Source organism: Lysinibacillus sp. NPDC093216, assembly GCF_050280325.1.
In the GTDB taxonomy this organism is placed as follows: Bacteria; Bacillota; Bacilli; order Bacillales_A; family Planococcaceae; genus Lysinibacillus.
Map to the genome: position 1 here is coordinate 57,672 of NZ_JBNNVB010000007.1, position 57,671 is coordinate 115,342.

A 57,671-nucleotide genomic window follows, 5' to 3' on the forward strand; every position below is an offset into this window, starting at 1 on the left:
TTTGAATATGATTGAACGATCAAATGAGCAATCTAATTCATATATCTATGGCACCACTTTTTCAACTGAACAAATGAATTTAAAAAGGAGATTGATGAAAATGTTAAAAGTTAAAAAAATGAGTAAGCCTGTTATAGCCTTATCCACTGTTGCATTATTAGCACTTGCAAGTATTGGCGTAGGAGGAGCTACATTAGCCCAAAAAAATACACCATCTATTTCAGGAGAAATTATTCAAGAAGAAAACAAAGTTGCAACATTAGTTTCTTCAAATGGAGAAAAAGAGGAATCAAAGAGAGGATTTTCCGAGTTGATTTCAGTCAAAATGTCTGATGAATCCAAGTTTACAAAAGATGAGTGGCAAAAAGTTCTCAAGCAAATTGAAAAAGGTGAAGTTCATTTAGAAGAATAATAAAAGAATCCTGTGCTTTTATAATACGGGATTCTTTGCGCATGTACGTTTTTAAATTCACATTTCCCTGGCAAAGCGAATGATAGAGCAGTCAAGTATATCGCTGAAACGGCTTTTATTGAACTGTAGGAAATTTTTCTAAAAACGCTGCACATATCATTGTGCAGCGTACCATTAATCAAACAAATGTTCATATGGAGCGATGTCAATTTGCATTTCATCTAATTTTTTGCGTAAAAATTTATGGTCGCGCTTAGGTGTTGCTTGGATATAGCCACGAATAATCAAATCATGGTTTATGGCAGGTGCCTTTTCTTCTAAAGCAAGCTCGCCAATTTTTCCTGCTATTTTTTCCTTAGCTACTTGTCTAAATAGCTCAGGCACAGGACTTACAAGTTCATATAAAAGCTCCTTCTCAGGTTGTCCCCATAAATGAATGGTTTTATCTAAATAATACTCCTGCCAATCTAAATCAGATTTACCGTCCTGCTTCGGTAATGCCTTTAAAAATTTGCGGAACATGAAAAATCCGCCTATCGCCATAAACGAAATAAGCACAACTACCCAAAATAGGATAAACCATAAAAACCAACCAGTTAACAAATCGTTCACCTCTTCGCCTTCTCTTACTCTATTATAAAAGCTTGCAGAAAAAAATCCATCCTAAATGTCCCTTTTTTAGCAATAAGTCTGTATATATTGTGTAGGAAGGGGGTGACGCTCATGGCAAAAGTCAATTTCGTAGGTGCTACACTACGCTTAAAGTATGTCGCTGGACACAATGCACAAAACGAGCCCATGTTTACAATTAAAACGTACCGCAATTTAAACGGCTCGCATTCAGCAGAGGATTTAGTAGAGGTAGCAAAGGCTATTGCAAGTCTATCTTCACACGCACTAGATAGCATTGTAAAACAAGAAACAACAGATTTATCCTAAGGGGGGAAAGCTATGACACAAGTTTTAGAGCTGCAATTTGAGACAGCAGCAGGGAAAACGACAACGATAACGATTGATGCGCCGAAGCCAAATGTAACAGCGGAGGAAATTCAACAGGTCATGCAAACGATCATCGCTAAAAATGTTTTTGATGGACAAGCTAGTGCTCTGGTTGCAATGACTGGGGCTCGCATCGTTGATCGACAAGTAAGAGAATTTGAATTAGAGATCGAATAGTCACAAAATGGTCTTTGCAGAATTTCCTGCAAGGACCATTTTCGACAATAATGGTTTTAATAAGCTTAGTGTGAAGGAGGGGTCAACATGGAACAGTGGTTAAACATGATATCAGATATCGGTTTTCCTATCTTAGTGTCGTTTTATTTACTGCACCGAGTAGAAGTTAAATTAGATGCAATCCATGATGCACTGGTTTCCTTAAAGTGAAATCGATTTCACAAAGATGTACGAAAGCTGTCACTTGAGTGTCCTTGCCAATATTTACATCGTACGATAGGATGAGGATAGTGTAAGTAGGGAGCGTGTTAAAGATGAGAAATAAAATAATTGGGCTTGTTCTACTTTTTGCATTAGCTGCAGTGCTCAGTGCGTGTGGAAATACAAAATTTAAAGCAGATTATAGCTTGGAGTTACCAGATTTTGAACATGTAGATCAACGCGGAGAAAAAGTTTCTTTAGATAGTTTAAAAGGGAAACCATGGATTGGTATGTATATTTTTACAAATTGTACATCGATTTGCCCACCAATGACCTTTAATATGACGCAAGTTCAAGAAAAGCTGAAGAAAAAAGGTGTGGAAGATTATAATATTGTTGCGTTTTCAATTGATCCTGATGTAGATAAGCCAGAAATATTAGCTAATTATTTAGGCAAATATAATGTTCCAGATGAATCAAAATGGAATCTACTTACTGGATATTCACAAAAATATATCGAACAGTTCGCAGTCAAATCAACTAAAATATGGGTGAAAGATGATCCTAACACCGACCAAGTGGTACACGGAAATCAATTTTTCTTAGTTGATAAAGATGGCAAAATCGTAAAAATGTATTCTGGGTTTGCAGATAATGCCGAGGATGTCCCTATTGACACAATTGCATCAGATATAGAAACATATATTGATGAAAATTTATAATGGATAGAAGGAAACCGTCTCAATATTATGAAGAGACGGTTTTTTTTGTGGTTCAAATTTAATCTTTTATAACTTTAGCCTCGTTTATAGTGTAGAAGGAGGGAGAGATTTTGTCTGATACAGAATATTTAGAGCAACTAATGGAACTACATACAGAGCATTTATTTCGAATCGCTTACTACTATTCGAAAGATCTACAAATAGCTGAGGATATTGTTCAAGATGTTTTTATTAAATTTTATCATCATCAAAAGCATTATGAAGAAAGAGGAGAGATGCGGGCTTACTTAGCACGTATGACCATAAATAAAAGTAAGGATTATTTAAAAAGCTGGGCATATCGGAAAATTTCAGTTCAATCCAAGCTTTTCCCTAAGCAAAAATCCGTTCTAAAAGACACGCTTATTCAACAGGATGAACAAACGATTTTAGATGAAGCCATTTTGAAATTACCGTTAAAGCAACGAGAACCTATTGTGTATTTTTATTTAGAAGATATGTCGATTAAAGAAATTGCGAAACTACTCGAAATCCCAGAAGGTACAGTCAAATCACGGCTGAAAAAAGGTAAAGAGCTATTAAAAATTGATCTTCAGGATATCGAATGGGAGGTACTGTTTTAGTGGATAAGCATACATTAAGAGAGTTAATGGATATATCTGTGCATAAAGAAGCAATTATTCGAAACGTAAAAATAAAAATTAATGAAGAACAATCTTCGCCAAAGAGACATCGTTGGTCCTATCGTATTGTCACATTGACCATTACCTGTTCCGTTTTATTGTTCGTCGCCTTGCAGCTAACAAAATATGATATTTTAAAAATGACAACTGATACTTCGCAAATAGAAGGGAAGGAAGTGTCTAAACAATTAACAGATCTATTTAACACCGAGGTCAAAGGATCTATGGTAACCTATAGTCAGTATTTTCAAACAGCTGATCGTCTCAATGACCGTAAAAACCCAAAATTTTACGAGCCTGTGAAAGGTTTTGAAGCAATGCAAGAGGTAGCCACAGTATTGGGGAATAACGTTCATCCGATTGATCCTAAGAAACTACCTTTTAAGGCCAATATACAGGAAGTTTATGCTGTAACTTCAGAAATGACTAATGGTCGCTTACAAAATCAATTGCAATTTACTTATTTACAAAAAGCATTAAGTGGTAAAGATCAACAATTTGCTATTTTTACAGTCACTAATGTAGATAGTAATCCATTAGCAAATTATGATATTACACATGATATTAGTGATTTTTTAGGCAATACTATTAAGAATGAGGGTTTAATCGGAGAAAGTCCATTATTTCATCCAATCGCTACACCTGGTAGTGGTAGATTGTCTTATTTTTACTATGACTTTGATATAAAAAATAAGAAGGTTCGTCTAACTAGTAATGAAGCCAATGAGCTTTACACTTATTATAACGGTTATGTTTTCCACGTTGGATATCAATTAGAACATGCAGATCAGGAAGATATGCAAAAGAAAATGATTGAGCTTGTAAAAGAATTTATATTGGGTAACGATTTGTAAAGTAATAATTCCCTTCACAATCTTATTAAACTAGTTAAACTTAGATTTAAGGGGGAGACAATGTTTTCAGTAGCCAAGAAAGTTGATATAAAATAATGGGGGCGTTTACGAATGAGTATGGGGCAGACTTATTTAAATGTTATTCAGAAAAGGTTTAAAAGTGTGAAAGAACAAGGCGATAAAACACTCATACAATTGGATCACGAACAACTGCATTGGGCTTTTAACGAAGAATCCAATAGCATTGCCGTTATCGTAAAACATGTTAGTGGTAATATGATATCGAGATGGACGGACTTTCTAACGACAGATGGCGAGAAAGCAATGAGAAATCGTGACGGTGAATTTACCGATAGCCTTCAGACAAAAGAAGAGGTAATGATGGTATGGGAAAAGGGTTGGCAAGTATTTTTAGACGCTTTACAAGGATTAACGGAAGCTGATTTACAAGGATTTGTAACGATAAGAGGAGAGAGGCATTCAGTGATAGACGCTATCGAAAGACAAATGTCCCACTACTCAGAACATGTCGGTCAAATTGTTTACATCGCTAAGCAACTAAAGGGCTCTGATTGGGAAACATTAAGTATTCCAAAGGGGCAATCTCAGGCTTTTACAGAGTCTATGGTAAAAAAACATCAACAATAAATAAAAAAATCGTAGCATGCATATGCTACGATTTTTTTGGATTTGTCTTCTAAGCAAAATAAAGTTGATACATTGAAGTTTCTTCGTCAATTGATTTTGTGATTTCAAAGGCTTCTTGCTGTGTTCGCTCATTAGCAATAATTTCGTACATAAATCTTATAAGAAACATTAAGTTTGCATTGCCATCTATGTAATCATCCGGTCCTAAATATGAATGGCAACCACTTTTTAAAAACGCAGTTGCTAGCTGTTTTTCACCTAAAGTACAGCCAGAGGCAATAACCTTCACATCTTTTAATTTACTATATTTTAAGACCTCTTGAGGACCGAAAAATTCACCTCGTGGTTCATTTAACTCATAAATATCTGCACCTAGCTCAGGCATGCAAAAACGTCCTTCATCCCCGTGGAAGTTTAAAATTAAATAATCTACTCGATCATCTAAATCTTCTCCAGATAAAACATCAATAAAATCATTTGGTCTTCCTATTAAATGAAGTGTTACTCGAACACCAAATGATTCGAGAACTGAGCGCAATGCAAGTGATTCGATATCACAATTAGAGCCTACTACTAAACTAACATACAAATCTGGCTTACTCATTTCTAATATTCTCCTTTATTTATACTTATGGTAATAGTATATCTAAAATTGTGAATTATAACCAAATTGATGATAAAAGCTCACTGACTATTTTTTTAAAACCGGATAGCCGTAGGAACATTTTGGTTGAGTGACTTGCTATGTGTTCATTTTTGCAATACTAATACTGCGATATAGAATTTAGAGAAGTCAAGACATTTGGTGATGTGTTTTATTTTTGTAAAATTTTTGTGTTAATTTATGATAAAAGACGCATTTCTTATGGGAAGATTGGGATATTTAGTCTATACTCAAGATGATTAATGTTAAAAGGGAATAGAGGGAGTCGTATGAGATCAACGGTAGAACGAAAACTGCAATTTTCTTTTGGTATAGTTTTAGTATTTCTATTACTAATTACTAGTATTGCTATGTACTTTTTAAATGATAATAAACAAACACTTGCGGAAATCGAAAAAAAGACGGAATTAATCAACTTGTATAATGATATTTCCTTCCAAACGGTTCGGGCAAACGCTGCCATCCGGGGGTATATGTTATATGGTAAAGAAGACATGCTCAATAATCATCTCGAAATAAGAGATACTTTACATAAATCTATTCATCGTATTGAAGAACTTGGACATAAAAATATGGACTTTGAACAGTTTTTAAAGCAGTTAGAGGAATGGGAAAAACCTATAGATGAACAAATTGTACCGCTTTTTCAAAGTGGTGAAAAACAGCAAGCGCAGGAATTGGCATTACCGATTTTAGGGAAAGGCTCGCTAAAGCTTGTTGAGTTTGGGAAAACGATGGCAACGGCTCAGCAAGACGAAATGCAGGCGCGTGTAGAGGCTACTAAGCAAAAAGGCGACAACAGTGGCAAAGAGATTGCCATACTAGCGATTGTTTCCTTACTTATAAGCATTATTATTGCGACAGTTTTTGGTCGTAGAGTCGCGAAAAATATTCAACAAACTGTAGTAGAAATGGACAAGTTTTCAAATGGCAATTTACAAACGCACCTGCAATTTAAAACAAAAGATGAGTTTGCACAGCTGGCAGCTTCGTTTAATTCGATGTCCGAAAAGCTTAGCAATACTATGAAGCATGTCGCTAATTCATCCGAGCAGGTTGCGGCAACTTCCGAGCAGCTCACAGCGAGTAGTATGGAAGTGACACAGGCAACAGAAGTTGTCTCAGAATCGATTCAAGATATTGCCCATGGTATTGAAGAACAGGATACATTAACAGGTGATGTACGTAACTTATCCTCTCACATTTTGAAAAAAATGAATGACATATCAACGAGTATTGATCATGTGAACGGTGCAACGGTAGAAACTAAAAATATGGCTAGCATAGGACGTTCCTCAGTTCGTAATGTCATTGAACAGATGAATGAAATTGCGGATAATACAGCAGAGCTAAGTACACGTGTTAAAGACTTAGACGAAAATACAGCAGCAATCGTCTCAGCAGTCAATGTTATTAAAAATATTGCTACCCAAACAAATCTATTGGCTATCAACGCCTCTATAGAAGCAGCACGAAGCGGTGAGCATGGCAAGGGCTTTGCCGTAGTAGCAGAAGAGGTACGGAAGCTAGCAGATGAATCGAATTTAGCAGCAGTAGACATTGAAAAGGTTGTTTTGCAAATTACTGAAGATACAAGAATTATCGAGGAAGATATGATCAGTAGTAATGATTCAGTAATGCTTGGCCGTGAAAAGGTAAATGTGGCAAGAGATAATTTTATACAAATTGACGATGCCATTAATGATGTACAAGCTCAAACCGAATCAGTTACAGCGGCTATTCGAACGATCCATCAAGATATTGAAAAACTTGTCAAAGAAATCGATTACATTAGCGAAGTATCAATGCAATCGAGTAGCAATGTTCAAAGTGTTGCAGCATCCTCTGAGGAACAAAATGCAGCGATGGAAGAAGTAGCTGCAGCCTCTACACATTTGGCAAAAATGGCGATTGACTTACAAGAATCAATTCAAGCATTTAAATACTAACAACAGGAGCCCCTATGCATCATAGCTAAAGTATGATACATAGGGGTTTTATGTTTAACTACATAATGAAGAAGTGCAAAAATAGAAGAATTTATGTTAAGAAAATCAAAAAAATGAAAAAGGGGGTTCGGATTTGAGTATTTCGTCCGATAAAAAAAGCATAGGATGAAAATTTAATCGATAGAAGAGGAGGCGATTGTGAACCAGGGAGTGGCATTCTTTTTGAGTCTAAAAAGAAACCATAAAATGGGGCAAAGCACATTTAAAGAACTAGTAAAGTCAAAAGGAGAGCTGTTGTATGAAAAAATTATTTGGAAGCTTTAAGGGTAAGCTTTACACATTATTTGCTTTTATCTTATTAATCCCAGTTATTTCTGTAGGAAGCTTATCGTATCTTTCAGCAAAAGATTCGTTAAAGGAAGAAATACTTTTTAGTGCAGATGAAAGTGTTAAAATTTTGAATACGTTGATTGATAATACCATTAGTGAAAAAATAAACGACATGAATGTGTTTAGCGAGGAAATAGATTCTTCTAAATATGAACAGCAGGGATCTGCAGTACATACAAAATTCCAACAATATATAAAGCTACATCCAGATGTTCTGAGCATTTATATTGGAACAAATGAGGGAACATTATTTCTAGAACCAAAATCGAATAGCGCCGAATATAATCTTTTGGAACGAGACTGGTATAAAGAAACTACAGCATTAAAGGGAGAAGTTTTAATTACGAATCCCTATATAGATGCTGGAACTGGAGATATGGTCGTAACAATTGCTCGTCAGTTAAAGGATCAATCTGGGGTAGTTGCAATTGATATAAAATTGACAAACCTTCAAAATATCGCAAGCTCTATTAGTATCGGAAAAAATGGATATTCTTCTATTTTTGGTGAAGATAAGATGGTCATTTCACACCCGACTTTAGAACCGGGTAGCGAGTTAAAAGAAAGCTTTCTCGATCAGCTGTATGACAGCAAATCTGGCACGTATGATTATGTCTTTGACGGTGATGACCGTATTATGTTCTTTACAACGAATGAACTGACAAATTGGAAAATCACAGGGACAATTTTTGCAAAGGAAATTGACCAATCAGCATCACCCATTTTGAAAAATACGTTTCTCGTATTAATTGCTGCGATTGTAATCAGTTCGATTGTATTCTTTTTTGTTATGAAGACCATTATAAAACCGATTAGATTACTAAAAGATAGTGCAGTAACCATTAGTAAAGGTGATTTAACAGAGAAAGTGACAATCACTTCCAATGACGAGATTGGACAGCTAGGTCAAGCTTTTAATGATATGCAAGACAGTTTAAGAACTCTTATTCAAAAAATTGAACAAAATGCCGAAGAGGTAGCTTCGTCGGCAGAAGAGCTAACAGCCAATGCTAACCAAACGAGCATTGCTACAGAAAAAGTGGCCATTTCAATTCAAGATGTTGCTTCAAGCGCAGACACGCAAACGACGAGTGCGAATAAGAATGCAGAATCGTTACAGGAGCTTTCTAAGGCTATTCTTCATATTGCGGAGATCTCTTCTACTGTGACAGATCTTTCACAGCACGCGACGCTACAAGCAGATGAAGGTGGACAGGCAGTCCAGGATACAAAAGATCAAATGCAGTCTATTCATGTATCTGTGACCGATTCGAATACGAAAATTCAAACACTACATGAACGCTCTAAGCAAATTACATCCATTTTAGATGTAATTACAAGCATTGCAGATCAAACGAACTTACTTGCACTCAATGCAGCGATAGAGGCAGCAAGAGCAGGGGAGCACGGAAAAGGCTTTGCTGTTGTTGCTGATGAAGTAAGAAAGTTAGCGGAGCAATCGCAGGAATCTGCAAAGCAAATTTTCGAGCTAATTAATAGTATTCAATTAGAAACAGAACAATCCGTAAACATCATGGCAAAAGTTACAGAAGATGTTCAAAATGGATTACAAGTATCAGATGAAGCCATTACTAAATTCCAAATGATTAAAACAAGCATGGATAAAATTACTCCTAAAATGGAAGAGGTATCTTCTGCCTCTGAACAGATGTCAGCAAGTGTACAAGAAGTAACAGCCGTTACGGAGGATTTGGCATTCTCAGCACACGGAAATGCGACTGCTTCAGAGGATGTTGCAGCGTCTACAGAGGAACAATTAGCTTCAATGGAAGAGATTAATGCTTCTGCACAAGCGCTTGCGTATATGGCAGATGAGTTAAAACAGCTCATTAGTCAATTTAAATATTAATAGATATACGAAAAAAATGCCATTCCTCATTTGAGGGGTGGCGTTCTATATTATTAAAACTATTGTGTCAATGAGATGAAGGTTTCATTTTTAATAAAGTATGGCTCTTCGGCAAAGAAAAAGAGAAATCGAAAAGTAACGATTTCTCTTTTTTCTTGTTTGACCAAGTCATTTTATGTTCTTTACCTTATTTAATAATGGTAGTCTATTTCCGGAGAATTAATGGCGTCAATACAAAGCCTATTTCGTGTTCAACCTTTTATTTACTACGGAAAGAAAATCGAATGAAACGAAAATTAGTCTTTAAGAATCCAAAAACAGATTCTACATTGATTTTTCGTTGTCGATAGATGGCACCTGGTTTTTCTTCTGAAAGCTTATAATGAAGCCTAGTTAAATCAAAAAAATGAAAAAAGTTGTTTTAAATTTAAGTATTTTGTCCGATAAAAACATAAGAAGAAAATTTAATCGATAAGAGAAGGGGAGGTTATGTGCTAGGGGCTTCTTTGAGTCTAAAAAGAAACCACAAAATTGGACAAAACACATTTTATGAACTAGTAAAGACAAAAGGGGAGCTGTTGTATGAAACGATTATTTGGAAGCTTTAAGGGTAAGCTCTACACGTTATTTGCTCTTATCTTACTAATCCCAGTTATTTCTGTAGGAAGCTTATCGTATCTTTCAGCAAAAAATTCGATAAAAGAAGAAATACTTTTTAGTGCGGATGAAAGTGTTAAAATTTTGAATACGTTAATTGATAGTGCTATTAGTACAAAAATGAATGAAATCGTTACTTTTAGCGAGGAAATAAATTCTTCTAAGTACGATCAGAAGGAAACTAAAATACTACCAAATTTTCAGGAATATATGAAGCTGAGTCCAGATGTTTTAAGCATTTATGTTGGAACAAATGACGGAACATTTATTCAAGAACCAAAAATAAATAACGCGGATTATAATCCTTTAGAAAGAGATTGGTATAAAAAGGCTAAGGAATTAAAAGGTGAGACTTTAATTACGAACCCTTACATAGATGCAGGGACTGGAGATATGGTCGTAACAGTAGCTCGCCAGGTAAAAGATCAATCTGGGGTAGTGGCTATTGATTTAAAATTGACAGACCTTCAAAAAGTTTCGGACTCTATAAAAATAGGGAAAAATGGATATTCTTCTATTTTTGGTGAAAATAACTTGGTCATTTCACATCCTACATTAGAAGCAGGTAAGGAATTAAACGAGAGCTTCCTTAATCAAATGTATGACAGCAAATCTGGCACGTATGATTATGTCTTTGACGGTGATGACCGTATTATGTTCTATACAACGAATGAACTGACAAATTGGAAAATCACAGGGACAATTTTTGCAAAGGAAATTGACCAATCAGCATCACCCATTTTGAAAAAAACGTTTCTCGTACTAATTGCTGCGATTGTAATCAGTTCGATTGTATTCTTTTTTGTCATGAAGGCAATTATAAAACCGATTAGATTACTAAAGGATAGTGCAGTAACCATTAGTGAAGGTGATTTAACAGAGAAAGTGACAATCACTTCTCATGACGAAATTGGACAGTTAGGGCAAGCCTTTAACGATATGCAAGATAGTTTAAGAACTCTTATTCAAAAAATTGAACAAAATGCCGAAGAGGTAGCTTCGTCGGCAGAAGAACTAACAGCCAATGCTAACCAAACGAGCATTGCTACAGAAAAAGTGGCCATTTCGATTCAAGATGTTGCAACGAGCGCGGACACGCAAACGACGAGTGCCAATAAGAATGCAGAATCGTTACAGGAGCTTTCGAAGGCCATTCTTCATATTGCGGAGATCTCTTCTACTGTGACCGATCTTTCACAGCATGCAACGCTACAAGCAGATGAAGGTGGAAAGGCAGTCCGAGATACAAAAGATCAAATGCAGTCTATTCATGTATCGGTAACTGATTCAAACACGAAAATCCAATCACTATATGAACGCTCTAAGCAAATTACGTCCATTTTAGATGTGATTACAAGCATTGCAGATCAAACGAATTTACTTGCTCTCAATGCAGCGATTGAGGCAGCAAGAGCAGGAGAGCACGGGAAAGGCTTTGCAGTCGTGGCTGATGAAGTAAGAAAACTGGCGGAGCAATCACAGGAATCTGCAAAGCAAATTTTCGAGCTAATCCATGGCATTCAATTAGAAACAGAACAATCTGTAAACATCATGGCAACAGTTACAGAGGATGTTCAAAATGGACTACATGTATCAGATGAAGCTATCACGAAATTCCAAGTGATTAAGACAAGCATGGATAAAATTACGCCTAAAATGGAAGAGGTATCTTCTGCATCTGAACAAATGTCAGCAAGTGTACAAGAAGTGACAGCTGTTACGGAGGATTTAGCATTCTCTGCACAAGGAAATGCAGCTGCTTCAGAGGACGTTGCAGCGTCTACAGAGGAACAATTAGCTTCGATGGAAGAAATTAATGCTTCTGCACAAGCTCTTGCGCATATGGCAGATGAGCTAAAACAGCTAATTAGTCAATTTAAATATTAATACAGACATAATAAAAACGCCATTCCGCTTGAGGAATGGCGTTTTTGACTAATTATCGATCTTCTTCCCAGCAATCAGTATTTTTCAATGTTGGGATTGATTTTGCATAAAATACAGGATTTTTTCCTGCTTTCTTTTGCTTTGTAAAGTCGTCTAACACGAGGAAGGCGATTTTACCAAGTAACAGGATGATTGTTATATTGATTATAGCCATTAGTCCCATGAATAGGTCTGCTAAGTTCCAAACAAGCTCTACTTGCGCAAGAGAACCAAACATCACCATAGCAAGAACTAAAATACGGTAGCCAAACATCCAACCTTTATGAGCATTCATAAACTCAATATTAGATTCACCGTAATAGTAATTTCCGACAATAGAACTAAATGCAAAGAAAATAATAGAAATAGCGATAAAGTAAGGAGCCCAATCACCTACATGTACAGCTAAGGAATTTTGTGTAAGAATAATTCCATTACTTTCACCAGTATTATAAAGCCCAGCTAAAATAATGATAAACGCTGTTGCAGAACAAATCATAATTGTATCAAAAAATACACCTAAGCTTTGCACTAATCCTTGCTTTGCAGGATGTGAGGTATTAGCGGTAGCTGCAGCATTAGGAACACTACCCATACCGGCTTCATTAGAAAATAAACCACGACGTACACCTTGCATAATAGCAATCCCAATCGCTCCACCAGCAGCTTCCCGAAGACCAAACGCTTCTGTGAAAATCAGCTTGAAAACGGCAGGTATTTCAGAAAAATTCGTCAAAACAACAAAAAGGGCTACGGCTAAATAGAAAATAGCCATCACGGGTACAAGTACTTGCGTAACTTTTACAATTCTATGTACGCCACCAAAAATAATCAAGGCCGTTAACACAACTAACATAATACCAATGATATAGGGCTCAATATGAAATGCCTCACCAACAGATGTTGCAATCGTATTCGATTGTACAGCATTAAATATAAAGCCAAAGCTTAACGTTAAAAGAATACCAAAAATAATCCCTAATTTACGTTGACCTAACGCTTTTTCCATATAATAAGCTGGTCCACCACGGAACGTATCGCCATCTTTTACTTTGTACACCTGTGCAAGCGTACTTTCAATAAAGGCAGTCGCCATTCCTAATATGGCAATAATCCACATCCAAAATACGGCGCCAGGTCCACCTACTCCGATTGCTAATGCAACACCAGTAATGTTCCCAGTACCTACACGAGAGGCTGCGCTAATCGTAAAGGCTTGGAACGGAGAAACGCCTGACTCTCCATCTCTTTTTTCCACTATTAAACGAAACATTTCAGGGAAAAGTCGAATTTGCACAAACTTTGTGCCAAAGGAAAAATACAATCCTGCAGCTAATAACAATATAATGAGGATATATGTCCATAAAACATTATTAGCATCATTTACAATATTCGAAATCCATTCCATTTTGCATACCTCCAATCTCAATACGCTTCAGTTTACACTGTTTTTTTGTAATATATCCACTTTTTGAAAATACTGAATTTTAGAAAATGATTTTATTAATAAATATTTTTCCAATAGTTGAAATATCTAGTTTGAATGCAAGTGCAGTGAAGGACTTACTTATACATTAGAGTAGAAATAGATTATTGTGATGAACCACTTGTCGAAACTTTACAGCGAGAAAATAATATAATGATGTAATAGAAAAATGCATGTGTAATGAAAAGGAGGTTAAGTATGGCATTTTATTTTCTTTTATATTGGCATTTTCTGCTGATGGTTATGGTAATTATGATAGTTGCAGGAATTGTCACTTTTTTATTCCCCAAGTTTCCATCTATCGTTGTATTGATCATTAGTGGTTTAATGGGCTTTGTGTATTCTATATGCATTGATTTTGAGGATGGTATTTACTTTTTTATTAGTATAAATGTTGTTGTTGCTTCTATACCCATCTTATTAATTAGATATTTGCTATTTTTGAAAAGAAAAGCTGAAGAAATGGAAGTGGAATAAAGCTAGTAAAGTTTATTTTTTTTTGAAAATTCCCTTATTTGCCCTTGGATTTTTAGTATAATAATTAAAATTAAAGGCTCATCACCAAAAGGTGGGTATGACGTTTGTTAAAACATATATCAACCGTATGTAGGTATGATGATAGTCAAATAAATAAATGGGGGAATACGCGTGAAAACAATTGGCATGATTGGCGGTATGAGCTGGGAGTCTTCGGCAGAGTATTATCGTCTGATGAATGAAGAGGTAAAGCAACAATTAGGAGGCTTGCATTCAGCAAAATGTATTTTGTATAGTGTAGATTTTCAAGGAATTGAGCATTATCAAGCTGAAGGAGCATGGGAAAAGGCTGGGCAAGTTCTTGCAGAGGCAGCGCAATCTCTGGAGAGTGCAGGGGCAGATTTTATTGTTATTTGTACAAATACAATGCACAAGGTTATTGATATCATAACGGCAAAGATCACCATTCCAATTCTACATATAGCTGATGCGACAGCAAATCAAATAGAAAAAGTTAGTTTACAGAAAGTTGCCCTTCTTGGGACGAAGTACACGATGGAGCAAGATTTCTATAGAGCAAGAGTAGAGGGTTTTGGCATTGAAGTGTTTGTTCCGATTGCTGAGGAGCGCGCTGAGGTCAATCGTATCATCTATGAAGAATTATGCTTGGGTCGAATTGAACAAGCATCGAAGGACTATTATTTACAGGTGATTGGAAACCTTGTTCAATCTGGAGCACAGGGAATTATATTAGGTTGTACAGAGATTGGATTACTTATTAAACAAGAAGATGTGAACGTACCTGTTTTTGATACAACAGTTTTACATGCACAGGCTGCTGTAAATATGGCGATTCATAAGGAGGACTAATATGCCAAAAAAAGTACGAGAAATGGGGATCGTCGTTGGCACGTTATCAACTGGTGAGAAAAATTGTATTACTGATGTAGCTGGTGTGCGTGTAGGTCATATAACGCTTGATGAGAAAATGAATCAAGACGGCGCTTATGCTTGTACAGGAGTAACTGCAATTTTACCGCATGAAGGCAATTTATTTCAGCAAAAGGTTACTGCTGCAAGCTATGTGTTAAATGGTTTTGGAAAAACGACAGGGCTCGTGCAGGTGAATGAGCTTGGGGTTATTGAATCACCAATTATGTTAACGAATACATTTGGCGTTCCAGCTGTCACACAGGGAACGCTGCAATTTATGCTAGATACGAATAGTGAAATAGGTCATTCAACAGGAACTATTAATATCGTTGTTGGGGAATGTAACGATAGTTATTTAAATTCCATTCGAGAATGTCCAATCACACCTGAGCATGCTTTGGAAGCGATTCGTAAAGCATCAACTGAAACTGCAGAGGAAGGGGCAGTTGGTGCGGGAAAAGGAATGATGTGCTTTGGCTATAAAGGTGGGATTGGCTCATCTTCCCGAATCGTGACACATGGGTCAACGAACTATACGGTAGGCTGTATGGTCCTTAGTAATTTCGGGCAAAGCTCTGAGTTTTTAGCACACCAATATCTTGCTTCTAACGGTCAAAGCGAATCGACATTATCTCCAACAGATGGCTCCATTATCATCGTACTTGCCACAGATGCTCCGCTTAGTAGTCGTCAACTGACACGAGTCATTAAACGTTGTGGTATTGGACTAGGGCGTACAGGTAGTCATTTTTCACATGGCAGCGGTGATATTGTCATTGGCTTTACAACAGCACATCATATCGCCCATCTATCAGATCAGCTTGTCGAAACACGGACACAACTACGTGAGGATCATCCTCTCATGAATCAATTATTTGCAGCAGCTGCAGAAGCGACAGAGGAAGCCATTTTAAATTCACTTTCACAGGCACAGACTACAATTGGTCGAAATGGACATAAGGTTGAAGCATATCAATTTTAACTTTATATCCAGCAAGAAAGTTCTGGTTTAGCTATAATAATAAAATTATTCAATGTCATATTCGTTCTTCAGTAAATGAAACGTCATCTTTAGTACGTGAAATATTAATAAAAATACTATTTAGTTAGCCTTGTTAACTGGAGGATTTTACCTTTATTTTGATTAATATCAAAATGGAGGTTTTTTTATTGCTAATTAAATTTGATTCTTTTAACTAAGGCTCATCACCGAAAGTAGTGGATGCATTTGTTAAAACGTTTGATAAGCTGATTGAGTGGAGACTGGGCGACTCCTTGGGGAATAGCATCACAGATGAGAACTGCAGTCTAGCAATCCTGAAACAACGAAATGCTTACAAACATATTCAATAATTAATCACTCTCTCTAAAATCAAAGGTAATAACCTTTAATAAAAATTTTACTTATAGGTCATGATGTTGTATGATGTAATCAAGAAAATTGAAAGAGGTAACAAATTGAAAAAACTAAACAAACAATCTTCCGTTCCTCTGTATATTCAATTGAAAGAAGTACTTACAGAATATATAGAGAAAAATATGACAATTGGGGAAATTATTCCAACAGAAAAGGAGCTAGAAAAACTTTATACTGTTAGCAGAATGACAGTTCGAAATGCTATAGATGAGTTACAAAGAAGTGGTGTTGTTGTTAAGCAACAAGGAAGAGGAACTTTTGTTAACAATAATAAAATGACACAAGATATTGGAACTATTTTTAGCTGGACTGAAGAAATGGCAATTAAGCAGAAAAAATCTTTAACTTTGGAAACGACTATTCAGGAAGTAGAACCTTCAAAAAAATTGCGTGACTCTTTAAAACTGGCACCAGACGAAAAAGTTGTATCTATTGCAAGGGTCCGAGCGGTTGAAAATGAGCCGGTCGTTATAATGATTAACTATTTAAAAAACAAGTATGTCCCTGGTTTGGAAAAAAGAGGTCTATCTTCTGATTCTTTATATAAGGATTTAGAGGAAATATACAATATTTTTTTAGAAAGTGCTGAGGAGGTTATAACAGCTAGGTCTGCTACCTCATATGAAGCAAGTAAATTAAGGGTTCCAGAAGGCACTGCCGTCTTACATGTTAGAAGAACTTCATTCATAAAGAACAAAATCCCTGTAGAAGTAGTAGATATGGTTGTACGTGGCGATAGATATGAGTATTTTGTTGAACTAGAAGGCAGAAGAAAAAAACACATCATTCCATAAGCTTAAAGGAGAGATACAATGTTACCAATAAAATTTGAACAAATTGCATTAGATGTAGAGCTTACATCTCCCGAAGAAGCCATTCAATTCGCTGGAAATTTACTACTTCAATCTAAAAGTGTTGAACAAAGTTATGTAGAAGAAATGATTAATGGTTATAAAAAGTTCGGTTCCTATATTGTGTTAGCACCTAACATAGCTATTCCACACGCAAGACCAGAATTCGGAGTGAACGAACAATGTATAGCTTTTGTGAGAGTCAAAACTCCTCTATCTTTTGGACATCCACAAAATGATAACGTTAAACTTATTATTCCGATTGGGGGTGTAGACAAACAATTTCATTTAAATATGTTAAGAGATTTAAGCGCCGTCTTGATGAATGAAGATAAAGTAACTAGGTTAAAAGAGTCAACTGACACAATGGAAATCTATAATATATTGAAAGGAGTTAGCTAAAATGTTTATTTTAACTGTTTGTGGTATGGGATTTGGAACAAGTTTAATGTTACTAATGGAAATTCAAGATTTAGGAAATAAAAATGGTTTTATAATTGATGGAGAAGCTACCGATTTAAGTTCTGCAAAAGGAAAAAACGCCGATTTGATAGTAGCATCAAGCGAAATAGCACAGGAGCTTGAAAATAACGATATACCTGTAGTTTCCATCATTAATTTACTGGATAAAAATGAAATTGAAGAAAAAGTACTGCCATATATTATGCAAATCCATACACGAGGAGGATAAAAAATGCTAAGTTTTATTACTGGAGTTTTATCAACCCCTGCCTTTATTTTAGGAATAATCGCAGCTATTGGACTGATAGCCCTCAAAAAATCTGGATCTGATATTATTAAAGGTACTTTAAAAACTATTTTTGGCTTCATTATGCTACAGCAAGGGGCAAACATCATTGTAAATAGCTTAGTTCCATTTAGTCAAATATTTGAAAGCGCTTTCAAATTAACTGGCGTTATAGCAGAAGATAATGCTATAGCTGCTGCTGTGCAAAATGTGCTTGGAACAGAAACTTCTTTAATTCTAGTTTTTGGTTTTATCGTCAACGTTATTCTAGCCAGAATAACAAAATGGAAATATATCTTTTTAACTGGTCATATGATGTTCTCTTTTGCTGCGACAATGGCCATCGTTTTAGATCAAATGGGTATTTACGGATGGAAAGCTATTCTACTAGGTTCAATAATTCAAGGGATTTCCAGTGTGCTATTTCCTGCATTAGCGCAACCTTTCGTAAGAAAAGTAACTAAAAACGATAATGTAGGATTTGGATTTTGGGGAAGTTCCCTTGTTTGGATAAGTGGTTGGATTGGTGGGAAATTAGGAAATAAAGAACATTCAGCTGAGAACATGAATGTTCCAAAGCAGTTAGATTTCTTAAAAGAAATGTCAATTTTAATGGGAATTGTTATGTCTGTTATTTATTTGGTCACTTCATTCTTTGTCGACACTAAACTTATGAATGAGCTTTCGGGTGGTCAAAGCATTGCTCTCTTCGCAATTATGCAAGCGTTTACATTTGTTGTCGGTATTCTTGTATTATTACAAGGAGTTAGAATGTTCCTAGGTGAGCTAGTACCTGCTTTCAAAGGAATTAGCGAAAAACTTGTTCCAGGTGCAAAACCAGCACTAGATATCCCTATTTTCTATTCTTTTGCACCAACGGCAACGACTATAGGATTTTTATTTGCCTTAGTAGGTGGATTGGGGGCAACGCTCATTTCTACTATGCTACCTGTAGTGGTCTTACCTTCTGTGATCGGTTTATTTTTTATGGGAGGAGCTGCAGGTGTATTCGGGAATGCAATGGGGGGACGTCGTGGCGCCATAATTGCTGGCGTGGTACTAGGATTTACATTTCAAATGATAGTGGCTTTAGCTTATCCAATTATTAATTTGAGCGATTATGGCATAAGCGGATTGTGGTTTGCTTCTACAGATGCTATCATCGTCACTTTACTTATTAGATTAATCGGCTCCCTGTTTGGTATTGCAATATAAAATCTAAAGGAGTGATAAATATGACTGACAAAATTAGAACTGTTTTAGGTGATATTAGCAAAGAAGCACTTGGGTTTACTTATTCCCATGAACATTTATGGTGTTGCCCTCCTCCACAACAAAAAGATCGAGATTTCGAATTAACAAATTACGAAGCTTCCCTGGAAGAATTAAAAACATTCAAAAATATCGGGGGTGAAACTTTGGTAGATGCTTCTACCCTCGACTATGGAAGAGATGGTAATAAACTTAAAAGAATGGCTGAGGAAAGTGGCATTAATGTGTTAGGGGTCACTGGTTTCAATAAACATATCTATTTTGATGATTGGGTTGAAACAGAAAGTATCAATCAAATTGTAGATAGATTAGTTCATGATATACAAGTTGGAATGGATGGATCCGATGCAAAAGCTGGAATATTAAAGGCTGGATCATGGTATAACGTTATACTTCCACTGGAAGAAAAGATAACACGAGCTGTCGGAAGAGCTCAAAAAATAACTGGTGCTCCTGTATGGTTACATACTGAATCCGGAACACTGGGAGTAGAAATGTTAGATATTTTAGAGGATGAAGGGGTAGATTTGCATTTGGTTGCTGTAGGACATAGCGATAGAAATGCTGATCCTTATTATCACTTAAATATTTTAGAACGTGGCTCCTATATCCAATTCGATGGACCCGGGAAAGTCAAATATTATCCAGATAATATTAGAATAGATTTAATTAAAAATGTTCTAGCACATGGATATGGTCATAAGTTACTCATATCAGGAGATATGGGGAGACAAAGCTATTTACACGCTTATGGTGGTGGTCCTGGTTTTAGATATATTAAACAAAAATTCATTCCTAGAATGTTGAACGAGCGAATTTCCCAACATGCTATTAATCAAATTTTCTATACAAACCCAGCTGATTGGTTAGCAAAATTTTAGGAGTGATAAAATGAAACTTGATAATTTAATGGCAATAATAAGAGATGTTTCGCCAAACGATATTGTTCCAATAGTTCAAGCCTTAATTGATGAAGGGATAAAGAATTTAGAAGTCTCATTAAGTAATCAAACATTGGGTATAGGATGTATTGAAACTCTAGTCTCTTATTTTACACCGCAACAAATTTATTTAGGGGCAGGTACTGTTCTAAATGAAGAGCAGTTGTATTCAGTAAAAAATGCTGGAGTTCAGTATATTATTACTCCTGGTTGGAATAAAGAACTAGTGAAGAAAGCTTTAGAAATAGACTTAACAGTATATCCAGGAGTATATACTCCTGGAGAAATTGCCGAAGCTTTAGAACTGAACATTGAGTATCTTAAGCTATTCCCTATTAACGGTCTCAATGAGAATTTTTTAAAAGCTATTAGAGGTCCGTTTCCCAAGGTAAATATTATGGCTGTTGGTGGCGTTACACCGGAAAATATTAAATTCTACAAAAAATTAGGTATACATCACTTTGGGATCGGCAGTGAACTAGTTCCTAGAGGAGCAACTCAAAATGATATCCCTGTTATTAAAAGTAATGCTAAATTATTTATTAGTTCAATAAAGAAAGCGGATGAAATTGATGGAAAATCAACCGAAATTAATGATTAATATGACACGAGACGAAGTTAAAAAGAGTTTAGCAGAATTTCCTGTTGTAATATTACCTCTAGGTGCAACTGAACAACACGGTCACCATTTACCATTAGGTGTAGATATTTACCTCTCCGAATATTTTTCGAAGGAAGTAGCCAAAGCAACTGGTGCTCTTGTAGCACCAACACTTCCTTTTGGCTATTCATGGGTTTGGAGGGATATTCCTGGAACTATATCGCTACAACAAGATTTAGTAGAAGCTGTTATCAAAGACGTTGCTCATAGCGTATCACGTTATGGAGGAAAGATGCTTGTTTTAATAAATGGGCATGATTCTAACAACTCATCTATGAAGTATGCAGTTAGAGAGTTGGAAGATGAGCTTGATATGCCAGTCATTTATCTCTTCTATCCTCGAATGAATGAAGTTATTAAAGAAGTATGTGAGTCTCCAACTTGGAATGGTATGATTCATGCGTGCGAGTTTGAGACCTCATTAATGCTCCATGTTAATGAAACACTAGTTGATATGAACAAAACTATTAAGGAATATCCCGAGACGCCAAATCTCTACGGAGCATCTACAATTTCACTTGGTGATTTAAGTAAAAGTGGTGTATTCGGAGATTCCACTCTTGCTACAAAAGACAAAGGAAAGAAGATGGCAAAAATATTTACTGATAAAATGATTAATCTAGTAAATGAAGGTTATAAAGAGTTTGTTATAAGAGAATAATAGTATGTATAAAAAAAGACCTCAGATAAATTTCACTTTGGCTAAAACTTACACAGTATTCTAATTAGCCATATCAACAGCAATTTAGAAGCGGAGCTAGAGCTATCTCCTATTATCCGCAATCGTCCATAATACTAGAAGCTAACAAGCGAACTATATCTACATGCTTAGGGAATTTCACATCGATATAATCTGTTAAACTAATGATCAAGTTAGGGAATAAAGGGTTCATCTCTTAAATTTATGATGAACTATATATAAGTTGATTTGAGTAGAGGCGGGTGACTCCTCGGGGATTAGTAGTAGAGGAACTAAGGAAAAAACCATCACGTCCTGTGATAACGCCTTCGTGGCCAACATTTTATTGGCTCGAGACCCTGCAGCGAAGCAGCTCATCGGACACCCCGAGGAAAGCGTTCAGTTGGAACGGAAATCAACCACATGTTATGGCGAAGAGCAAACTAAGAAAAGATGCTTATTCGCCATTTTTTATTAAGTTTCGGTAATCATCTATCCCCTTCGCGAATAAAATTCCTAAATAGGTGAAGAAACATTGTTTTTCGACTTCTTGCATCAATTATTTGGCGGATATTGTTTGAAAAACAGAAAATAGCTAGTACTCTGTAATATTTCTTTTTTTATCTAGTCAATAAATATAATGTATGATACATTCATTAAAAACTGAATTATCCAAAAATTTTATCGAAATTTGAAATTGGAGGTGTGTACTATACATGACGCTGTTTTTTATCCTATTGAAGTAAATAAAACTTCAATGGGGGACTCAACGCCGGTAATTCGCGAAAATGGCGAGCCATTCATTCAAATCGGAGAAGAACATTCGAGGATTTTTATTAAACCAATTTACTATCATCAAAAAATACCAAACAGTTTACAAGCAATTTATTTACGACAGAGTGTGTATGAACGATTAACACAAGCGCTGTTATTATTGTCTAAAAATTATAGCCTTATCTTATATGATGGCTATCGTCCGTTCCAAGTGCAGCAATTTTTGTTTAAGAGTTTTTCAAAACAAATCGCACAGCGTTTTCCCCATTTTACTGAGCAAGAGGTTGTAAAAGAAACGCGAAAGTATGTTGCGTTTCCTAGCATTGGTCATGCTCATTTTGCCCCTCATTTAACAGGTGGAGCGATTGATGTGACGCTAGGAGATTTAGAAGGCAATGCTTTAAATTTAGGTACCGCATTTGATGAAATCAGTGAAAAGTCTGCGACACGCTATTTTGAACAACATCCAGAGGAAGATTGGGAAGCCTGTGTTCATCGACGTCTTCTATATAACTGTATGACAATGGTTGGGTTTACAAATTATTCAGAGGAATGGTGGCATTACGATTTTAATAATGTTTCATGGGCAAGACGTGTTGGGGCGCAAGAAGCTAGTTATGGAGCTGTGGAAGCAATGATCCAAGACAATAAAGTAAAGGAGTTTCGATTTCTATGAAGGTCTATATTAGTGCAGATATTGAAGGGATTACTGGCACAACAGCTTGGAGCGAGACGGAGCTAAATGCGCCAGATTATCAGTTTTTCCAAAAGCAAATGACAAAGGAAGTAGAAGCCGCTATAGAGGGGGCTATTCTTGGTGGAGCAACCGAAATTTTATTAAAGGATGCTCATGATTCAGCACGTAATCTTGATATTTCTAATTTGCCAGTAAACTGCAAGGTCATTCGTGGGTGGACGTATGACCCGATGTGTATGGTTGCGGGACTTGATAAGAGCTTTGATCGCGCTATTTTTATTGGCTATCACAGTAAAGGAGGAAGTGCGCGTAATCCTTTAGCACATACGCTATGTGTTTTTGCCGATGTGAAAATAAATGGTGAATATGCAAGTGAATTTTTAATTAATACGTACGCGGCTATTTTACACGGTGTTCCCGTTTCGTTTGTCAGTGGAGATGTGGGATTAACAGAGGAAATTCAATCTATCAATAATAACATCATCACATTTGCCACGAAAGAAGGGATAGGAAATGCGACCATTAGCGTGAGTCCACAACTGACGATTAAAGAAACGAAGCGACTTGTTGAGGACTCGATGAAGGTGGCACGTGAAGATTTACAAGTGACATTACCGGAGCACTTTGTAGTGGAAATCATTTATCGTGATCATACACGAGCATATCGAAATTCTTTCTATCCGAATGCTACGTTTAAACCACATAATACAGTGGAATTCGTAACGGATGATTTTTATGAGGTGCTTCGACTTTTACAGTTCTTAACATAAGTAACTTAAAGGTAGGTGAATGGATGAAAATTAAAAATATTGTCGTGGGGAAGGTGGAGGCCCCGCTTATAACACCGTTTAAAACAGCACTGAGAACAGTGCATAACATTCACAATATTGCCGTCTATGTTCACACTGATGATGGGCAAATAGGCATTGGTGAAGCGGCACCGACTGCAGCCATTACTGGTGAAACACTCGGGTCTATTTCGCACGCTATAGAAGAGTATATAAAGCCAGCCATTATTGGGATGGATATTGAAGAATTGACAGAAATCATGGAGCGAATTGACAGCAGTATTTATCAAAACACAAGTGCAAAAGCTGCGGTAGATATGGCGATTTATGATTTATTTGCTAAGCACTATCAGACACCTCTGTATAAATTATTAGGGGGCTTTCGGAAAGAATTAATAACAGATATTACGATAAGTGTAAATGATTCTGAAGAAATGGTGAAGGATAGTATAGCCGCTGTACAACGAGGTTTTCAAATTTTAAAAATCAAGGTGGGGAAAGATCCAGGAGGTGATGTAAAGCGAGTTGTTGCCATTCGTGAAGCAGTTGGACACGCCATAACATTGCGAGTTGACGCGAATCAGGGCTGGACACCGAAGCAAGCTGTACAAATTATTAGTGCACTAGAAGATGCAGGTGCAAATGTTGAATTGGTGGAGCAGCCTGTTCATTGCTATGATTTAGTAGGAATGCAATTCGTAACTTCTAATACATTGACAAATATTTTGGCAGATGAAAGTGTTTTCTCTGCAAAAGATGCCTATGAAATTATCGAAAAGCGAGCTGCAGATTTGATTAATATTAAGCTCATGAAAACAGGAGGCATTTACCAAGCGCAAAAAATTTGCCACATTGCGGAGGCAAATGACATACCATGTATGATTGGCTGTATGCTCGAGACAAAAATTAGCGTAAGTGCCGCTGCACATTTTGCCGCATCACAGAAAAATATCACGATGGTAGATTTAGACGGACCAAGTTTATGTTTGAAAGATCCTATTGCAGGTGGTCCAATATTTGAAAATGATCGAATTAGGATGACGGATGCAGTTGGAATAGGATTTTCATAATAAAGTGTTGCTTTAATCAGGGCGGGGGTTCGTCACCCTTACTGACTGTAAATAGAACAAATCTGGCTTTATGGATAGTTGATCTCTCACTTTTTTTTTCGCTATAGTTGGGTTTTTAACTGTCACTTTATGTAGATAACTAAGATTACTAGGGGGATGCTTATGATGAAAAGGTATTGGTTGCTTTTCGTGTGTCTTGTTGTAATGCTTTGTGCAGCCTGTAGCGATGATTCTTCAAGTGAAAAAAAATCAGAGTATCGCGTGGTTTATTCAGGGGAAATAAAAACGTTAAATTACTTAAAGACCTCTGAAACGAATGAGTTTGCTATGGCTGCGAACTTGGTCGATGGATTAATTGAGTATGATAAGTATGGTGTTGTACAACCAAGCATAGCCAAAGAATGGTCATCAAATGACGATGCTACAGTTTGGACGTTCAAGCTACGTGACGATGCAAAATGGGTTACTCATGATGGGAAAGAGTATGCGGATGTTGTTGCTCAAGATTTTGTAGATGGCTTACATTATGTACTTGATGTAAAAAATGAATCATCAACAGCTTGGATTGCTACGGTCGTAAAAAATGGGGAAGCCTTCTATAACGGTGATATGACAGATTTTACGAAGGTTGGCATAAAGGCAATAGATGAACATACAGTAGAATATACTTTAGAAAAGCCAACACCTTACTTCCTATCTATGTTGAACTATGTCTGTTTCTTCCCTGTTAATGGTAAGTTTATAGCGGAAAAAGGTGATAGTTTCGGTACAACTAATGATAATTTCCTTTATAACGGATCTTATATTTTAGATAAATTTGAACCGCAAAATGAACGAGTACTTGTGAAAAATGATAAGTATTGGGATAAAAACAATGTTCTGATTGATCGTATTCGTTATAAATACAATAAAGAAGCGGCTACAGTTGAACCTGAATTATTTTTACGAGGAGAAGTCGATTCAGCGATTATTCCAACTTCTATTATTGATGAGTGGTTTAAAGATGAAAAGAAAAAATCACAAATTCGTCAAACACAAAATAACTTCTATACGTATTTCTATGCATTAAACTTTAACCCGCAATTTGATGCAGAATATGAGCCTGATAATTGGAAGAAAGCGGTCAATAATAAAGATTTCCGAAAATCATTGTTCCATGCATTCGACCGTGAATCTGCAATGCTAACTTTAGAACCTTATAATCCAAAAGATTTGCTTAGCAACACGATTACTCCGAAAAACTTTGTCAATGTGGAGGGGGTTGACTATACACAGTTAGCACCATTAGCTGATATTACAAAGAACGATTCCTTCAACAAAGAGAAGGCATTGGAATACAAGGAAAAAGCGAAAAAAGCGCTAGAAGGAAAAGTAACTTTCCCAGTAAAAGTGTTGATGCCTTATAACTCCGGTATGCCAGATTGGGCAAATCGCTCACAAGTAGTGAAACAGCAGATTGAAAGATTATTAGGTACTGATTATGTGGATATTATCATAGAGGCCGGACCATCTACAGGCTTTTTATCAGAGGTTCGTAAACCTGGTAAATTTGCATTGCTCGAAGCAAACTGGGGTCCAGACTATGCCGACCCATCAACGTATACGGATCCATTCACTGCAGAAGGTACTTATAATAAACCGGAGCTAGCTGAAGGCTATACCGAAGCAAACGGATCAAAATATCAAAGCTTAGTGGACGAAGCAAATGCGACGATTGATACAGCAAAACGTTACGAACTGTTTGCCAAAGCGGAATCTTTTTTAATTGATGAGGCATTTGTTATTCCTTATTCAGTAGGGGGTAGCGGCTATGTTGCTTCTAAATTAAATCCATTTGAAGGTCAATATTCTCCATTTGGTGTGACTTCCGAGAAATTTAAAGGTCAGCAAATTTTAGACAAACCAATGAGTAACGATGAGTTTAAAGCAGCTTTAACGAAGTGGGAGCAAGAACGTGCGGATGCGTTAGCTAAAGCAGCGAAATGATAGTTGAAACAATCGGGCATTAGGGCAGTTAATGCTGGAATAAATATTAGGATCATTGCTACATTCAAGAAACAGTCAAAAGCGGTGAGTATTGATGAAGGAGATACCGAAAAAACAAGTCGGCATCTCCTTCTGTCTTTCTGAAGAAGGAGGATGAAATGATGCTGAGGTATATAGGGAAACGTTTATTACAATCAGTTTTAACACTATTTATTATTATTACGATTGTTTTTTCATTACTACGTTTAATGCCAGAAGAAGGTTATTTAGGAGCAGCAGCGAATAAAATGTCACCTGCACAACAAGAAATATATTTAACGAATTTAGGTTTGCGTGACCCGTTACTTGTACAATTGGGGAATTTTTACGCTAAGCTGTTTCATGGTGATTTAGGTAAATCCGTTACATATCGGACAGATGTACCAGTCGTTACGATTATTGCAGATAAGATCATGTATTCCTTGCTATTTGGTTTAGGTGCAGTTGTGCTATCTCTTCTAATTGGAGTTCCGCTCGGCATATTGATGGCCCAGATGAAGGGACGTTGGCTAGACCGCTTAGGGACTGGCTATATTGTCATTGTCGTTGCAGTGCCAGCCGCCGTCTATTATTTAGTCATTCAAATGTATATTACAGAAATTTTTCATTTACCAATGCTTTTTGATGAGTACAATCCTATTACTTGGATTTTACCACTGATTTCAATGGCGTTAGCACCGACTGCTTCCTATGCCATGTGGATGCGTCGTTACATGGTGGATGAACTAAACAAAGATTATATTAAGCTAGCGAGAGCAAAAGGGGTTAAAGAGCGTACATTAATGTTTAAACATGTACTACGAAACGCTTTTATTCCGATGGCACAGTATTTACCAGCAACTATTCTTTTTACCATTACAGGTTCCATCTACATTGAATCCTTATATTCCATTCCTGGTATGGGGGGCTTACTCGTAGATGCTATACAGCGACAAGATAATACGATTGTACAAGGCTTAGTGCTTGTGTTCTCTTCACTTGGAATTATCGGACTAATTTTAGGTGATATTGCAATGGCCCTTGTTGATCCGCGCATTAAATTAGGGAAAGGGGAGAGTGTACGTTAATGGGAATGTATTCAGAAGAAATAAACAATATCTCAAACAAATCACGTGAAACATTGTTCGATTTTGCGGAAGTAGATGAACGTCAAGCTGAAGAAACAGCCTATTCTAATTATTCCTATTGGCGTTCAACGTGGAAATCCTTTTTGAAAAATCGCATCGCTGTCTTTTTATTAGTTGGCGTGCTAATTATCGTAGCTTTTACCATTTTACAGCCGTATTTACCAGCGCAAAAATCACCAACTGAAATATATTTAGATGAGCAGACAGGTTTCCAAGCGCGTAATGTTGCACCAAACGCTGAATTTTGGTTTGGGACAAATTCCATTGGGCAGGATTTATGGTCACGTATTTGGGCAGGGACAAGGACCTCGTTATTTATCGGCTGTGTGGTTGCTTTAGTAGAGGCTATCGTCGGTATTACGATAGGTACGCTTTGGGGCTTTTCACGGAAATTAGAGGTGCCTATCACACAGCTTTACAACGTCGTGGATAACATACCGACAACGATTGTACTTATTTTAATGTCCTATATTTTGCGCCCAAGTATTTCAACCATTATTATTGCCATGTGTATTACGGGCTGGGTAGAAATGGCAAGATTTATACGCAATCAAATTGTTATTTTGCGTGATCGTGAGTATAACTTAGCCTCAAAATGTTTAGGAACACCTGATTATCGAATTATTTTAAAAAACCTATTACCCTATCTCATTTCCGTCATTATGTTACGAATGAGTCTAGCCATCCCATTTGCTATTGGCTCAGAAGTATTTTTAACATATATCGGATTAGGACTACCGATTAGTGAGCCGTCTTTAGGAAATTTAATTAATGAAGGACGAGTACTCATGATGTCTCCAGAATTAAGATATCAGCTCATTTTCCCAAGTATTGTATTAAGTATCATTACAATTGCATTTTATATTATAGGAAATTCATTTGCAGACGCAGCAGATCCGAAAAATCACGTATAAGGGGGATGATGGAAATGACACAAAATAAATCACCTATTTTAACCATCCAAAACCTTGTCATAAAATTTACACTTCGTGGCAGAGTACTAACGGCCATTCGTAATATTTCCCTTGATTTATACAAAGGTGAAAGTCTAGCAATCGTTGGCGAGTCAGGTTCAGGAAAATCTGTTCTAATGAAATCAATCATGGGCTTGCTCGATAAAAATGGCTACATCGATCAGGGGGAAATTATCTACAAAGATCGGGATTTAGCGCAGTTTAAAACCGAGCGGGAGTGGCTAAGCATTCGTGGAAAAGAAGTGGCAATGGTTACACAGGATCCAATGACATCATTAAATCCACTGAAAACGATTGGTAAGCAAATTGAGGAATGTGTTATTTTACATCAGAATTTAAAGGGCAAGGCAGCATACGAAGAAACTTTAAAATTGTTAAAAGATGTTGGCATTCACGATGTTGAAAAGCGTTATAAGCAATATCCTCACGAATTTTCAGGTGGCATGCGTCAACGAATTGTAATAGCTATTGCGCTAGCGTGTAAGCCTAAGATCTTAATATGTGATGAGCCGACAACTGCATTAGACGTAACAATTCAAGCACAAATTTTGCAACTTTTAAAAAATCTACAACAAAAATATGGACTAACGACCGTTTATATAACGCATGATTTAGGCGTTGTAGCGAAGGTTGCTGACCGTATTGCAGTGATGTATGCAGGTGATGTCATCGAAATAGGGAAGACGCATGAAATTTTCTTTAATGGCAAGCATCCTTATACATGGGCACTCATTTCTTCTTTACCGCAACTAGGCTCAAAAGGGCAGCAGCTTTATTCTATCAAGGGTACTCCACCAAATCTTTTTCAAGAAATTAAAGGAGATGCCTTTGCTCCTCGCAATCAATATGCGTTAAAGATTGATTTTGTGGAACGTCCACCATTTTTTCAGGTCAGTGACACGCATTATGCTCGTACATGGCTATTAGATCCACTTGCGCCGAAAGTAGAGCCTCCTGAAGCGCTACAAGCCTTTTTCGAAGAAGGGAGACGATACGCGCATGAGTCATAAAGAAGTATTAGTTGAGGTGAAAAATTTAAAGGTTGTTTTTGGGAAAGGTAAACATAAATTTATAGCGATTGATGATGTCAGCTTCGATATTTTTAAAGGTGAAACATTTGGTTTAGTAGGTGAATCAGGCTCTGGAAAAACAACAATCGGCAGAGCTATTATGCGTATCAATGAAGTCACTGAAGGACAAATACTGTATCACGGTAAAAAACTAAATGGCAAAATATCGAAAGAGTGGGATCGAGAAATTACACAGAAAATCCAAATGATTTTTCAAGATCCTATGGCTTCGCTAAATGAACGCGCAAAGGTAGACTATATTATTTCAGAGGGACTTATTAATACAAAAAACTTTAAAAATGAGGCTGAGCGTCAACAGAAGGTACGCAATGCCTTATTAAATGTAGGATTATTACCGGAGTTTTCTAGTCGCTTCCCACATGAATTTTCAGGAGGGCAGCGTCAGCGTATCGGCATTGCGCGTGCACTTGTAATGGAGCCAGAGTTTATTATTGCGGACGAACCAATTTCAGCATTAGACGTATCCATTCGTGCACAAGTATTAAATTTACTAGCAAACCTACAGCAGCAAAATGATTTAACCTATTTATTCATAGCGCATGACTTATCTGTAGTCCGATTTATTACGGACCGAACAGCTGTTATTTATAAAGGGAACATTGTTGAGCTAGCAGAGACAGAAAAGCTGTTTGCTAATCCCCTTCATCCTTATACAAGGGCGTTATTATCGGCAGTACCGGAGCCAAATCCTTATAAGGAGCGTGATAAAGTCGTAGAAATCTATGATCCGTCACAGCATAACTATGATATTCAGCCACCATCATTTACCGAAATAGAAGAAGGTCATTTTGTATTGGCTAATGAAGAGGAATTGGAGAAATATCGAACTTCACTAAAAATGGAGGTAAGTAAATGATTCGTCCAAAGGCATTAAAAAAAGGTGACACAATTGGTCTAATAAGTGCTTCGGGTGCAACCCCAACTGAAAAATTTCTCCCAGCCGTTCAAAGTATTGAAAAGCTAGGTTTTAATGTTGTAGCTGGGGAAACATGTTGGGCAAGGCATGGCTACTTAGCGGGCTCTGATGAATTAAGAGCTTCTGAAGTTAATCAAATGTTTAGGGACTCTAATATTGACGGCATCTTCTGCATACGTGGAGGTTACGGGGCGACGAAAATTTTACCGCTTCTGGATTTCGATATGATAAAGGCCAACCCAAAAGTATTTGCTGGCTATAGCGATGTAACGGCATTACATATCGCTTTTAACCAACAATGTGGCTTCGTCACGTATCATACACCAATGCCCTCTACAGAATTTATTCGGCCGGAGATGGATCAGTATACTTGGAAATCCTTTATCGAAAGTGTGGCAGCAACAGAACGTACGGACTATTGTCTAGTAAATCCACCAGGACGTACAATGACGACGCTTGTAGCTGGAAAAGCGACAGGGCCACTTATTGGAGGGAACTTAACACTGGTGACGGCTTCTCTTGGGACACCTTATGAAATAGATACAAGGGGCAAAATTTTATTTTTAGAGGATGTAGATGAGAGTGAGCAACGTGTTGATCGGATGCTTACACAGCTAAAATTGGCAGGCAAACTAGATGAAGTGGCAGGTATCTTATTAGGAGCTTGGACAAATTGTGGTCCTGAAAATCCAAAACATCCCGAACACAGCCTATCACTACAAACAATTTTTCAAGAAATTTTAGGTCCACTTAATATACCTATCATTAAGGACATTACTTGTGGCCACTGTTTACCAACGATGTCCCTGCCATTAGGCCGAACGATCACAATGGACACGGAGAATCAGTTGATAAAAGTCATAGAGTAGGTGTGAAATATGAAGCAAACGATTACACACATTCTTCAAAAAGCTCCCTATAAAGTGCATATGTTTGTGAAAGATTGTAAGACTGAGCATTTTTTCATTAGCGAAAAACTAGAAGACACATTTTCCAGTGCAAGTTTAATTAAGGTGCCTATATTGCTTGCTGTTCTAAATTATGTAGAAAGCAACAACCTATCATTAGAGCAAGAGATTAAGATAGCACCCGAAGAATGGGTTGATTTTAGTGTTATTAGTGAACAGCGTCTAGAGCAAAGTACTATATATGAGCTTTTAGTTTGGATGATTATTACGAGTGATAATACAGCAACAAATGTATTAATCGATTATCTAGGGATGGAGGCACTCAATCAATATTGTCGTAAAATTGGGCTGCTGCAAACTACCATTCAACGCAAGATGATGGATTTCGAAGGGCTAGCAAAAGGCTTTGATAATACAACGACGGCAAGAGATATGGCACTGCTATTTTCAAGAATTTACCGCGGGGACTTGTTATCATCAGCATTTAGTGAGCTAACGATAGATATTTTATGTCGTCAACGTGTACACGAATCACTAAAGCGTTATTTAGTAGATGATGTGAAACTTGCTCATAAAACAGGTGGTCTTGATACGGTAGATCATGATGTTGGGATTGTCTACAGCAACTCGGGGGATTATCTTATTGGCGTTTTCATAACAGAGGTTACTAATAATGATCAAGCGAGACAGCTAATTGGTCGTCTTTCCAAAGTTGTTTACGATTACTTGGTGAAGCGGAAGGAGATGATAGAATGAATGCCATTGTGACGTCAATGATTGCAAATTTACATGCAAAGCCAGATGCGGCCTCAGAATTAGTGGATGAGGTACTATTCGGAATGACGGTTCAAATCACGGAAGAAATAGACGAGAGCTGGGTACGTATAGAAACTGCTTATCGCTATGGAGGTTATTGCCAAAAGGATAACCTATTAATTGATGAAGCCAAAACGGATACTTGGTTACAAGAAGCAAATCATTTTATTAGCCAAAGTTTCGCCGATGTTTTGCAGGAGCCTCGAATTCAGAGTAGCAAAATGATGACAATCGTTAAAGGCTCAATCATCTGTTCGATAACTATTGATGAGCTAGATCCTGAATGGGCAGCAGTGCAATTAGTATCGGGCAAGATCGGTTATGTACGTAGGCAATGGCTGCAAGAAAAAATTCCAGAAAACAGCTTATCGGAGCAACAATTACGAGAAAATGTTGTTCAAACGGCGCTTAGCTATTTAGCAACACCCTATCGCTGGGGAGGTAAATCGCCGCTAGGTATTGATTGCTCAGGGCTATGTTCGATGGCATATATGCTAAACGGGGTAAATATTTATCGCGATGCCAAAATCATTGAAGGATTTCCTATCAAGGAAATATCTTTAGAGCACATAAAAAAGGGAGACTTATTATACTTCCCAGGACATATGGCTTTATATATAGGTGACAACCTTTATGTACATTCTTCGCTTGGTGGTAATGAGGTTAATATTAATAGTTTGGACAAACAGCATCAGCAATATCGACAAGATTTGGCGACATCTATTACCGCTGTTGGTAGCTTGTTCTGTAGCGAAAGCAAAGGAACAGCTAGAATTACCCCAAGGTTAAATTGATATAAGTTGATTGGAGTGGAGACTGGACGCCCCCAGGAAAGCGCCCTGTCGGAACAGAAATCAACCACACGTTATGGTGTTAAGCATGAAAAATTTAGAGAAGCTTGACTTGGCTTCTCTTTTTTAATTTTTGAGATGAATCGGGAAATAAAAAAATCTCCATGTCAAAATTATACATGGAGATTTTTTACATTAATATTTATAAATATTTAATTGTTGACCGGCTTCAAGTCTATCAGATCGAAGCTGATTCCATTGTTTAATGGATGTAACTTTAACATTATGAGCCTCTGCAATATGCATAAGAGAGTCACCATCAGCTACGGTAATTGTTTTTTTATCTTTGACTGGACTGTCATACTGTTGTAAATCATACTTTGCTATCACGGCATTAAGCTTTTCATTGTATTGTGAATCTGTTGCATAGGAGCCTGTTAAAAACTTCGTAGCATCTGTATAGGACTTTGCATTGCTTTTAAAAACTCCTGCATAGAAATTTTTGTTCCAGGAAACCCCATTACGCATTAATTTCACATAATCTTGTATGGAAGCTTCATAGGAAGGGTATTTACGAAATGCAGCCATCACCCTCGTCATATTACCTGAACCATCATCCTCAGATGTTTCCAATGTTACGGAGTTATTTTGGTAACTGCCTTTCATACCAAATAAATTGTTATTTGGTGCGGATCCAAGGCCACTTTGTCCATGCTCACTTTCTAACACCGCTTGCGCAATGATAACCGATGCATACAAGTCATTATCGGAACCTTGTTTCCGAGCAATTTCAGCAATAGAGCCAATAAACTCTTCTACACTAGGACTATTATCGACAACTACAGGCTCTTCAGTTTCATGAGTATTGAAAAATTGTGTCACCATAAAAAACGAAATACAGATAACAATAACAGTAATCAGAAGACCTTTGAAAAAATTCATGAAGTATTTCATTGTTCATTGATGTTGGTAGATTACCACATCTCCCTCCTTTCTTTTCAATAACGAGTTTCATATATTTCTCATTATACAGAGTCATAAATAGAAATAAAGACATGTATATTTTTTTATCTTCATTCAGCAAATTTTTTGTAAGCATAGAGTACATCATTCATAGAACGAAAAAAGCTTTCGTTTTGTTCCTCGATTACCAGCTATTTTTGAAATGAGAAGAAGTTTACAATAGTTCCATGAAAAAATAAAAAATGATATTATTAACCTTTCATAAGCTATTAATCTCGAAAGGAAGTCTTTATTGAATACTATTTTTAACGTTACTCAAAAACAATTATACGATATTAAATATCGCGCCGGTTAGACCAGTTTTTATTTGGGGAGCTCCAGGTATTGGAAAGTCAGCGATTGTAGAAAATTTTGCAGCAGAATTAGGCATGAATTGTGTTTCTTTATTAGGCAGTCAACTGGCGCCAGAAGATATTATTGGTGTGCCTCAAATAAAGGACGGTTACAGCGTATTTTGTCCACCAAAAATGATTGCACGCAATGAACCATATTGTTTATTTTTAGATGAATTAAATGCTTGTTCACAAGAGGTTCAAAAAGCCTTTTATAGTTTGATTCATGATCGAAGAATCGGAGAATTTATACTACCAGAGGGAACAATTGTGATTGGTGCAGGAAACCGGGCACAAGATAGTGCCATCGTAAAGCCAATGTCATCAGCTTTAATCAACCGTATGGTTCACGTACAGCTAAGAGCATCTCATAAAGATTGGCTTGAATGGGCGTATGAACATGAAATTCATCCGTATGTCATCGAATATATTCAGATGCGCCCCGACCATTTATGGAGTGAGCCTCCTAAAACCGAGGAGCCCTTTTCAACACCGAGATCATGGCATATGCTCAGCGATTGCTTATATGCATATGGTAAGAGCCTACAAGAAAAAGATATTGAAATACTAGCAAGTAGTTGCCTTTCTCCACATGTTGCAGGTCAGTTTAAAGCATTTATTAAACAAGTTCAAAGTAAATACGATTTAGCCAAAATAATGAATGGTGAGTTGCGTTGGCCAGACCAACCTGAAGAAAGAGATCTGTTATATTTTATGGCCCAATCTTTCCGGGCACAGCTTATAAAGGAACTTCCAAAAGAAAATACAATGCTGAAGGGCAATCAAAGAGAACTGGCATTCCGTTCTAAGGATCTCATTAAAGAATTATCCTCAATAAGTCTAGAAATAGCTCAAATGGTTGTCTCTGAGCAAAAAGGTGAGGTATTACCTGCATGGTTTATGCTTGAGGTTAAAAGAGATTTACCACGTTTAGTAGCTAAAAAGGGTGATTAGCAAATGGCGAAAAAAAAGAGTAAATCGAATATTGAACATAAAAATGAAAAGAATATTGCTCGAGGAAAAGCGATCGTAAGCGAGCATCCTTTATTTGAAGCATTATTTGAAGCTGTTTATGTTCAGTACAAAGAAATGCCATTAAAAGATTGGGCGTATGTAACAAGCTCTGGCAATATATATATTAATAATGAGAAAAATGGCCAGCCAAATGAATGGGCTTATGTTATAGCTCATTGCTTATTGCATTTAGGTTTAAACCATAAGCAACCAAAAGAACATCAGGAACTTTGGAATATTGCCTGTGATTGTTACATTACAAAATTTCTTGCAGAATTAAAATTTGGGCAGGCACCACGAGAAATGAATGAACCTATTTTTGATTCTTTCGCCAATGAAGAGAAATTGTATGAAAGATTTATAAGAGATGGGGTTCCAGAACATTTAAGGAACTATAGTACATCACCAGGAGAAGCTGATTTTTTTATTTCTCAGGAAAAAAAAGAATACTACTTTTATAGAGGGAATAGCAATTTCTCTGTATTATTTGCGGAAGGATTATCCAGAGCAGTTCAAAGTGCCATTCGAGTAGCAGGAGGGGTAGACAGCTCTCTTTCTGGCTCGGCCATTAAAACACAAGCAGAGAAGGCTAAAGCTTGGTTTATGAGCTCATATCCACTTTTTGGTGCGCTTGCTTCTGATTTTAACATTATTGACGATCCACTTGTCTGTACAAGAATGGATATTTCTGTTGCTGCCATTTCGGTTGATACAAAGGAAATTTATATTAATTCCTCGGTACCTATGACGGATGAAGAAATGAGATTTTTAATAGCCCACGAACTTCTTCATGCGGGTTTAAGCCATGCTACTCGAAGACAAGGGCGTGATCCCTATTTGTGGAATGTTGCTTGTGATTATGTCATCAATGGCTGGCTTATCGAAATGAAAATTGGAGACATGCCAGAAATTGGAGGATTATATGATCCAGAGCTAAAAGGGTTATCCACAGAATCTATCTACGATCGAATTGTGACGGACATCAGGATGTATAGAAAATTACGCACCTTTAGAGGGCAAGGGGCAGTGGATCTCATTGAAACAAAAAAAACAGACTTTTGGCAAGGGAAAGTGGGAATTGACATTGATACCTTTTATAGAAGAGCCTTAAGTCAAGGATTAAGCTATCATATCTCTCAAGAACGAGGATATCTACCTCAAGGTTTAATTGAAGAAATTCGAAGTCTCTCCCAGCCGCCTATTGCATGGGATGTAGAGTTGGCGAAATGGTTTGATCGTATGTTTCAGCCTTTAGAAAAAATTAGGACCTACGCGCGTCCAAGTAGAAGACAAGCTTCAACACCTGATATTGCAAGGCCAAGATGGATTCAACAAAGTGGGGAAGAGGACGGGCGTACTTTTGCTGTAATCATTGATACTTCTGGTTCGATGGATCGTGTATTATTAGGAAAAGCACTAGGAACAATTGCGAGCTATAGCATTGCAAGAGATGTTCCGTTAGTACGAGTCATATTTTGCGATGCGATCGCCTATGATGCTGGATACTTGCCTCCTGAAGACCTTTTGACAAAAGTGAAAGTCAGAGGTAGAGGTGGAACCGTGTTACAGCCTGGAATACGGTTGATTGAAGAAGCACCTGATTTCCCGAAAAATGGCCCGATTCTTATCATTACGGATGGGGAATGTGATCGGTTATCTATTAAAAGAGAGCATGCATTTGTTATCCCTCAAGGTGCAAAACTTCCTTTTGTACCTAAAGGTGAGGTTTTTAGAATGAAATAAAATCTTAAATGAAAATCCATAATGATTTTAAAACAATCATTATGGATTTTTTTGAAAGAGGGGCTAGGTAGTTAATTGGCGGGAAGAGAGGCATACTGACGGGATAGACACCCCAGGAAAGCGCCCGGCCGGAACGGAAATCAACCACACATTATGGTGATGAGCCCTTTAGTTGGTGAATAATAATAAGTAAAATAATGTCTCTTTAAAAAAGGAGCTTATACAATGATAGCATTTGAAAATGTTACAAAAAAATATGTAAATGATCAAGTCGCAGTAAAAGCTATTAATTTAGAGATCCATAAGGGAGAATTTTTTGTTCTTATTGGACCTAGTGGTTGTGGAAAAACAACATTATTAAAGATGATTAATCGATTAATTCACTTAACAGAAGGAACCATCCGAATTAATGGTAAAAGAATTAGTGATTACAATATTCATGAATTGCGATGGAATATCGGCTATGTCCTTCAACAAATTGCACTTTTCCCCCATATGACGATTGAAGAAAATATAGCTGTTGTACCTGAATTGAAGAAATGGAGTAAACCGCAAATTCAGCAACGAGTTCGTGAATTATTGGATATGGTTGGACTCGAACCAGATAAATATAGTCAGCGTAAGCCAACAGAGCTTTCTGGTGGTGAGCAACAAAGGGTCGGTGTTATTCGTGCATTAGCAGCTGATCCCGAAATCATTTTAATGGATGAGCCTTTTAGTGCTTTAGATCCGATTAGCCGCACGAAATTACAAGATGATCTTCTTGAGCTTCAGCAAACGATACAAAAAACAATCGTCTTTGTTTCGCATGATATGCAAGAGGCCTTAAAACTTGGTGATCGCATATGTGTCATGAAGGATGGAGAGATTGTACAGATTGGTACCCCACATGAAATCATACAAAATCCTGTTAATGATTTTGTTCGAGAATTTGTTGGGATAAAAGAGTATGGGACTTTCCGTATCCAGACTGTAATTGAACCAATTGCTGATGAGGTTCATCCAAGAAATCGAGAGAACACCATTTCTTCCGATGATTCTTTGCATACCATTCTTCAAAAACTAGCTCAATATGAATGTTTAGGTGTGGAAGAAAACGGTGAAATCATTGGCATTATCACGAGAGCAACCATGCTTCGGTATTTAGCACAGGATTCCTTAGAAAGAGGTAATTTAAATGGCTAATTTTTTTGATGTGTTTAGCGAACGTAAAGGCCAACTATGGGCATCTTTATTAGAGCATATTCAAATTTCATTCATTGCATTGTTTCTTGCGGTAGTGATTGCTATCCCTCTAGGAATCTATTTAACGAATAAAAAGAAAATAGCAGAAAGTATTATCGGTATTAGTGCAGTTTTGCAAACGATTCCTTCATTAGCGTTATTAGGATTATTGATCCCGTTGTTTGGTATCGGAAAGGTTCCTGCAATTATAGCTTTAGTTGTTTATGCACTTCTTCCGATTTTACGTAATACATTTACTGGGATAAATGAAGTAGATCCTTCTTTAAAGGAGGCGGCGATGGCGATGGGGATGAATACTCGAAAGAGATTAGTGAAAGTAGAATTGCCTCTTGCTATGCCTGTTATCATGGCAGGGATTCGAACAGCTATGGTATTAATCGTCGGAACGGCAACTTTAGCGGCATTAATTGGAGCTGGGGGATTAGGGGATATCATTTTGCTTGGAATTGACCGAAATAATACCGCACTTATTATTTTAGGGGCTGTCCCTGCGGCGATTTTAGCATTAGTGTTCGATTTCTTACTAAAAAAACTAGAATCACTGTCGTTTAAAAAAACAATGACATCATTGAGCATTATTAGTGTAGTGGCATTAATAATGTTTTTCTTTCCGCTACTAAACTTCAAAGAGAAAGAAGAAATTGTCATTGCAGGTAAGCTTGGATCTGAGCCAGAGCTTCTTATTAATATGTATAAATTGCTTATTGAAAATGAAACAGACTTAAAGGTGCAATTAAAACCTGGACTTGGTAAAACTTCCTTTGTATTTAATGCCCTTAAATCTGGCAGTATCGATATCTATCCAGAATTTACTGGAACGGCAATTTCAGAGTTTTTAAAAGAGGAAGCCATCAACAATAATCAGGAAGATGTGTATCATCAGGCAGAAGAAGGCATGATGAATAAATTTGACATGGTGATGCTTAGTCCGATGAAATATAACAATACGTATGCATTGGCAGTATCAAAACAAATGGCTGATACTTATCATTTGCAAACAATTTCTGACATTAAGCCCATTCAAGAAATGATAAAAGCCGGTTTCACATTGGAATTTAATGATCGAGAAGATGGTTATTTGGGCATTCAAAAGCGTTATGGTATTACACTTTCTAACATAGCAACAATGGAGCCAAAGCTTAGATATCAAGCGATCGAATCAGGAAATATAGATTTATTAGATGCGTACTCGACGGATAGTGAAATACGTCAATATCATCTGCAAGTTTTAGCAGATGATCAGCAACTATTTCCACCTTATCAAGGAGCTCCTTTACTAAGGAAAGAGACGCTAGAGAAATATCCTGAGATTGAAACAGCTTTAAAGAAGCTGGCAAATCAAATAACAGATGATGAGATGCGCGAAATGAATTATCGAGTAAATGTAGAAGGCCAAAACATAGAAAAAGTGGCACGCGACTATTTAACAAAGGCAGGATTGTTGTAAGATGAAAATCATAGTACAAGTAGCTAGAAAAGAGATGCTTCCGCGGGCTTGACTTCAATATTCTCATCAATAGTATAAGAAGATAAACTGAGCCCCTTTTAGTATCAGGGCTTTCACGTGTGAGCAGTACGTTTTTCTAAGTTAAAGCGAGTGTAAGGTATTAGGCTCTCAACCTGGAAATAGTATAGAGGATGAAGAATAATTGAGACTCGAAAAGTAAATGCTAATCGGGTCTCGAAATTTTTTGACAATATAATTGACGATGTGAATTAAGAGTTATAAAATGAAAAAGACCGTCCAGACGGTTTTTTACTTTAAAAGGGGGCAATTTTATGTCATCAAAAGCAGATTTAAAACGTTCACTTATTATCCAAACGGCGATCGATTATTTAAAGGACAATGATTTAAGTACTTTAACTTTAGATAAAATTGCCAGTAAGGCGAACATTAGCAAAGGTGGATTATTGTATCATTTTAATACGAAGGATGCGCTTCAAACAGCAATCGCTGAAACGATTTTGAACGAGGTTGTACAATCCTATGAACATTTAGCAAGCCTTGAGCAAGGGACAGGGGGTTTGACGAGAGCATTTATCTTAGCGTCTCAAAAAGATCTTGCGAATGGGGCATCCTTAAATATTGCGATTCAAATTATGCAAAATGACCATTCAGCTATCTCAACAGTTTATGACTGTTTACTTGACGAATTGTTCCAAGATGGTTTGGAGGATTCCGTTGTTCATCTGATTCGGTTAACGATTGATGGACTGTATTATTCGAAACTATTAAATATTGCACCGATTTCGGCTAAGGCAGCAGACGGTGTCTTTGAACAATTAATGCACGTGACAAGGAAGGACTAACATACATGAGTGTTTTTGGTTTTTTATTCATTTCAATTATCTCAGAAGTTTTTGCAAGCTCGATGCTGAAACTTACAAATGGCTTTAAACGACTATTCCCTTCAATTGGTGTAGTGGTTGGATATGGAACGGCTTTTTATTTCTTTTCTCTAACATTACAATCTTTAGCAATTGGCACTGCTTACGCGATATGGGCAGGAATAGGAACGGCGCTAACGGCGATCATCGGTGTAGTCTTGTATAAGGAATTACTCAATCTAAAAAAAATGATGGGTATTCTCTTAATTATTGTCGGTGTGGTTATGCTTAACCTTGCTGGTAGCGGACATTAAGGGGGGGATTTGTAAAAATGAAGGGTTATTTATTTTTAGCGTTATCCATTGTCAGCGAGGTAATTGCAACAACGATGCTTAAGTTTTCAGAAGCATTTACAATTCTGGGACCATCCATAGCTGTCGCAGTAGGATATGGCATTTCGTTTTATTCATTGTCCCTATGCTTAAAAACGTTACCATTAAGTCTTGCATACGCCATTTGGTCTGGCGTAGGTACAGCATTAACAGTTATTGTCGGTATCGTTGTATGGGGAGATATTTTTAATCTTTACTCTGCGATCGGAATTACTATGATTATTGGTGGGGTTATTCTGCTAAATCAGGGAGACCATCATAATGCGACAACATAATATTAATAAAAAGAAAACGTCCCAAATAAAATGGACGTTTTCTTTTTTTGTAGAATCCTTGCTTCTTTTACGAAAAAAGTCGTCATATTCCTAAGTGCTACATATTATAGCGAGAAGGTGTTAAATATGTTTGGAATTGTTTCAATGTTTATGGATAGCTCATTAAGACTTAGGAGGGCTGGGGAAATGAATAATGAAAACAAAAAAAACCATTTTCTATGTGAAGCGCTCTACGACATAAAAGCACTCCAGGATGTGATAAAGGATTTTCATTCTAAATATTTTGGTCAGCTGCTTGTGAAAATAGTGGGAAGCGATACGATTCCCTTTTTTTTATTAACACACAACGGTACTCACTTAAGGCTTATGGATACTGTAAAGCAGTTTGAAACAGAGTTTTTTCGCATAGAGGCTATTGATAGAGAACGGTGTCGTGGAACTGTTTCGCTTTTGCGAGGCTATGATTATGAAGGGCATGATACGAATTTGATGGCTGAGGTTGTCCGATTAGAGCGAACATCCTCAGAAAAATCCATTGATTTAAGTGGTATTTCTGCGATTCAGTTATTAAAGCCTGACATGTTAAAAGGGAAATTTATCATTGAGCCCAAATGGTGATTAAATTTTTAACTATTAAAATAACATAAAAATTAGAGCATCTGTCTAGGTGCACGTTGTAGTCATTGAATTTATTAGAGAGAGAATCCTATGAAGGGAAGAGATTAATGGATGACAATTATAGGAATGTTGCATCATCGGCTAGATCCTAGAACTGTTCTTAAGTCATATGCATTTGCGGCCGTTGCACAAGCAGAAGGAGCTCAATTTTTTTACTTTACACCAAAAAGCGTTGACTTTGATAAACGTTCCATTAGAGGAAAGGTATATGAAAATGGTGATTGGCATGAAAAAATGATGCCCTTTCCGGATGTTATATACAATGCAGGAAGTCCAGAAAAATTATCTGTATCAAAGGACATTATTGAGAAATTGAAAAAGGAAATACCTTTTACAACTCATTCTATAGGTAATAAATGGAATGTTATGAAGCGACTTAAAGAAGCAAAGGAATTTGATAAGTATTTAATTCCATCTGAGGTTGTTGAAAATGTTGATTTACTGCATAAATTTATGGCTTTTTATAAAAAAGTCGTATTTAAACCGATAGATGGCCGGAAGGGAAAAGGGATTTATTTTATTTCAAAAGTAGGAAGAACTAACTTTGAGGTAAAGAAGGATAGGGAAACTACTTTCTGTACACAGTCACAGCTAGATGAGTTAATTAGAGGTCAACTTTCTACAGGCATCTTTATCGTGCAGCCCTATATTCAATCAAAAACAAAATCAGGTCAAATTTATGATTTTCGTCTACATGTTCAAAAAAACGGTGAGGGTGAATGGGTTATAACGACGGTTTATCCGCGAATTGCACCAAATGGCTCGATTATACCGAATATTAACAATGGTGGTTTTACGAATTATTTAGATCCTTTTTTAGAGCAGGAATTTAAAGAAGATGCTTATGATATTCGACGTATGTTAGAGCATTTTTCCTTGTCATTGGCTCGCCATTTAGATGAAATTCAGATGGCGCAATTTGGAGAAGTTATTGATGAAATTGGCATTGATGTAGGCTTAGATGAACAAAGAAAAATTTGGATGTATGAAGTGAACTGGCGACCAGGTTGTCCTCCTGCTTTTTATTTAGAATTAGATGTGGTCATCAATACTATAAGGTATGCAATGTACCTTGCTAAGAATCAGAAGCAAATTAAAAGGGAAATTAGGCAATATAGGAAAGATAGGGATTCGTCCGAAGAAAGGGATTTAGTAGAAGAAAAGGCTTTACCAGTAGAAAAAATTTTAGCAGAAGAAAAGGCTTCACCAGAAGTAAAAGCTCTACCAGAAGAAAAAATTTTAGCAAAAGAAAAGGCTTTACCCATCATTGCGATTACCGGCAGTGCTGGAAAAACGACATCAAAAGCATTCCTAGCCTCCATTTTATCGGTAAAATGGAACATCTTTGAGTCAAAAGATTATTGGAATACAACAGAGCATACGAAAAAACATAAAGAAGAAATTAATGCTTCACATGAGGCTGTTGTGCTTGAGTACGGGATGGCTTATCCAGGTATCATTACAAATCACTGTAGCATTATTCAACCAAATATTAGTATTATCACAAATATCGGTTTAGCTCATGTGGGCAACTTTGATGGAGATATTAAAGGAGTGGCCAAGGCAAAATCGGAATTAATACATGGCATGGACCAAAACGGTTTATTAATCCTGAATAAGGACGATGATAATTCTAAGTATTTAGAGACTCAGCAGTTTAAAGGAAAAATCTTAACAGTAGGTATTCATAGCACAGCGAACTATCAAGCTTATGATATTCAATATAAAGACATAGGTATGTCCTTTAAAATAAAGCTACATGGACAGGAAATTGCCATGTATATCCCAATTTTAGGAGAACATCATGTTTATAATGCGCTAAATGCAGTTGCGGTTGCAGATTATTTAGGGTTTAGTCCAGCAGATATTAAAGCAGGGCTAAATTTCAAAAAACCACCTAGACGATTAACGATTTATAACTGTCGTGATGATATTACGGTTATTGATGATACCGTTCACTCTCATCCGCAGGGCGTACGTGCTGCTATTGATGTTCTGACAAATATAGCGAAGAAACGTAAAATTGCTATTATTGGTCAAATGCGAGAATTAGGGGATTTGAGAGAAGAGGAATATCGTAAATTGGGCGAATACATTTACGAGCAAGACATAGATTTATTCATCACTTATGGTTTTAGAACGGAGGAAATGGGAGCAGCAGCGAAGGCAATAGGGATGGATCCTTCTAAAGTTTATCATTTCTTGAATAAGGATGAATTGCATGCACTCTTAGAGAAAGTGATACAACCTCACGACACTATTTTAGTAAAGGGTGCTAGTAAAACGAATATGTTTGATACGGTTAAATTTTTAGATCAAAAATTTCAAGAATAAATAAAAAAGCCCGAGTAATTGACCTTTTGAAGGAAACAATTATTCGGGATATTTTTTTGCTAAAGAGATCATCGTATGAGAGCATTTTCAAAATCTAAGATACTTTTAGAATGAACTTTATTTCTTTTGCGGCGTTAATGGCTTTATTTTTAGCTTCCGCTAATGTTGCGCCTTCCGCAATTACATATGCATAACGATGTCCCATCGATAAAGGGGGGGTCAACAATGTCCCTCTTTTCGGCTTCACATATACATCCACAACTCCTGGTGAATTCGTTGCTCTATTTCTTCCAATAACTTTTTCTAAAATCCCTTTACTTTCAACAATGACGTATTTTGTATAGACAAACTTTCGATGCTTTGGATTGATATCGGGGCGCTCACCTAAAAATAATTTAAGTGTTTCTTCCACTAAATTAAATCCAAAAGCGGCGTGAAGCATAGTATTCATTGCTCCCCCTGAGATTCGTGGGTTAATCTCAATAAGCTTCCAGCCATTCTTTGTTAAACGAAGCTCTAAATGCAGTGCACCATTTTCGATGTTAAACGCTGTAACAATAGATTGGAGAACTTCCTCAAGACCAGCTTGAATTTCTTTTGGAGCTTTAACGAGAACACCATAACCAGTAATGATAAAACGTTTACCTTGAGTAATTTCTTGTTCAATAATACCGATGATATTAGCTTGCCGTTTATAGACAAGTGCTTCTACTAAATATTGCGGACCTTCGATATATTCTTCAATCATTATGGTTTCACGAGGATTTTTGCTTCGCAGATGGCTCAGGTGTTTCTTCAGTTGGTCTGAGTCGTTTGCTAACAAAACATCTTTAGAGCCTGTTGATTTTGGAGATTTCACAATAAGTGGAAATGCCAAGTTATTAGAGAAGGACTCATTTGGCTTGAGAAGAAAAAATTTAGGAGAATAAGGTTGGTTCTTTAAAAAGTTTCTAGTTTTTTCTTTATCCTCCATCATTTCAATAGCTGTTGAAGACGTATAGTTGAAACAAAATTCATCACATAAAATTGAGGCAATATGGACAAAAGGATCGACAAAACTAACAATAGATTTTATTTCTAACCCAGTTTTAGTTAAATTATAAATTTCTTCTTTCATGTCTTCTATATTCGAAGTATCAATAAGAATCATTTTATGAATATCTGGGTAGGCTTTTCTCTGCTGTAACTGCTTGTCGTTGTTTGTAAAAAGGACTGTAAAATAACCTAATTTTTCTGCTGCTATTGTTGCTTCACGACTTGACCCGGATTTGTTAGTGCCGATAAATATTATTGTTTTCAGGTATATCACTCCTTCTATTGTTCGTTAGATACTTTATCAACTATATATATATGCGAAGAAATAGATTTCCTCTAGTTATGTATCTCGCATACATCCAAGCAACTTTTAAGAAGCTACATATACTAGAGTGGAAAGGAGGGGAAAATAATATGAAGCCTCTTACGGTGCAGAATTTAACAGTCATTACTGCAGGCCATTTAGTGCAAGGGTCGGGGGAAGTGTTGATTCAACATGGCGCTTATCGACTGAAGCAAGTGAAAAAACCAAATACCGCCCTTTTTACAAATAAGCGTATTGTGAACTGGAAAGATTATGAGTCACTTTATCCTATAGTGGTTGTAACCGATAGATTATACAGTCAAAATGAATTACCTGAGCAAATAATTATCATTAAAGTAGAAGATACAGATGAGGCCTATTGGGAGTTCGTAAATTTTTATCGCAATCAATTTAATATCCCTGTTGTAGCCATTACTGGTACTTCTGGTAAATCGACGACGAAGGAAATGATCAAACATATACTTTCTGCAGAAAAAAATGTAGCATCCACGCCACTTAGTAGTAATTCTAGAACTGCTTCTTTGCAATATTTACTGAATATTGATGATCATACCGACGCAGCCGTTTATGAAACAGCTGTTGGTTCACCGGGGGACATCAAACTTGCGGGGCAATATTTCAAGCCGACTATTGGGATTATTACAAATATAGGAGCACATCATTTAAATTATTGTAAAACTTTAGAGGGGTATATCCAAGCAAAGGGTGAAATGTTGGACATTATTAGTCCTACAGGCTCCTTAATCCTGAATGCTGATGATAGCAACTCAAGTAAAATAGATTTATCAAAGTTTCAAGGACGCATTATTAAAGTAGGTAAGCATGAATCCTGTGATTTTCAAGCAAGAGATATTCGCTACCACAAAAATGGTATGCTGTTCAATGTTCATCACAAGAAGAAACTCTATGAAATCTATGTACCAGGTTTTGGCGAGCATCAAGTATATAATGCGCTCACTGCGATTGCAGCTATTTGTGAAATGGGTTTGCCGATTTCTTTAGCAGCTGAACAACTGCCATCATTCCGAAAATTGAATAAGCAGCTTCAGGTATTTAAAGGCATTAATAATTCCATATTACTAGATGATACATGGAATATTACGACTACTTCTTTGGAGGCAGGATTAAAAGTTTTGAAAGCGCTCGGAGAAGGCAAGAAAACGATTGCCGTTATTGGGACGATAACAGATTTAGGGTCTTGGGGATATATCATTCACGAACAAGCGGGAGAATTAATTAGTGAAATTGGGGTCGATGTACTTATTACGATAGGGGAACATGCAAGTATTATGGCGCTTCATGCCATTGAGGCAGGAATGAGTTCACCTGTGTATATTTTTAAAAATAGTACACGCGTCTATAAATTGTTAGAAGATATTGTAGATGAAAATACGGTTCTTTTCATTAAAGGAGATATGTATAGTAAAGAAGTTTCTAAGTTGGCAGATGATTTAAAAATAAAAAAATCATCTACTTCCGAATAGATTTCACCTAAATAAATGTTATTTTTCATCATTTACTAGAATGAGCATATTTATAGTCAATTGCTTGAAATGCATAAACTATGATATTCATTTATTCAGAAATATACTTTATAGAAAGGGGGCGTAGTTAACTTGCAACATATAAGTGTGAGCGATATAAGAAAATTATTACAAGGAGAATTATTAAGCGGTTCTGAACACTGGTCTGTTAAACATGCAATTTATTATAACCGACATGATCTGACTCAAAATCATACACTTATGTTTGTTAGTAAAAGTGATCAAATTAACTGGCAAGAAATAGATCGAAAGGGACCATCTCTAGTCATTTCTGATAAATCTTCAGAGGAATTGAAAAATGCGCTGAAGAATACGGCCGTTATACGCGTCAAAAGTATTTTGCATGCCTATTGGAAATTCATGGGGCATTACAGAAATCTATTTCAAATACCAGTCGTTGCTTTAACCGGAACATGTGGTAAAACGACAACGAAAGAAATGATTAAACACATAGCTAGTAAGGAATGGAATGTTCAAGCATCTGTCAGCAGTAAAAATGAGCCACGGCAATCCTTACCGTACTTGACTGGAATCGATCAGAATACAAAAGCAGCTATCTTTGAATTAGGATTGGGGAATATAGGGAATATTAAACACCAATGTATGATCTATCAGCCTACGATTGGTATTATTACGAATATTGGTGTCCATCATTTAGATGGATGCAATAATCTTGATGGTTATATCAAAGCAAAGGCAGAAATTGTAGAAGGAATAAGAAAAGATGGCACGTTAATCATTAATGGTGATGATGAAAACATTAAAAAAATCCCCCTAAATAAATTTAGAGGAAAGATTATTACCTTTGGCGTCAACGAAAAGGCAGATTATCAAGCTACGAATATACAATTCACAAAAGGCGGCATGAAATTTGTACTAAAAGTGTCAAATAACAAATACAATTTATTTGTTCCAGGATACGGAGAACACCAGGTATATAATGCATTAGCGGCTATAGCTGCCATAAAGGAAATGGGACTTTCCATGGCTGTCGCAATTTCGCAATTAAAAACGTTCAAAGCGATGGCAAGACACTTAGAATTTTCTACGGGCATAGGTGAATGTACTATCGTAGATGATACTTGGACAAATAACCCGACTTCTGTTGAAGCGGCACTAAAGGTTTTAGATACTATAGGAAAAGGGAAGAAAGTAATTCTTATTTTAGGTGATATTAAGAGGTTAGGAAATTTCGAAGAAAAATATCATCGAGAGATTGGCACAATGGTCGCGAAAAGAAATGTTGATACGCTTATTACTATTGGCAATAGAGCAGAAAATATTGCGAATCAAGCGTTGAAGGAAGGCACCAAGGCAGATGTTCATATGTTTAAAGATGTTACAGGCGTTTTAGATGTACTAAAGCATAAGCTCGATAATGAAACCATTGTACTTATTAAAGGTCCAATGTCTAGCAAATCTATGATAGAATTTGCGAATCAGTTAAAAAATAAAAAATAAGCTAGAAAAAGAAGTATTCTCAATAGAAGAATACTTCTTTTTCTTTGTATTTATATTATAAAACACGACGAGCTGTTACATAGTTTTGATTTGCCCATGTTGAAGTTAGGCTTTGTTTTACAACATTATTAGATGTCATACTAATAAACTGATTATTACCAAGATAGATGCCTGTTTGTGTAATATCTTTTCCTCCATTGTTAGTAGAGAAGAAGATCAGATCTCCTTTTTGTAACTGTGCTTTTTCCACTTTAGTCCCAACTAATGCTTGTCTACTTGCTAATTTATCTTTTAAATCAATCCCATGCTGTTTAAAAACATAGTAAGTAAATCCTGCGCTCGTAAACGTAAGTGAGCTTTCGTCATACGAATAACCAAACTTTGCTTTACTACTCAAATTTGAGGCAGTAGAGATGATTTTATCAGCAGAAGTAGAAGGCGTGCTAGGGGCTGGATTTGGAGCAGGAGCTGCAGTTGAGTTATCTGACGTAACACGTTTTGCAGTAATATAATGCTCTTTATAATAGTCAACGAACAGTACTCTTGTCGTAATACCACTTGAACTTGGAATCATTATTCGTTGGTCCCCAGCATAAATGGCTACAAGTGAAGGTGTTTGAGAGCCAGCGACACTATTAAAGAAAATTAAATCACCTTTCTTTAAATTAGCACGTGAAACCGTCGATCCCAGATTCATTTGTTCCTTTAAGGTTGTAGTACCAAGGTTTACGCCACTCTTACGATAAACATATTCTACAAACCCAGGCCCGGTAAAACGTAGACTCTGCTCACTAATTGTTGTACCCATAGTTACTTTATCTTTATAGTTATAAGCGTTTTCAACGATTTTATCGCCCTTTGTTGCAGGATTAGCTGAGAGTAATGTAGGTAAAACTCTGCGGGCACCTACATAATTATCTGTATAATATGGCTTACTATTTAAATCAGAAATAACAATATTCTGTTGGGAATCAGCCATGTGAATCATTTTATTGTCCCCGATATACATACCAACGTGGTCAGGGTCTGTCCCAGTTTTTTTACTCTTAAAGAATAGTAAATCACCTTTTTGTAATTGATTTCTATTAACAGCTGTTCCTTGCTGTATCATATAATCTTCATTATAAGTTGCAAGGTCAACACCATTTTTCTCGAAAATGTACATAATAAATGATGCGCAAGAGAATTTATAAGGATATGTAGCCTTGTATTCTGTATTACTATATGTCGCCTTACCAATTAAGCTTTTTCCAGCTTGAATTAGTTGATCCGCTTTCGTATTAACTGCTTGTGAGTTATTCAGGGCATTTGTTGTTGCAGCCTCTACTTCTATAGGTTGAACAGTTGGTTGTACCATCCCCACTGTGCTAAAACCTATCGTCAATGCTAATGTTGTTGATAAAAATCGTTTATTCATGTTGTTATTTCCTCCTGAAGCTATTGTTAGGATTAATCCTGATTTGGTTTGTCACTGGAATTAATCGTAGCATGAAAAAGTAGGGCTTCTTTGAGGTAATTGTTACCACGGTGGATGGGAAATTGCTGTAAACACCTGATATAAAAGGCTTCATCGCCTTAATTTACAGTTGTATTACAAATGTTTCAGTTGGCTGAAGTGTTTTTTAGTATCGAAAGAAGGAGGATGTCGATAAAATTCAGAAGTTGGGTGATAAAACGTGAAAGTTAGTCGATAAAATTCAAAAGTTGGGCGATAAAATGTAAAAGTACCCCGGCAAAATTAAAAAGTTGGAAGACATGCCAGTTGAATAGAAAATAATTTCTATTCAACTGTTTTCTTTTAGAATTCTTGAATCATCTCCACTCTATTACCGAATGGATCTCTAAATTCAAAGCGTTCAAAATGAGGAATAGGAACTGAGTCGAAAATTTCTATATGATGTTCGGCTAGTACCTTCTTCCAATGTTCGATATTTTCAACTTGATAGGCAATATGAGCCTTCGTCGTTAATCTATCAAAGCCATCCTCTGTACCTACATGTACCGCTCTATTGCCGACCTGTAACCAAAATCCACCTCGTCCTTTCAGCGAATCAGGCTTTTCAATTTCTTTTAGTCCTAATACTTGACAGTAAAAATGTCTTCCTTTTTCTTCCTCACCTTTTGGTATTGTTATTTGAACGTGATGTAAGCCTATAATCATTTTTTCTCCTCCTTTAATTCTAATCATTACTTACTTCTAGGATAATAATGTAAAATCCTTTAATTTGATGAATGAATAGTATTCTTTTTCACGAATGAAGCATTTGTAAAACCAGTAATGAGAATTAGGGAGTAAGCCCATAATAGCCATGAGGCGAAATATCGATCTAAGTCAGCCGATAAATTCGGGAAAATATTGTCGAAAACTAACAATACGACTGCATCGATGAGCATTCCAGGTAATACGATACAAATAGCAGCCAGTAACCGTTCTGTACCTTTTGTCTTTTTCAAAGAATAAATAGGTATTGTCGCTATCCAAACGATTGGAATAGCTAAAATGTAAGTAGCTATCATGAGGAAAGGTTCTTCAAGGGTAAAAAAGTAGTGCCCTACAAATCGAAATACGGCACTTGCTACAAGCCAAATCCCAAAACCCCAGCATAAAAAGAATCGCATAGTTTTCCTCCTCTAATTATTTTCTAGACGATGCAATGTCTGAAGGATTTTTTCTAATTGCTGATAGAAGACATCTACATCGAAATCGTCCCTCATCATCACTTGTAAGGCTAAGCCATCAATAAGGGCGTTGAAAAAAATGCTCCAAGTTTCCATCGACACGCCATCAATTGGTGATGTATCCCATAATTTATTTAAAATGTTACATAAATGTTCATTTTCAGCCGCTAAAATTTGTCCAATTTGCTGTCTAATAGTTGGGTTCGTAAAGCCGAAAACGATTAAGGTGAAAAATAATTTATGATAAAACGCATCATTTTCATATCGACTTTTTGCAGAGAAAAGTGCAGATTGAATCATTTCTCGATCAGTCATCAGAATCTCATTCCAGGAATTTTCACAGATGTCTTGGACAATTTCTAGAATGATTTGCTCTTTTGATTTGAAATGATAATAAATAGTTCCTTGTGTCACCCCAGCTTGCTCAGCAACAGCCTTTAAGGTGAATTTCTCAATCCCTTTTTCTACTAAACTTTGCTTGGCAGCCATTAATAAATCTGACTTTTCAATACCAGTAGGTTTTGCCATTTGTTTACACCTCCTTTGTTATTAGTTAGTTGGATAACTAACTATAAAATAACAGAATATCCCACTATTTACAAGTTTTTTTGGTAGCGGGGCTGCTAGTCTTCGATGATTCCATATGTTCGGAATAATAGCAGTATGAAGAATCAAACAAATCTGAAAATAAATCTACTTTTCAGAAAAATATATGTTATAGTAAAACATAATTAAATATTGTGTAAGAGTTGGTGCCGAATGAAAGTTTGGCTTAAAAGGGAAGTCGGTGTAAATCCGACGCTGTCCCGCAACTGTAAATCGGAGCAAATCACAATTGCCACTGGGAAACTGGGAAGGCTGTGAGGCGTGTTGATGAGAAGCCAGGAGACCTGCCAATATCTAGTACACACCAAATACCTACGTGGAAATAGGTGGTGAGATGTGACCATATCGGCCCTGTGCGACAATAAATCATGCGATATTTTGAAAGAATTTCGTATTGTTTCTTGATAGCTAATTTTGATATGCAATGACAGCCATTTTCCAAAAAAAAGGAGGGTGGCTTTTTTTTTATTTTGATTGATAGGAGAGATAAACATGACGTATACAAGTACTACAGTTGGTTATCCGTATATCGGAGAAGATCGTGAATGGAAAAAGGCTTTAGAGGCATTTTGGAAAAAGGAGCTTTCAGAGGATGAATTTTTACAGCATTTAAAGGATATTCGCCTAGCTCGAATAAACAAGCAGATTCGTCTCGGCATAGACATGATAACTGTCGGAGATTTCACACTCTATGACAGAATGTTGGATACGGCAATGATGTTTGGCTTAGTTCCAAAGCGCTTTGATTGGCAGGGAGACAAAGTTGATTTACAAACTTACTATGGGGTAGCTCGTGGTAGTAAAAAAGCCGTGGCTAGTGAAATGACAAAATGGTTTAATACAAACTATCATTATATTGTGCCAGAATATGAGGGACAACCTTTGCAATTAACAGAAAATAAAATATTGGCAGACTTTTTAGAGGCTAAGGAAGCGTTTGGTATTACAGCAAAACCTACATTGATTGGCCCATATACATTTTGTAAATTAACAAAAGGCTATGACAAACTATCGCAGATTACATTTATTTTAGCATTACTACCACTTTATACGCAGGTCTTAAAGGAGTTAGTGGATGCTGGTGTAGAGTGGATTCAATTAGAGGAGCCTGCTCTTGCCACAACACTAGATGAAGCGGAGGTTAAACTTGTTCAAGAAATTTATAGACAATTAGTTGCATCAGTACCCGAGGTTAACATTATGCTACAAACATATTTTGAGTCATTATCGGCATACGAGTCAATTGTGACACTTCCGGTTCAAGGAATTGGGTTAGACTTTGTGCATGGCTATGGCGAAAATATGGAGGCATTACGTCAATTTGGCTTCCCACAAGATAAAGTATTAGCGGCCGGTATTATAAATGGACGAGATATTTGGCGCTCCAATCTAGCAGAGGCTAGCTCAACTATTAAAGCTATTGAACAGCTAAGTGGTGCTAAAGAAATATGGATTCAATCTTCGTGTAACTTACAGCATGTTCCAATTACAACTACTCTCGAAACAAAGCTCGATCCAGTTCTAAAAAATGCCCTTTCTTTTGCAGATGAAAAATTAGTTGAAATCAATGAAATAACAAAATACTTACAAGGCACAGGAAGCCCCTCAAATCAAAAAACATCTGAAAGTATGAAGGCGATTGAAGCGTTGAAAAATCACCCGGCTCGTCAAAATAGAAGTATTCAACAAGCCATTAAAGCAGTGTCAGCACAAGATTTTGAACGCCAGAGTGAATTTAAAACACGTCAAAAGGTTCAACAACAAGCCTTGCAATTACCGCTGTTCCCAACTACAACAATTGGGAGCTTTCCGCAATCAGACGAAGTCAAACGTACACGAAGTGCATGGCGAAAGAAACAACTATCTGATGAGGATTATGCAGCGTTTGTCGAACAAGAGACAAAACGTTGGATCACTATTCAAGAGGAATTAGATATCGACGTTTTGGTACACGGTGAATTTGAGCGCACAGATATGGTTGAATATTTCGGGGAAAAACTTACTGGTTTTGCATTTACGGAGAAAGCATGGGTTGTATCATATGGCTCTCGCTGTGTGAAGCCACCAATTATTTATGGTGACGTTGCATGGGAAGCACCGATGACAGTTAAAGAAACAGCCTATGCCCAAAGCCAAACGAATCGTTATGTAAAGGGAATGCTCACAGGTCCTGTGACAATTTTAAATTGGTCCTTTGTCCGGGATGATATTTCACGGGAGGATGTATCCTATCAAATTGCTTTGGCACTTCGAAAAGAGGTAGAAGCACTAGAAGCTGCGGGTATTTCTATTATTCAGGTTGATGAACCAGCATTACGAGAGGGCTTGCCACTGTGTGAAGAAAATTGGGGAGCTTACTTAGAGTGGACGGTGAATGCTTTTAAACTTGCTACATCTAGTGTGAAGGATCAAACACAAATTCATACACATATGTGCTATTGTGAGTTTAATGATTTTATCGAGCCAATTAGTGCATTGGATGCTGATGTTATTTCAATTGAAACGTCACGTAGCCATGGCGAGCTGATTTCTTCTCTGCAAGTCAATCCGTATGAAAAAGGAATTGGGCTAGGCGTTTATGATATTCATAGTCCACGTGTACCGAGCGAAGAAGAGATGCTGAGTATTATGCAGGATAGCTTACAGGTTTTATCAAAAAATCAATTTTGGGTGAATCCTGACTGTGGTTTAAAAACAAGGAAGGAAACAGAAACAGTTGCAGCACTGGCACATATGGTAGCTGCGGCAAAAACTCTCCGTCAACAAGTCCAACAGTCCATACATTAAATAGAAACTTGACTTCTTTTTAAGAGGTCAGGTTTTTCTTTTTATTCGACAGAAATTTTTATAGAAAAAGTGAAGTGACAGCTACTGAAAAAATTTAAGCGAAGGTAGCGTGGTCCAAGCGATGGATAGACTAGTCAAACAGATGCTTAGATGGTGAAGTACTCGATTATACAAGATACTATGGTATAATAATATAAACGGAATAATAAGATAGAGGTACAAATCGGAATTCCGATTTGTTTAAAAGGGAAGATCGGTGTAAATCCGGCGCTGTCCCGCAACTGTAAATGTGAGCACGTTTCAAAAGACCACTGTTACGCATTGTAATGGGAAGGTGAAAAGTGTGATGAACATAAGCCAGGAGACCTGCCTTTATCTAGTACAACCAAAAAACCTACGAGGATAGGGGGTGTTGAGTGTGACTAGAGAAATTCTCCTGCATGCTCATAGTACGATGATTGCTAAGAAGGTAGCTTCTATTACCAATAGAAAGCTTTTTTCACCGTGTCAATCACCGTATTATGTCGTGTATTTGTCATAGTAGGCATCTTCCTGATGAAGGAAAGATGTTTTTTTATGCTAAAATTGAAGGAGTGTTACACATGAATCCACAAGTAATCGAGTATTATGAAAGTTTATTAAAATTTGAAGTCATGGAAACGCAATATACAAGTACTTCTCAAACATTAAAGGACACAGTTGAACAGTATGTAGAACAAGATGCTGTCCATGAAAATGATATTTTAACAGCTTATACGAATGTAATGAAAGAGCTAGTTGGATAAAGTGAAACTTTAATCAGTGGGACGTATTATCCCCACTGATTATTAGTCTTCACCAATCGGGCTTTTACGGGCAGTTAATCCCGCACCAAACTTCTTTGCATTGCTAATTTAAGATTTGGTATTTTTTACCTGAAGTCGCGCTTTCGGAATAGATAAATTACTGCCCGTTAAAGCGGGATAAAGTGAAACTTTAATCAGTGGGACGTATTATCCCCACTGATTATTAGTCTTCACCAATCGGGCTTTTACGGGCAGTTAAACCCTGAACCTATTTGCCTAATTTAAGATTTGTAATCTTGTACCTGACGTTTCACTTTTGGAACAGATAAATTACTGCCCGTTAAAGCGGGATAAAATGAGACTTTAATTAGTGGGGCGTATTATCCTCACTGATTATTAGTCTTCACCAAAGTTAAAAGGCTACTTAATGTTCACCTCTTTATGGGGACATTATGTAGCCTTTTTCTATAAAAACAAGCTTTTAATCTAATTATCTCAATAGGAATACATCTATTTGTCATAAAAAAAACTCTGGGACTTCATACTTATTTCACTTTTTAACTATATAATAATTTTGCGCTTATTATTATAGATTGGAGAATTAGACATGAAGAACACGCTTTATCAGAGCTTTTGGCGAACGCACTTTTATGCCGCGTTATTTATTACTCCACTTCTTATTTCACTAACATTAAGTGGTATAGGTTTTTTATTTTATACCAATGTTGAAAATCAGTTATATGATAAATACTTTTTTGGTGAAAGTGGAAAAACCGAGATACAATCTATCGATGATGCTGTTAAACTTGCAGAAGAATCATATGCTGGCTATAAAACAAATAAAATTATTGAGTTAGAAGAGCCATACAATACTCGTTTATCGATGAAGAATGCAGATGGCAAAGAGAAATATGTGTTTTTAGATGATCATAACCAAATTATCGGTGGTCAAGATGCTGATTACACATTTGCAAATATTATGAGAAATGCCCATAGTTCCTTATTTATTGGGGGAACGGTTGTCAATTATTTAGTAGAATTAGCTGCGTGCTGGGCTATTTTTTTACTACTTTCAGGCATTTACATGACGTTTAAAGCAAAACTACTAAAGAAAACAAAGCAGACGAACAAACGTCAAAAGAGTAGAAAATTCCATGCTCTTGTTGGGACAATTATTACAATTCCAATGCTTGTTATTATTTTCACAGGTTTACCATGGTCTGCGTTTATGGGGAAATATATTTATCAAGCTTCACAAGATCATCCTTCTTTCGGCACGCCATTATTGCAGCAGCAGCCGCCTACATCTGATGTTAGTGAGATTCCTTGGGCTACTCGTCAAGAAACCCCTCCATCGTCAGATTCAGGACATGCAGCACATCATGGTATGGGGGCTAATATGGGCTATGTTACTAACCCTAACCAACTAAGTGTGGAAAAGCTAGAACATGAAATTGATGCAATGAATATATCAAAACCTTACGCTATTAT

At 36.7% G+C, this 57,671-nt stretch carries 55 protein-coding genes and 2 riboswitches (2 of these 57 cut by a window edge); of the genes, 46 read left to right on the plus strand and 9 right to left on the minus strand.

Annotated features, from left to right (window positions below; all coding sequences use genetic code 11):
- Positions 1-412: the 3' end of a M56 family metallopeptidase gene (locus tag ACQKOG_RS10300; RefSeq protein WP_427446262.1), read on the plus strand. The gene continues 755 nt to the left of window position 1, outside the view; only the last 412 of its 1,167 coding nucleotides appear in the window; its start codon lies beyond the left edge, outside the window; it ends in the stop codon at positions 410-412.
- Between the two features lie 174 nt (positions 413-586).
- Here the strand turns inward: ACQKOG_RS10300 and ACQKOG_RS10305 are convergent, their stop codons facing one another.
- Positions 587-1,015 (minus strand): DUF2621 domain-containing protein, encoded by a 429-nt coding sequence (locus ACQKOG_RS10305; protein WP_415730425.1) that lies wholly within the window; start codon positions 1,013-1,015, stop codon positions 587-589.
- A gap of 120 nt (positions 1,016-1,135) precedes the next feature.
- On the opposite strand from ACQKOG_RS10305, the gene ACQKOG_RS10310 reads away from it, so the two are divergent.
- The 7 genes from ACQKOG_RS10310 (at position 1,136) to ACQKOG_RS10340 (ending at position 4,696) form a co-directional block, all read left to right on the plus strand.
- Complete coding sequence (locus ACQKOG_RS10310) at positions 1,136-1,351, plus strand: DUF1659 domain-containing protein (RefSeq protein ID WP_370077541.1); 216 nt, start codon at positions 1,136-1,138, stop codon at positions 1,349-1,351.
- A 12-nt stretch (positions 1,352-1,363) separates the two neighbouring features.
- Positions 1,364-1,588: a DUF2922 domain-containing protein gene (locus ACQKOG_RS10315; protein ID WP_402869068.1), complete on the plus strand. Its 225-nt coding sequence runs from the start codon at positions 1,364-1,366 to the stop codon at positions 1,586-1,588.
- 87 nt (positions 1,589-1,675) lie between these two features.
- Complete coding sequence (locus tag ACQKOG_RS10320; protein ID WP_082337366.1) at positions 1,676-1,798, plus strand: YvrJ family protein; 123 nt, start codon at positions 1,676-1,678, stop codon at positions 1,796-1,798.
- 104 nt (positions 1,799-1,902) lie between these two features.
- Positions 1,903-2,511: an SCO family protein gene (locus ACQKOG_RS10325; RefSeq protein ID WP_402869070.1), complete on the plus strand. Its 609-nt coding sequence runs from the start codon at positions 1,903-1,905 to the stop codon at positions 2,509-2,511.
- 110 nt (positions 2,512-2,621) lie between these two features.
- Entirely contained in the window at positions 2,622-3,134 is a 513-nt protein-coding gene (locus tag ACQKOG_RS10330) for an RNA polymerase sigma factor (RefSeq protein ID WP_370077547.1), read from the plus strand.
- Positions 3,134-4,048, plus strand: a complete 915-nt coding sequence (locus ACQKOG_RS10335) for a hypothetical protein (protein ID WP_427446265.1) — start codon at positions 3,134-3,136, stop codon at positions 4,046-4,048. Before ACQKOG_RS10330 ends, ACQKOG_RS10335 begins: the two co-directional genes overlap by 1 nt.
- Before the next feature lie 111 nt (positions 4,049-4,159).
- Positions 4,160-4,696 carry a DUF1572 family protein gene (locus ACQKOG_RS10340; RefSeq protein ID WP_370077551.1) on the plus strand — a complete coding sequence of 179 codons (537 nt, stop codon included), beginning with the start codon at positions 4,160-4,162 and terminating at the stop codon, positions 4,694-4,696.
- Positions 4,697-4,745: 49 nt separating this feature from the next.
- On the opposite strand, the gene ACQKOG_RS10345 is transcribed toward ACQKOG_RS10340, so the two are convergent.
- Positions 4,746-5,300 (minus strand): delta-aminolevulinic acid dehydratase, encoded by a 555-nt coding sequence (locus ACQKOG_RS10345; protein WP_370077553.1) that lies wholly within the window; start codon positions 5,298-5,300, stop codon positions 4,746-4,748.
- A 329-nt stretch (positions 5,301-5,629) separates the two neighbouring features.
- Between ACQKOG_RS10345 and ACQKOG_RS10350 the strand changes: the two genes are divergently transcribed.
- From ACQKOG_RS10350 to ACQKOG_RS10360, 3 genes are all read left to right on the plus strand, one after another.
- Positions 5,630-7,309: a methyl-accepting chemotaxis protein gene (locus ACQKOG_RS10350; protein ID WP_402869075.1), complete on the plus strand. Its 1,680-nt coding sequence runs from the start codon at positions 5,630-5,632 to the stop codon at positions 7,307-7,309.
- 298 nt (positions 7,310-7,607) lie between these two features.
- A complete protein-coding gene (locus ACQKOG_RS10355) occupies positions 7,608-9,569 on the plus strand; it encodes a methyl-accepting chemotaxis protein (protein WP_370077557.1) in 1,962 nt (653 codons plus the stop codon).
- Positions 9,570-10,151: 582 nt separating this feature from the next.
- Positions 10,152-12,113, plus strand: a complete 1,962-nt coding sequence (locus ACQKOG_RS10360) for a methyl-accepting chemotaxis protein (RefSeq protein WP_415730191.1) — start codon at positions 10,152-10,154, stop codon at positions 12,111-12,113.
- 52 nt (positions 12,114-12,165) lie between these two features.
- Here the strand turns inward: ACQKOG_RS10360 and ACQKOG_RS10365 are convergent, their stop codons facing one another.
- Entirely contained in the window at positions 12,166-13,560 is a 1,395-nt protein-coding gene (locus tag ACQKOG_RS10365; protein ID WP_370077561.1) for an alanine/glycine:cation symporter family protein, read from the minus strand.
- A 276-nt stretch (positions 13,561-13,836) separates the two neighbouring features.
- On the opposite strand from ACQKOG_RS10365, the gene ACQKOG_RS10370 reads away from it, so the two are divergent.
- From ACQKOG_RS10370 to ACQKOG_RS10470, 21 genes are all read left to right on the plus strand, one after another.
- Complete coding sequence (locus tag ACQKOG_RS10370) at positions 13,837-14,115, plus strand: hypothetical protein (RefSeq protein WP_370077563.1); 279 nt, start codon at positions 13,837-13,839, stop codon at positions 14,113-14,115.
- A 171-nt stretch (positions 14,116-14,286) separates the two neighbouring features.
- The gene (locus ACQKOG_RS10375; protein WP_427446269.1) at positions 14,287-14,985 is read left to right on the plus strand and encodes an aspartate/glutamate racemase family protein; all 699 of its coding nucleotides are present in this window, start codon (positions 14,287-14,289) and stop codon (positions 14,983-14,985) included.
- A gap of 1 nt (position 14,986) precedes the next feature.
- Positions 14,987-16,030 (plus strand): P1 family peptidase, encoded by a 1,044-nt coding sequence (locus tag ACQKOG_RS10380; RefSeq protein WP_370077567.1) that lies wholly within the window; start codon positions 14,987-14,989, stop codon positions 16,028-16,030.
- Positions 16,031-16,506: 476 nt separating this feature from the next.
- Positions 16,507-17,259, plus strand: a complete 753-nt coding sequence (locus tag ACQKOG_RS10385; RefSeq protein WP_427446271.1) for a GntR family transcriptional regulator — start codon at positions 16,507-16,509, stop codon at positions 17,257-17,259.
- Positions 17,260-17,277: 18 nt separating this feature from the next.
- Entirely contained in the window at positions 17,278-17,718 is a 441-nt protein-coding gene (locus ACQKOG_RS10390; RefSeq protein ID WP_370077571.1) for a PTS sugar transporter subunit IIA, read from the plus strand.
- Position 17,719: 1 nt separating this feature from the next.
- A complete protein-coding gene (locus ACQKOG_RS10395) occupies positions 17,720-18,007 on the plus strand; it encodes a PTS sugar transporter subunit IIB (RefSeq protein WP_370077573.1) in 288 nt (95 codons plus the stop codon).
- Between the two features lie 3 nt (positions 18,008-18,010).
- Positions 18,011-19,279: a PTS ascorbate transporter subunit IIC gene (locus tag ACQKOG_RS10400; protein ID WP_370077575.1), complete on the plus strand. Its 1,269-nt coding sequence runs from the start codon at positions 18,011-18,013 to the stop codon at positions 19,277-19,279.
- Between the two features lie 20 nt (positions 19,280-19,299).
- Positions 19,300-20,217 carry a phosphotriesterase family protein gene (locus ACQKOG_RS10405; protein ID WP_427446274.1) on the plus strand — a complete coding sequence of 306 codons (918 nt, stop codon included), beginning with the start codon at positions 19,300-19,302 and terminating at the stop codon, positions 20,215-20,217.
- 10 nt (positions 20,218-20,227) lie between these two features.
- Complete coding sequence (locus ACQKOG_RS10410; protein WP_370077579.1) at positions 20,228-20,878, plus strand: bifunctional 4-hydroxy-2-oxoglutarate aldolase/2-dehydro-3-deoxy-phosphogluconate aldolase; 651 nt, start codon at positions 20,228-20,230, stop codon at positions 20,876-20,878.
- On the plus strand, positions 20,850-21,599 hold the full coding sequence (locus ACQKOG_RS10415; RefSeq protein WP_370077580.1) for a creatininase family protein: 750 nt from the start codon (positions 20,850-20,852) through the stop codon (positions 21,597-21,599). Before ACQKOG_RS10410 ends, ACQKOG_RS10415 begins: the two co-directional genes overlap by 29 nt.
- Positions 21,600-22,320: 721 nt before the next feature.
- Positions 22,321-23,067 (plus strand): M15 family metallopeptidase, encoded by a 747-nt coding sequence (locus ACQKOG_RS10420; RefSeq protein ID WP_370077582.1) that lies wholly within the window; start codon positions 22,321-22,323, stop codon positions 23,065-23,067.
- Positions 23,064-23,858, plus strand: coding sequence for a M55 family metallopeptidase (locus ACQKOG_RS10425; RefSeq protein ID WP_402869087.1), 795 nt, complete (start codon positions 23,064-23,066; stop codon positions 23,856-23,858). Before ACQKOG_RS10420 ends, ACQKOG_RS10425 begins: the two co-directional genes overlap by 4 nt.
- 23 nt (positions 23,859-23,881) lie before the next feature.
- The gene (locus ACQKOG_RS10430) at positions 23,882-24,946 is read left to right on the plus strand and encodes a dipeptide epimerase (RefSeq protein WP_402869089.1); all 1,065 of its coding nucleotides are present in this window, start codon (positions 23,882-23,884) and stop codon (positions 24,944-24,946) included.
- A gap of 165 nt (positions 24,947-25,111) precedes the next feature.
- Positions 25,112-26,932 carry a peptide ABC transporter substrate-binding protein gene (locus ACQKOG_RS10435; protein ID WP_427446389.1) on the plus strand — a complete coding sequence of 607 codons (1,821 nt, stop codon included), beginning with the start codon at positions 25,112-25,114 and terminating at the stop codon, positions 26,930-26,932.
- A gap of 158 nt (positions 26,933-27,090) precedes the next feature.
- A complete protein-coding gene (locus ACQKOG_RS10440; protein WP_370077587.1) occupies positions 27,091-28,038 on the plus strand; it encodes an ABC transporter permease in 948 nt (315 codons plus the stop codon).
- Positions 28,038-29,012 carry an ABC transporter permease gene (locus tag ACQKOG_RS10445; protein ID WP_370077589.1) on the plus strand — a complete coding sequence of 325 codons (975 nt, stop codon included), beginning with the start codon at positions 28,038-28,040 and terminating at the stop codon, positions 29,010-29,012. Before ACQKOG_RS10440 ends, ACQKOG_RS10445 begins: the two co-directional genes overlap by 1 nt.
- Positions 29,013-29,026: 14 nt before the next feature.
- The gene (locus tag ACQKOG_RS10450) at positions 29,027-30,082 is read left to right on the plus strand and encodes an ABC transporter ATP-binding protein (RefSeq protein ID WP_402869095.1); all 1,056 of its coding nucleotides are present in this window, start codon (positions 29,027-29,029) and stop codon (positions 30,080-30,082) included.
- Positions 30,072-31,019, plus strand: coding sequence for an ATP-binding cassette domain-containing protein (locus ACQKOG_RS10455; RefSeq protein ID WP_402869097.1), 948 nt, complete (start codon positions 30,072-30,074; stop codon positions 31,017-31,019). The genes ACQKOG_RS10450 and ACQKOG_RS10455 overlap by 11 nt, the downstream gene beginning before the upstream one ends.
- A complete protein-coding gene (locus tag ACQKOG_RS10460; RefSeq protein WP_427446280.1) occupies positions 31,016-31,948 on the plus strand; it encodes a S66 peptidase family protein in 933 nt (310 codons plus the stop codon). Before ACQKOG_RS10455 ends, ACQKOG_RS10460 begins: the two co-directional genes overlap by 4 nt.
- 9 nt (positions 31,949-31,957) lie before the next feature.
- Positions 31,958-32,743 (plus strand): serine hydrolase, encoded by a 786-nt coding sequence (locus tag ACQKOG_RS10465; protein WP_370077597.1) that lies wholly within the window; start codon positions 31,958-31,960, stop codon positions 32,741-32,743.
- Complete coding sequence (locus ACQKOG_RS10470) at positions 32,740-33,597, plus strand: NlpC/P60 family protein (RefSeq protein WP_402869101.1); 858 nt, start codon at positions 32,740-32,742, stop codon at positions 33,595-33,597. The genes ACQKOG_RS10465 and ACQKOG_RS10470 overlap by 4 nt, the downstream gene beginning before the upstream one ends.
- A 192-nt stretch (positions 33,598-33,789) precedes the next feature.
- Here ACQKOG_RS10470 and ACQKOG_RS10475 read toward each other — a convergent pair whose 3' ends face one another.
- Positions 33,790-34,536 (minus strand): glucosaminidase domain-containing protein, encoded by a 747-nt coding sequence (locus tag ACQKOG_RS10475; protein WP_402869103.1) that lies wholly within the window; start codon positions 34,534-34,536, stop codon positions 33,790-33,792.
- Between the two features lie 362 nt (positions 34,537-34,898).
- Between ACQKOG_RS10475 and ACQKOG_RS10480 the strand changes: the two genes are divergently transcribed.
- From ACQKOG_RS10480 to ACQKOG_RS10520, 9 genes are all read left to right on the plus strand, one after another.
- On the plus strand, positions 34,899-35,903 hold the full coding sequence (locus ACQKOG_RS10480; protein WP_427446391.1) for an AAA family ATPase: 1,005 nt from the start codon (positions 34,899-34,901) through the stop codon (positions 35,901-35,903).
- A 3-nt stretch (positions 35,904-35,906) separates the two neighbouring features.
- Positions 35,907-37,706, plus strand: coding sequence for a DUF2201 family putative metallopeptidase (locus ACQKOG_RS10485; protein WP_402869104.1), 1,800 nt, complete (start codon positions 35,907-35,909; stop codon positions 37,704-37,706).
- Between the two features lie 225 nt (positions 37,707-37,931).
- Positions 37,932-38,891 carry an ABC transporter ATP-binding protein gene (locus tag ACQKOG_RS10490; protein ID WP_402869106.1) on the plus strand — a complete coding sequence of 320 codons (960 nt, stop codon included), beginning with the start codon at positions 37,932-37,934 and terminating at the stop codon, positions 38,889-38,891.
- Positions 38,884-40,398, plus strand: coding sequence for an ABC transporter permease/substrate-binding protein (locus ACQKOG_RS10495; RefSeq protein WP_370077609.1), 1,515 nt, complete (start codon positions 38,884-38,886; stop codon positions 40,396-40,398). Before ACQKOG_RS10490 ends, ACQKOG_RS10495 begins: the two co-directional genes overlap by 8 nt.
- A 332-nt stretch (positions 40,399-40,730) precedes the next feature.
- On the plus strand, positions 40,731-41,261 hold the full coding sequence (locus ACQKOG_RS10500; protein WP_370077611.1) for a TetR/AcrR family transcriptional regulator: 531 nt from the start codon (positions 40,731-40,733) through the stop codon (positions 41,259-41,261).
- 5 nt (positions 41,262-41,266) lie between these two features.
- Entirely contained in the window at positions 41,267-41,593 is a 327-nt protein-coding gene (locus tag ACQKOG_RS10505) for a DMT family transporter (RefSeq protein ID WP_370077613.1), read from the plus strand.
- 17 nt (positions 41,594-41,610) lie between these two features.
- Positions 41,611-41,946 (plus strand): DMT family transporter, encoded by a 336-nt coding sequence (locus ACQKOG_RS10510; RefSeq protein WP_370077615.1) that lies wholly within the window; start codon positions 41,611-41,613, stop codon positions 41,944-41,946.
- A gap of 186 nt (positions 41,947-42,132) precedes the next feature.
- Positions 42,133-42,564: a hypothetical protein gene (locus tag ACQKOG_RS10515; RefSeq protein WP_370077617.1), complete on the plus strand. Its 432-nt coding sequence runs from the start codon at positions 42,133-42,135 to the stop codon at positions 42,562-42,564.
- Between the two features lie 111 nt (positions 42,565-42,675).
- Positions 42,676-44,958, plus strand: a complete 2,283-nt coding sequence (locus ACQKOG_RS10520; protein WP_370077619.1) for a YheC/YheD family protein — start codon at positions 42,676-42,678, stop codon at positions 44,956-44,958.
- A 94-nt stretch (positions 44,959-45,052) separates the two neighbouring features.
- Here ACQKOG_RS10520 and ACQKOG_RS10525 read toward each other — a convergent pair whose 3' ends face one another.
- Positions 45,053-46,258 (minus strand): ATP-grasp domain-containing protein, encoded by a 1,206-nt coding sequence (locus ACQKOG_RS10525; protein ID WP_427446393.1) that lies wholly within the window; start codon positions 46,256-46,258, stop codon positions 45,053-45,055.
- 149 nt (positions 46,259-46,407) lie between these two features.
- On the opposite strand from ACQKOG_RS10525, the gene ACQKOG_RS10530 reads away from it, so the two are divergent.
- Together ACQKOG_RS10530 and ACQKOG_RS10535 are read left to right on the plus strand one after the other, a co-directional pair.
- Positions 46,408-47,802 carry a UDP-N-acetylmuramoyl-tripeptide--D-alanyl-D-alanine ligase gene (locus ACQKOG_RS10530; RefSeq protein ID WP_370077621.1) on the plus strand — a complete coding sequence of 465 codons (1,395 nt, stop codon included), beginning with the start codon at positions 46,408-46,410 and terminating at the stop codon, positions 47,800-47,802.
- A 132-nt stretch (positions 47,803-47,934) separates the two neighbouring features.
- A complete protein-coding gene (locus tag ACQKOG_RS10535) occupies positions 47,935-49,323 on the plus strand; it encodes a UDP-N-acetylmuramoyl-tripeptide--D-alanyl-D-alanine ligase (protein WP_402869110.1) in 1,389 nt (462 codons plus the stop codon).
- Between the two features lie 55 nt (positions 49,324-49,378).
- On the opposite strand, the gene ACQKOG_RS10540 is transcribed toward ACQKOG_RS10535, so the two are convergent.
- The 4 genes from ACQKOG_RS10540 to ACQKOG_RS10555 all read right to left on the minus strand — a co-directional run bounded on the left by ACQKOG_RS10540 (position 49,379) and on the right by ACQKOG_RS10555 (position 52,530).
- Entirely contained in the window at positions 49,379-50,740 is a 1,362-nt protein-coding gene (locus ACQKOG_RS10540) for a C40 family peptidase (RefSeq protein ID WP_370077625.1), read from the minus strand.
- Positions 50,741-51,121: 381 nt separating this feature from the next.
- The gene (locus tag ACQKOG_RS10545) at positions 51,122-51,484 is read right to left on the minus strand and encodes a VOC family protein (protein WP_370077627.1); all 363 of its coding nucleotides are present in this window, start codon (positions 51,482-51,484) and stop codon (positions 51,122-51,124) included.
- Between the two features lie 59 nt (positions 51,485-51,543).
- A complete protein-coding gene (locus ACQKOG_RS10550) occupies positions 51,544-51,942 on the minus strand; it encodes a DUF5367 domain-containing protein (protein ID WP_370077629.1) in 399 nt (132 codons plus the stop codon).
- A 12-nt stretch (positions 51,943-51,954) separates the two neighbouring features.
- The gene (locus tag ACQKOG_RS10555; protein ID WP_402869113.1) at positions 51,955-52,530 is read right to left on the minus strand and encodes a TetR/AcrR family transcriptional regulator; all 576 of its coding nucleotides are present in this window, start codon (positions 52,528-52,530) and stop codon (positions 51,955-51,957) included.
- 205 nt (positions 52,531-52,735) lie between these two features.
- Positions 52,736-52,914: riboswitch (cobalamin riboswitch) on the plus strand.
- Between the two features lie 186 nt (positions 52,915-53,100).
- On the opposite strand from ACQKOG_RS10555, the gene metE reads away from it, so the two are divergent.
- The 3 genes from metE to ACQKOG_RS10570 all read left to right on the plus strand — a co-directional run.
- Positions 53,101-55,395, plus strand: a complete 2,295-nt coding sequence (gene metE / locus ACQKOG_RS10560; RefSeq protein WP_402869115.1) for a 5-methyltetrahydropteroyltriglutamate--homocysteine S-methyltransferase — start codon at positions 53,101-53,103, stop codon at positions 55,393-55,395.
- A gap of 197 nt (positions 55,396-55,592) precedes the next feature.
- Positions 55,593-55,783, plus strand: a riboswitch (cobalamin riboswitch).
- Positions 55,784-55,997: 214 nt separating this feature from the next.
- Positions 55,998-56,180, plus strand: coding sequence for a hypothetical protein (locus ACQKOG_RS10565; protein WP_370077635.1), 183 nt, complete (start codon positions 55,998-56,000; stop codon positions 56,178-56,180).
- 607 nt (positions 56,181-56,787) lie between these two features.
- Positions 56,788-57,671: the 5' portion of a PepSY-associated TM helix domain-containing protein gene (locus ACQKOG_RS10570; RefSeq protein ID WP_427446289.1), read on the plus strand. 475 nt of this gene lie beyond the right edge of the window; 884 of the gene's 1,359 nt are visible here — the first part of the coding sequence; it begins with the start codon at positions 56,788-56,790; the stop codon falls past the right edge of the window.

Excerpts from the sequence above, each read along its gene's own strand:
- ACQKOG_RS10400 (WP_370077575.1), top strand. The coding sequence starts at position 18,011 with ATGCTAAGTTTTATTACTGGAGTTTTATCAACCCCTGCCTTTATTTTA.
- ACQKOG_RS10435 (WP_427446389.1), top strand. The coding sequence starts at position 25,112 with ATGAAAAGGTATTGGTTGCTTTTCGTGTGTCTTGTTGTAATGCTTTGT.
- ACQKOG_RS10310 (WP_370077541.1), top strand. The coding sequence starts at position 1,136 with ATGGCAAAAGTCAATTTCGTAGGTGCTACACTACGCTTAAAGTATGTC.
- ACQKOG_RS10460 (WP_427446280.1), top strand. The coding sequence starts at position 31,016 with ATGATTCGTCCAAAGGCATTAAAAAAAGGTGACACAATTGGTCTAATA.
- ACQKOG_RS10325 (WP_402869070.1), top strand. The coding sequence starts at position 1,903 with ATGAGAAATAAAATAATTGGGCTTGTTCTACTTTTTGCATTAGCTGCA.
- ACQKOG_RS10475 (WP_402869103.1), bottom strand. The coding sequence starts at position 34,536 with ATGAATTTTTTCAAAGGTCTTCTGATTACTGTTATTGTTATCTGTATT.
- ACQKOG_RS10500 (WP_370077611.1), top strand. The coding sequence starts at position 40,731 with ATGTCATCAAAAGCAGATTTAAAACGTTCACTTATTATCCAAACGGCG.
- ACQKOG_RS10360 (WP_415730191.1), top strand. The coding sequence starts at position 10,152 with ATGAAACGATTATTTGGAAGCTTTAAGGGTAAGCTCTACACGTTATTT.
- ACQKOG_RS10555 (WP_402869113.1), bottom strand. The coding sequence starts at position 52,530 with ATGGCAAAACCTACTGGTATTGAAAAGTCAGATTTATTAATGGCTGCC.
- ACQKOG_RS10530 (WP_370077621.1), top strand. The coding sequence starts at position 46,408 with ATGAAGCCTCTTACGGTGCAGAATTTAACAGTCATTACTGCAGGCCAT.
- ACQKOG_RS10340 (WP_370077551.1), top strand. The coding sequence starts at position 4,160 with ATGAGTATGGGGCAGACTTATTTAAATGTTATTCAGAAAAGGTTTAAA.
- ACQKOG_RS10520 (WP_370077619.1), top strand. The coding sequence starts at position 42,676 with ATGACAATTATAGGAATGTTGCATCATCGGCTAGATCCTAGAACTGTT.
- metE (WP_402869115.1), top strand. The coding sequence starts at position 53,101 with ATGACGTATACAAGTACTACAGTTGGTTATCCGTATATCGGAGAAGAT.
- ACQKOG_RS10405 (WP_427446274.1), top strand. The coding sequence starts at position 19,300 with ATGACTGACAAAATTAGAACTGTTTTAGGTGATATTAGCAAAGAAGCA.
- ACQKOG_RS10365 (WP_370077561.1), bottom strand. The coding sequence starts at position 13,560 with ATGGAATGGATTTCGAATATTGTAAATGATGCTAATAATGTTTTATGG.
- ACQKOG_RS10470 (WP_402869101.1), top strand. The coding sequence starts at position 32,740 with ATGAATGCCATTGTGACGTCAATGATTGCAAATTTACATGCAAAGCCA.
- ACQKOG_RS10490 (WP_402869106.1), top strand. The coding sequence starts at position 37,932 with ATGATAGCATTTGAAAATGTTACAAAAAAATATGTAAATGATCAAGTC.
- ACQKOG_RS10545 (WP_370077627.1), bottom strand. The coding sequence starts at position 51,484 with ATGATTATAGGCTTACATCACGTTCAAATAACAATACCAAAAGGTGAG.
- ACQKOG_RS10495 (WP_370077609.1), top strand. The coding sequence starts at position 38,884 with ATGGCTAATTTTTTTGATGTGTTTAGCGAACGTAAAGGCCAACTATGG.
- ACQKOG_RS10380 (WP_370077567.1), top strand. The coding sequence starts at position 14,987 with ATGCCAAAAAAAGTACGAGAAATGGGGATCGTCGTTGGCACGTTATCA.
- ACQKOG_RS10415 (WP_370077580.1), top strand. The coding sequence starts at position 20,850 with ATGGAAAATCAACCGAAATTAATGATTAATATGACACGAGACGAAGTT.
- ACQKOG_RS10565 (WP_370077635.1), top strand. The coding sequence starts at position 55,998 with ATGAATCCACAAGTAATCGAGTATTATGAAAGTTTATTAAAATTTGAA.
- ACQKOG_RS10315 (WP_402869068.1), top strand. The coding sequence starts at position 1,364 with ATGACACAAGTTTTAGAGCTGCAATTTGAGACAGCAGCAGGGAAAACG.
- ACQKOG_RS10425 (WP_402869087.1), top strand. The coding sequence starts at position 23,064 with ATGAAGGTCTATATTAGTGCAGATATTGAAGGGATTACTGGCACAACA.
- ACQKOG_RS10350 (WP_402869075.1), top strand. The coding sequence starts at position 5,630 with ATGAGATCAACGGTAGAACGAAAACTGCAATTTTCTTTTGGTATAGTT.
- ACQKOG_RS10445 (WP_370077589.1), top strand. The coding sequence starts at position 28,038 with ATGGGAATGTATTCAGAAGAAATAAACAATATCTCAAACAAATCACGT.
- ACQKOG_RS10370 (WP_370077563.1), top strand. The coding sequence starts at position 13,837 with ATGGCATTTTATTTTCTTTTATATTGGCATTTTCTGCTGATGGTTATG.
- ACQKOG_RS10395 (WP_370077573.1), top strand. The coding sequence starts at position 17,720 with ATGTTTATTTTAACTGTTTGTGGTATGGGATTTGGAACAAGTTTAATG.
- ACQKOG_RS10390 (WP_370077571.1), top strand. The coding sequence starts at position 17,278 with ATGTTACCAATAAAATTTGAACAAATTGCATTAGATGTAGAGCTTACA.
- ACQKOG_RS10455 (WP_402869097.1), top strand. The coding sequence starts at position 30,072 with ATGAGTCATAAAGAAGTATTAGTTGAGGTGAAAAATTTAAAGGTTGTT.
- ACQKOG_RS10510 (WP_370077615.1), top strand. The coding sequence starts at position 41,611 with ATGAAGGGTTATTTATTTTTAGCGTTATCCATTGTCAGCGAGGTAATT.
- ACQKOG_RS10430 (WP_402869089.1), top strand. The coding sequence starts at position 23,882 with ATGAAAATTAAAAATATTGTCGTGGGGAAGGTGGAGGCCCCGCTTATA.
- ACQKOG_RS10440 (WP_370077587.1), top strand. The coding sequence starts at position 27,091 with ATGATGCTGAGGTATATAGGGAAACGTTTATTACAATCAGTTTTAACA.
- ACQKOG_RS10550 (WP_370077629.1), bottom strand. The coding sequence starts at position 51,942 with ATGCGATTCTTTTTATGCTGGGGTTTTGGGATTTGGCTTGTAGCAAGT.
- ACQKOG_RS10505 (WP_370077613.1), top strand. The coding sequence starts at position 41,267 with ATGAGTGTTTTTGGTTTTTTATTCATTTCAATTATCTCAGAAGTTTTT.
- ACQKOG_RS10345 (WP_370077553.1), bottom strand. The coding sequence starts at position 5,300 with ATGAGTAAGCCAGATTTGTATGTTAGTTTAGTAGTAGGCTCTAATTGT.
- ACQKOG_RS10485 (WP_402869104.1), top strand. The coding sequence starts at position 35,907 with ATGGCGAAAAAAAAGAGTAAATCGAATATTGAACATAAAAATGAAAAG.
- ACQKOG_RS10540 (WP_370077625.1), bottom strand. The coding sequence starts at position 50,740 with ATGAATAAACGATTTTTATCAACAACATTAGCATTGACGATAGGTTTT.
- ACQKOG_RS10465 (WP_370077597.1), top strand. The coding sequence starts at position 31,958 with ATGAAGCAAACGATTACACACATTCTTCAAAAAGCTCCCTATAAAGTG.
- ACQKOG_RS10410 (WP_370077579.1), top strand. The coding sequence starts at position 20,228 with ATGAAACTTGATAATTTAATGGCAATAATAAGAGATGTTTCGCCAAAC.
- ACQKOG_RS10320 (WP_082337366.1), top strand. The coding sequence starts at position 1,676 with ATGGAACAGTGGTTAAACATGATATCAGATATCGGTTTTCCTATCTTA.
- ACQKOG_RS10515 (WP_370077617.1), top strand. The coding sequence starts at position 42,133 with ATGAATAATGAAAACAAAAAAAACCATTTTCTATGTGAAGCGCTCTAC.
- ACQKOG_RS10450 (WP_402869095.1), top strand. The coding sequence starts at position 29,027 with ATGACACAAAATAAATCACCTATTTTAACCATCCAAAACCTTGTCATA.
- ACQKOG_RS10355 (WP_370077557.1), top strand. The coding sequence starts at position 7,608 with ATGAAAAAATTATTTGGAAGCTTTAAGGGTAAGCTTTACACATTATTT.